Source organism: Streptomyces sp. NBC_00433 (assembly GCA_036015235.1).
GTDB lineage: Bacteria > Actinomycetota > Actinomycetes > Streptomycetales > Streptomycetaceae > Actinacidiphila.
In genome coordinates, this window is sequence record CP107926.1 from 6,308,583 (window position 1) to 6,366,253 (window position 57,671).

Below are 57,671 nucleotides of genomic sequence, written 5' to 3' on the forward strand. Positions count from 1 at the left end.
GTACCCGGGCCGGCGTGCCCGTCATCAACGCCTACAGCACCGACCTGCCCGCGGCCACCGCCGCCAACGCCCGCGCGGGCGTGGAGCGCACCGGCGAGATCATCGACTTCCTCAGCACCTGGTTCGGCCCCTACCCCTTCGACGCGGCGGGCGGCTACGTGCCGAACGTCCCCTCGCACTTCTCCCTCGAAGCGCAGACCCGGGTCTTCTACAGCCCCGCGGTCTTCGCGACCACCGACGGCATCGGCACCGTCGCGCACGAGCTGTCCCACCAGTGGTGGGGCGACGACGTGTCGCTCGCCCGCTGGTCGGACATCTGGCTGAACGAGGGCTTCGCCACCTACGGCAGCTGGCTGTGGGCCGAGCACCAGGGCACCGCCACCGTGCAGCAGATCGCCCGGCAGACCTACGACTCCTACCCGGCGGACGACCCGTTCTGGACCGTGGAGCCGGGCGACCCGGGGCCGAGCAAGCAGTTCGACGACGCCGTCTACGACCGGGGCGCGATCGCCATCCAGGCGCTCCGCACCACCATCGGCGACCACGCCTTCCGCGCCCTGCTCAAGGCCTGGCCGGCCCAGCACCGCTACGGCAACGGCACCATCGCCGAATTCCGCGCGCTGGCGGAGAAGCTGTCGGGCAAGGACCTGGGCGGCTTCTTCGGGACCTGGCTCTACACCCCGGCCAAGCCCGCCGTGCTCCCCGGCGGATGACCACCGGCTGATACGGCACGATGGACCCGGGCGGAGCCGGCGAAGGGACCTCGGGTGGAGCACAGCGAACTGCGGGCGGACTGCGGCAACTGCTTCGGGCTGTGCTGCGTCGCCCTCGCCTTCACCCGGTCCGCCGACTTCGCCCGGGACAAGGCCGCGGGCGAGCCCTGCGGCCACCTCGGCGCCGACCACCGCTGCGGGATCCACGACCGGCTCCGCGACCGCGGCTATGCAGGCTGCACCGTCTACGACTGCCTCGGGGCGGGCCAGAAGGTCTCCCGGCACACCTTCGCCGGGCAGGACTGGCGGGGCTCGGCGGACGGCGGCCGGGCCATGTTCGCGGTGCTGCCGGTGGTGCGGCAGCTGCACGAGCTGCTCCGCCACCTCGCCGAGCTGCGCACCCTGCCGGCCGCCGCCGGGCTGTACGAACCCGCCGCCGCGGCGGCGGCGCGCATCGAGGCGCTGAGCCTCGGCACCGCGGAGTCGCTGCTCGCGCTGGACGTCGCGGCCGAGCGTTCGCAGGTCGCCGACCTGCTGCGCACCGCCTCCGCGCTGGCCCGCGCCGGCTTCCCCGGCCGCAGGGACCACCGCGGCGCCGATCTGATGGGCTCCCGCCTGCGCGGCGCGGACCTGCGCGGAGCCGATCTGCGGGGCGCCTATCTGATCGGGGCGGACCTGCGCGGAGCCGATCTGCGCGGCGCTGACCTGCTGGGCACCGACTTCCGCGGCGCGGACCTCCGGGGCGCGGATCTGCGGGGCGCCCTCTTCCTGACCGCCCCGCAGCTCACCGCCGCGTCCGGCGCCGCCACGACCCGGCTCCCGCCGGACCTGCCACCCCCGGCCCACTGGTCGTGAAACCCGACCGTGGCGCCCGACCGTAAAACCCGGTCGTGGCGCCCGGTGGTGAAGCCCGATCGTGAAGTGAGGCCCGGCGGACATGAAGAAGGCCCCCCACGCGCCGTGGGAGGCCTTCTTCACCCTGCGAAGTGCGCCGCCAGGGACTCGAACCCCGGACCCGCTGATTAAGAGTCAGCTGCTCTAACCAACTGAGCTAGCGGCGCAACGAGGACAACTATACGTCCTCCCGCCGGGTGCTCCGACCACCCCCGCGGGGGGAGCCCGCGCTCAGATGGTCATGGAGAGGAGCATCGGCGCGGCCCGCTGGTTGAGGGTGTCGACCGCCGGCTTGAGGCGGTGCGCCTCGGCCAGCGGCATCGACAGGGCGAGGCAGGCGACCGTCTTGCCGATGGTGACCGGGATCGCCGCGCACACCGTGCCGACCGCGTATTCCTGCAGGTCCAGCGTGGGAACGCTGGCCGGCTGGCGTTCGAGCCTGGTGAGCAGCGCGCGGTCGTCGATCACGGTGCGGGAGGTGAGCCGGGCGGGCCGGTGCCGGGAGAGGTGTTCGAGCCGCGAGTTGTGGTCGAGCTGGGCGAGCAGGCACTTGCCCACCGCGCTGGCGTGGGCGGCCGAGCGGAAGTCGACCCACTCGTTGACCTTGGGCGCGTTCGGGCCGTCGGCGAAGTCGACGATGCGGACCTCGCCGTCGTCGTAGCGGCTGAAATAGACCGCCGCGCCGACCTCGTCGCGCAGCTCCGCCAGGATCGCGCGCAGCTTCTCGGCCAGCGCCTCGTCGTGGTTGGCGGCGCCGAGCAGCACCAGGGTCTCGCCGAGCACGTAGCCGCCGCCGGGCAGGAAGCCCAGATAGCGCTCGCGTTGCAGCATGGCCAGGAGCTGCGAGAGATAGCCGACCGGCACCCCTATCTCCCGGGCGAGCTGCTCGGCGGAGACACCGTGCCGGTGCGTGTCGACGGATTCCAGCACGCGCAGTGCGTGCTGGACCGCGTAGACCGGCGCGGTCTGACGGTGTTCTAGCGCCACGGTAGCCCCCTGCAGGTGTGACCGTTTGCGTCCTGGTTGTCGCTGCTGGTCACGGTTGGGGCTCACTGGAGTCCCAACCGGCAGCTTGACCGGATTCCACGATAGCCCCAATAGCCTTGCCGGTAGAGGCGGTTGGCCACTTCTCCGGAGCCGCGCAGGCGTATACGCAGGAAGGGGCCACTCTGGCATATGCCACGGTCACTGCCCGATCGGTGAAATCGGCGAATTGGCCGCGGGAATATCAGGACGAGCGCTCCGGTTGATTTTTCAGGCAATATTCCGCGTGCCTGGCGCGCGGGTGAACGATCAAGGAGGCGCTTGCTGTGGGTGACGACGTGGTTCGGGACGGCGGCGGCGACGGCGGCGACAGCGGTGCGGCCGGCCACGGGATCCGCGGCACCGTCCGCGGCAGCGCGCCCGTACCGCTGTCGGTGCTCGACCTGGCCGGCGTCGGCGCGGGCCTGACGGCCGGGGACGCGCTGCGCAACAGCGTCGAGATCGCCAGGACCGCAGAGACCCGCGGCTACCACCGGATGTGGGTGGCCGAGCACCACTCCATGCCCGGGGTGGCCAGCTCCTCGCCGGCGGTGATCCTGGCCCACCTGGCCGCCTTCACCCGCACCCTGCGGCTCGGCTCGGGCGGTGTGATGCTGCCCAACCACGCGCCGCTGGTCATCGCCGAGCAGTTCGGCACCCTGGAGGCGCTCGCCCCCGGCCGGATCGACCTGGGCCTGGGCCGCGCGCCGGGTACGGACGGGGCCACCGCGGCGGCGCTGCGCAGGACCGAGTCGCTCCACGAGGGCGCCGACGAATTCCCGCAGCAGCTCGCGGAGCTGGTCCGCTTCCTGGACGACGACTTCCCCGACGGCCACCGCTACTCCCGTATCCACGCGGTGCCGGGACCGGTGCAGGGCACCACCGCCGGCGGGGTGCAGTCCGCCGGCCGGCCCAGCATCTGGCTGCTCGGCTCGTCCGGTTTCAGCGCCCAGCTGGCCGGGGCGCTGGGCCTGCCGTTCTCCTTCGCGCACCACTTCTCCGCCGCCAACACCGTGCCGGCGCTCGCCCTCTACCGCGAGTCCTTCCGCCCGTCGGAGATCCTGGACCGCCCCTACGCCTCGATCGGGGTGGCCGCGCTGGCCACCGAGGACCCCGAGCAGGCCCGCCGCCAGGTGCTGGCGGGCGCGCTGGGCATGCTGCGGCTGCGCACCGGGCGCCCCGGCCTCGTCCCGACGCCCGAGGAGGCGGCGGCCCATCCGTTCAGCCCGATGGAGCGGGACTTCGTGGACTCCTGGATGGCCAATGTCGTGTACGGCGACCCGCAGACGGTCAGGGCGGGCCTCGACGAGCTGGTCGGGCGGACGGGCGCCGACGAGCTGGTGATCACCGCCAACGCGCACACGCCGTCGGTGCGGCTGCGCTCGTACGACCTCATCGCCGACGCGTACGGCTTCCCGAAGGACATCGCAGCCGGTTAAATACCGGTTTCCTGCCGTCCTGTGGTCCAAGCGCGGACAGACCACGGGCCATGCCTTAACCACGGCTTAAAGCCCCTCGTCACCCGGTTGACGAGGGGCTTTGCTCACGTCGTGAACGATCGGCGGGCCCTCGGAGCCCGCGAATTGGTCTAGTCCTGGCTTTGGTTCAGACCATTGACGTGCACTTGATCAGAGGGCTATCCATACCCCACAGCCCCCTGTTGTTCCTCCCTCTCCCCCCGGAGGTTCTCGTGCAGTCCAGGAAGAGAGCGCTCGTGGCCGCGGCCACCAGCGCCGCGCTCGCCCTCGGCGCGCTGACCGCGCTGGTCGGCGGCCTCGGCACCGCCCAGGCGGACACCACCGCCGCCGCCCAGCCCGCCGCGGCCGCCGCCGCGAGCAGCGGCGGCGTCAAGATCGCCTATTACGACCAGTGGAGCGTGTACGGCAACGCCTTCTACCCCAAGAACCTCGACACCGAGGGGATCGCCGGGAAGCTCAACATCCTCAACTACTCCTTCGAGAACATCGACCCGGTCAACCTGACCTGTTTCGAGGCGACCAAGGCGTCGGACTCCACCAACGAGTCCAACCCCAACGCCGGTGACGGCGCGGGCGACGCCTTCGCCGACTACCAGAAGTCCTACGGCGCCGACATCAGCGTCAACGGCACCGCGGACACCTGGAACCAGCCGCTGGTCGGCAACTTCAACCAGCTCAAGCAGCTCAAGGCGAAGTACCCGAACCTGAAGATCGTCATCTCGCTCGGCGGCTGGACGTACTCGAAGTACTTCTCCGACGCCGCCGCCACCGACGCCAGCCGCAAGAAGCTGGTCGGCTCCTGCATCGACATGTTCATCAAGGGCAACCTGCCCGTCCAGGGCGGCTACGGCGGCACCGGTGCCGCGGCCGGCATCTTCGACGGCTTCGACATCGACTGGGAATACCCCGGCTCGCCCGGCGGCCACACCGGCAACCACTACAGCGCGAACGACACGGCCAACTACACCGCGCTGGCCGCCGAGTTCCGCAGCGAGCTGGACGCCTACGGCGCCGCCAACGGCGGCCGGAAGATGCTGCTCACGGCAGCGCTGCCGGCCGGTCAGGACAAGATCGCGAAGCTCCAGACCAACAAGCTCGGGCAGTACCTGGACTACGCGAACATCATGACGTACGACATGCACGGGGCCTTCGAGACCAACGGCCCCACGAACTTCCAGGACCCGCTGTACCAGTCGCCCAGCGACCCCTCGAACCCGATCTCGCCCGGGAACGAGAAGTACAGCACCGACCACGCCATCTCGGCCTGGACCACCGGTGACTCCGCCTACGGCATCCCCGGCGGCTTCCCCGCCAACAAGCTCACCCTGGGCTACCCGACGTACTACCGCGGCTGGTCCGGCGTGTCCGCGGGCAGCAACCACGGGCTCTACCAGCCCGCTTCCGGTCCCGCGGCGGCCCGCGGCATCAGCCAGGTCGCGGGGACGGCGTACTACAAGGAGCTGACCGGCGTCGTCGACAACCCCGCCGACACCTTCTACGACGCCGCCTCGCAGACCAACTGGTTCTACAACGGCAACGAGTTCTGGACCGGCCTCGGCGCGCAGGCGATCCAGGCCAAGGCCGACTACGGGCACTGCCACGGGCTGGCCGGCTCGATGATGTACTCGCTGCTCGACCTGGATCCGGCGGCCACGCTCTTCAACAAGATCGTGACCGCGACCAACGGCTCCGCCTCGGGCTGCGGCACGCCGACCACCCCGCCCACGACGCCTACCACCACCCCGCCCACGACGCCCACGAGCACCCCGCCGACGACGCCCACGACCACTCCGCCCACCACCCCGACGAGCGGCACCTGCACCCTGCCGTCCTGGTCCGCCTCCGCGATCTACGTCGGCGGCAACCAGGTCTCCTGGAAGGGCCACAAGTGGAACGCCAAGTGGTGGACCACGAACGAGGAGCCCGGCACCACCGGTGAATGGGGAGTCTGGCAGGACCTGGGCGCCTGCTGACCTGACCCGACCCGACCCGACCCGAGCCGCCGCTGCCAGGGACCCGCGTCCTCCCTCCCCCCGAGGACGCGGGTCCCTCAGTGCGGCAGGACGGATCAGTGCGCCGGGCCCGATCAGCGCAGCAGGCCCGAGATGACGTCCGGGCCGACCGGGCGGGAGTAGTGCCACCCCTGGCCCGTGTCGCAGCCGATACGCCGCAGGCGCTCCGCCTGCTCCGCGTTCTCGACGCATTCGGCCGTCACCGTCAGGCCCAGCCGGTGGGCGAGGTCGACCAGGGCCTCGACGATCGTCTCGTCGGCCGGGTTGGGGTGTTCCGCCGAGCGGAAGCCCTGCACGAAGGAGCCGTCGAGCTTCAGGGCCGAGACGGGGAGCCGGCTCATGTAGGCCAGGTTCGAGTAGCCGGTGCCGAAGTCGTCGATGGCGATCCGTACGCCCATCTCGTGCAGCGCGTGCAGCGCCTGCAAAGGCCGCCCGGCCGAGCCCATCACCGCGGACTCGGTGAGTTCGAGTTGCAGCAGCCGCGGCGGCAGTCCGGTGTCGGCGAGGATCTCGGCGACGTCCGCGACCAGGTCGGAGTCCCACATCTGGCGGACCGCCACATTGACGCTGACCACAAGCGGCGCCGCCGGGTGGGCCAGTTGCCAGGCGCGGGCCTGCCGGCAGCCCTCGGCGAGCACCCAGCGGCCGAGCTGGACGATGGAGCCGTCCTCCTCCGCCAGGCCGATGAAGCGGTTGGGCGCCAGCCGCCCGAAGTGCGGGTGCTCCCAGCGCACCAGGGCCTCCACCCCGCGCAGCTCGCCGGTGTCGAGGGCGACCAGCGGCTGGTAGTCCAGCACGAACTCGCCGCGCTCCACGGCCTGCCGCAGCGTGCGGGACAGCGCCTGGCGGGTCATCCGGTGCTCGTTGCGCTCGGGGTCGAAGAGCGTCCAGCGGGCCTTGCCGTCGGCCTTGGCCCAATACAGCGTCGTGTCGGCGGCCTGCATCAGGCCGGTGGCCGAGCTGCCCGGCGCCTCCCGCTCGACCACCCCGATGCTCGCCGAGACCGCGAGCCGCTGCCCGGCCACGTCGAACGGCTGCTGGAGCGCGGTCAGTACGGCCTCCGCCAGCGCGGTGGCCTGCCCGGTGCCGGTGGAGTCCCGCACCAGCAGCGCGAACTCGTCGCCGCCGAGCCGGGCGACCAGGTGCCCGCCGGGCTCGGCGCAGGCCAGCAGCCGGCGCGCGACGGCGGCCAGCAGCTCGTCGCCGACCCGGTGGCCGAGGGTGTCGTTGACGGCCTTGAAACCGTCGAGGTCGAGATAGCACAGCCCGATGCGCCCGGTGCCGCGGCCCGGCGCGCTGTCGCACGCGTCGGTGAGCCGCTCGAAGAACAGCGCCCTGTTGGGCAGCCTGGTCACCGGGTCGTGCATCCGCAGGTGCCGCAACTGCTCGCGCAGCGCGTCCCGTTCGCCGACGTCCTCGACGGTCAGCAGCAGCGGGGCCGCCCCGGTCCGCGACAGCGTGACCTCGGCCAGCAGGGCCGCGCCGTCCTGCCGGGTGATCCGCCGGGTGCAGCGCAGCCGGTCGCGGCGGCCGGTGAGCACGTCGTGGAAGGCGGCCCTGGCGTGCGGGTCGCCGGCCAGGCCGAGCAGCGCGCCCGCGCCGACCGCCGCGAGGCGCTCGGGCGCCGCGCCCAGCAGGGTCGCGAGCGCCGGGTTGGCGGCCAGCACGTCGCCCTCGGGCGACAGCAGCGCCATCGCCGACCTGGCCACCGCGAAGGCAGCCCGGTAGTCGCGCAGCTCGGCTTCCTCGCGTGCTGCCGTGCCGCGCGGGCGTGGGGCAGAAGTGTGACTCTGTGTGATGACCTGTGCTGTGCTTTCGGGGTCGACGCCGGGGCCGCCCGCGGGTCCGCCCATGGCCTGCTCCCCGTGTCGCGCTCGTCTCGCACGCGATCATATGGGCTGTTGGAGCAGGCGATCCAGCGTTGCGGTGGTGATTCTCCGCACGGGCTCCCGCGGGCCGACCGTTTCTGCGCGATTGGGCGCCGATCCTGATCGCTTCACCTGCGCTGTTACGGAACGTAGTGCCGTCGGCCGTCCAGGTGTTCGCCGTGCCCGGAGCCCCGCGCACCACCCGGGTGGAGCAGTCGAACCCCGCATACCACCGCAATCCATAGCAAGGTGGTCGAGGTGTCCCGAACGGGCTCGCGAACCCTCCCCGGAGGTCCATGTGCGGCGGTCAGGCATCTCGGCAGGCGACACACGGGGCGCTGGAAGCGTTCGGCCCGCGCGTGGCGCCGCGAAGGCGCCCTGGGGCCCGCGCGGGGCGCGCTCGGCGGCGTCCGGGGCCTTCGTGCTGAGCGCACTGGTCGCCTGGACGCTGGCCACCGGACCGTCCGCGCACGCGGCCCCCGCGTCCGCCGCGTGCCTGCTGCCGCGCACCCAGGCGCACCACTCCGAGGGCGTGGACACCGCCCCCGGCGGCTATGCCGAGGCGAAGGGCGACGTGCGGGCCCTGATGGTCTTCCTGTCCTTCCCCGACGCGGCCCCCTCGCTGACCCCGCAGGAGGTCGCCGCCGACCACTACCCGGCCACCGGTGACTTCTACGACGAGGCGTCCTACGGGCAGTTCCGGCTGCACCTGCACACCGTGGACCACTGGGTGCCGATGCCGCGCTCGGCGACCGCGTACGCCATCAGCCGCGACTGGCGGGCCGCCGACCGGACCGCGTACCTGCGCGACGCCCTCACCGCGGCCGACCCGGTGGTGGACTTCAGCGGCTACGACGTGGTCTACCTCGTCGCCGACCCCGACGCGCCCGGCGTGGACTCCGACGCCACCAAGGTCGTCAACCTCGCCTCGCCCGTCACCCTCGACGGCAACCCGCTGGCCCGCCTGGTGACCGTCTTCGAACGGCACCCCCCGGACCGCAACGTGCTCGCCCACGAGACCGGCCACGTCTTCGACCTGCCCGACCTCTACTACCGCCCGCCGGTCGGCAGCAACGCGGACTGGGACACCCACGTCGGCGACTGGGACCTGATGGGCAGCCAGTTCGGCCTGGCCCCCGAGCCCTTCGCCTGGCACAAGTGGAAGCTCGGCTGGCTGCGGCCCGACCAGGTCGGCTGCGTGACCGGCCTCGGCACGACCTACTACGGCCTCAGCCCCGACGAGGTCCGCGGCGGCACCAAGCTGCTGGTCGTCCGCACCGGCGCCGACACCGCGCTGGCCGTCGAGGCGCGCGGTGCCACGGGCAACGACTGGACCGCCTGCCGGCAGGGCGTCCTGCTCTACGAGGTGCGCTCCGACCGCGAGTCCGGCGACGGGCCGATCGACGTCGTCGACGGCCACCCCGGCACCTCCGCCTGCGCCGGCACCTCGGTCTACCCGCCGCTGGCCGACGCGCCGCTCGGCGTGGGGGAGTCCTACGCCCTGCCCGACGGCACCACCTGCGTCACCGTCACCGGCCACGAGCAGAACGGCGACTGGGCGGTCAAGGTCACCGAGAGCGCACCGGGTGGTGACGGTGCCGGCCGGCCGGGGTAGCGCACCGGCCCCCGGCGGTGTGCGGCGGCTCGCCGCGCGGGGCGCCCGGATGGCGGCGCTCGGGGCGGCCGGGCTGCTCGCCGTCGGCAGCTCGGTGTCCGCGGGGAGCGGCCCGCCCGCGCTGCCCGCCTCCCCGCCCGCCGCCCGGCCCTGCGCGCTGCGCGCCGTCCCCGGCGTGGCCATGTCCGAGGGCTTCTCGGACTCCACCGACCGCGGCCCCGACGCCGAGTTCGCCCCGTCCACCGGCACGGTCCACGCCCTGACCCTGCTGATCGACTTCCCGGACACCCCCGCGCCCTACAGCGCCCGCGAGCGGTACGCCGAGTTCTTCCCCGCGGTCAAGCAGTGGTACACGGCCGCGTCGTACGGCAAGCTCGACTACGAGTCCACGCCGGTGCTGCGCTACATACGCATGCCGCGGCCCTTCAGCGCGTACGGGATAGGCCGCGGCTACGGATGGGACGCGCACACCGCGATGATGCGCGACCTGCTCATGGCCGCCGACGCGGGCATAGACTTCCGCGGCTACGACCTGGTCAACGTCCTGGTCACGCCCAACGCGGGCCCGCCCGCCGACGAGGCGGTGCTCTCCGTCACCTGGACCGGCGCTTCGGCCGCCACCACCGACGAAGGCGCCCAGCTTAACAAGGTCTCGCTCATCTACGGCCACGACCAGTCGGGTTCACGGGTCCTCAGCCACGAGAACGGCCACGACTTCGGGCTGCCCGACCTCTACTCCGCCGACGACTTCCAGCACACCGACCGGCTCGCCGGCCAGTGGGACACCATGTCGCTGGACTGGGGCCTGCAAGGGGACCTCTTCGCCTGGCACAAGTGGCGGCTCGGCTGGCTCACCGACCGCCAGATCGCCTGCGTCACCTCGCGCGGCACCACCACCTACCACCTCAGCCCGGTGGAGGTGCCCGGCGGGCGCAAGGCCGTGATCATCCCCTACGGGCCCACCGGGGTCTTCGTGATCGAGGCCAGGGCCGCCGTCGGCGACGACCACGACGCCTGCCGCCAGGGCGTGCTGGCCTACCGGGTGCGTACCGACATCGACTCGGGCAAGGGCCCGGTCACCGTCGTGGACGGCCACCCGGGCACCTCCGCCTGCGACTTCAGCAGCGGCGCCTTCAACTCCCTGAACGACGCGCCCTTCACCGCCGGCCAGACCTACACCGACAAGGCGGCGCACGTCACCTTCACGGTGGACGGCCGCGACGCGGCGGGCGACTGGAAGATACGCGTCACCCGCCGCTGACCCGAACGACCCTGGCTCAGCTGAGCAGTTCGGCCTCAAGGGTGATGTCCACGCCCGCGAGCGCCTTGCTGACCGGGCAGTTCGCCTTCGCGTCCTGCGCGGCCGCCTCGAAGGCCTCGGCCGACAGGCCGGGGACACGGGCCTTCACCGACAGCGTGATGCCGGTGATGCCCTCGCCGGGCTGGAAGGTGACGTTCGCGACCGTCTGCACGGTCTCCGGCGGGGTGCCGGCGCCGGCCAGGCCGTGCGAGAGGGCCATCGAGTAGCACGAGGAGTGGGCCGCGGCGATCAGCTCCTCCGGGCTGGTCTTGCCGTTGGCGGCCTCGGCGCGCGAGGGCCAGGAGACCTCGTAGGTGCCGACGCCCGAGGTGTCGAGCGACACGGTGCCGGCGCCGCCGATCAGCGCGCCCTTCCACTGGGTGGTCGCGGTGCGGGTGGTTGCCATGGTGAAGCCTCCATCGAGTACGTACCGTCGGTCCGCGGCTCCCGCCGCCTTCCGAACGCTACCCGGTCGGGCCCGCCGACCGGCGCCGGCGTCCTGCCCGGCGGACACGGCCCGCCGCCGCGGCCGCCTCACCCCAGGTGGCCGGTGTCGTTCCAGCGCTCGATCGCGGGCTCGCCGTACGCCCATCCGAGTACCGACAGCGACGCCGGGTCCAGCCGCAGCGCCGCGCCGAAGGACGGCGGCAGCCCCAGCCAGCGGGCGCCGAGCATGCGCAGCACATGGCCGTGCGCGAAGACCAGCACATCGCGCGGCGCCGACCTGGCCCAGGCGACCACGTCGTCCGCGCGCACCGCCACGTCGTCGGGCGACTCGCCGTTCGGCACCCCGTCCCGCCAGATGCTCCAGCCCGGCCGCAGCTCCTGCAGCTGGGCCGGGGTGCGGCCCTCGTAGTCGCCGTAGTCCCACTCCAGCAGCGCGTCCCACTCCTTGGCGCCGGTGAAGCCCGCCAGGTGGCAGGTGTCCGCGGCCCGCAGCAGCGGGCTGGTGCGCACCTCGGCGTCGCGCAGCCCGTCCCAGGGCCGGCCCGCGAGCCGGTCGCCGAGCAGCCGGGCCGTCCTGCGGCCCTCCTCGGTCAGCGGGATGTCGGTACGGCCGGTGTGGCGGCCGGACAGGGACCATTCCGTCTGGCCGTGCCTGACCAGAAGGATGCGCGCAGCCATGCAGGGCGGCCTCTCTTGCGGGGACGGGGAAGCCCCCATCATCGCTCAGACCTGCGGTGTGCCGCCCAGCAGCCCCCGCAGCAACCCGTCGAGGCCGTACTCGAACTGCCCCGTGCCCTCGCTCTTGGGGCACAGCAGCTCGGGCGCGAGCGCGACCAGCGCCGGGTAGGTGTCGCTGGGCAGCGCGGCGATCTTGGCCCGCACCCGGTCCCTGGCGCCCTCCTGGCACAGCACGCGGGCCCGCCGGGTGTTCCACAGCGCGGACCCCACCGTGTACTGCATCAGGGCGACATGCGCGTGCGCGGCGTCCGCGCGGCCGAGGCCGACCCGCTGCAGCAGCCCCAGCATCCGGTCGATCAGCGCGATCGCGTCGTCGCCGCGCAGCGGCCGGCCCGCCAGCAGTTCGAGCGCGGACGGATGTTCGGTGAACAGCCGGTACACCCCGACGCACACCTCGCGCAATTCACTTTTCGGGTCCTCCGAACCACCCGGCGGAAGCTCTATCGTGTCCAGCAGCCGCTGGGCGACGGCGTCACTGATCTCGTCCTTGCCACGGAAGTGCGAGTAGACGGCCATCGTGCCGACACCGAGCTGCTGGGCGAGGCCGCGCATGGTGAAGGCCTCGGCGCCGTCGCGGTCGAGCAGGGTGATCGCGGCATCGAGGATACGGTCGGGGTTGAGCGAATTGCGTGGGGCACGGCGCCGTGGGGGACTGACCGGCTGGGTCACGGACATCGGGATCTCTTGTTCTCGTCCTTCGCTGCGGTGCGCGGTTGCTGCGGTTGCTTACGAACAGGTCTCTCTTATGACACGGGGAGGCAACCCGGGACGGTGCGCCGGGCGTCCTTCGCCTTGCATACCCCGGCGAGGAAAGGTTGAACACCGTACGAGCGTTGAACGCCATGGAAAATCGGGGTTCTGACGCCATGGCCGGGGCGGTGTGCGTACGGTTTAGCGTACGTCGTACGGTAGAGGGTACGCGACAAGTCCATGACCGCCGCCTGCGGCCTTTCGGAGAACCTGGAGAGACGCCCGCATGACGATCACCGCCACCGCGCCGCGAGCTGCCGCCTACCGTGGCAGATTGCGCTGGTGGACCGAGCTGCCGCTTATCGCCGTGGTCTACGGGCTGTACTCGGCCGCGAGACTCATGGTGCGCGGCGATGTGGACGACGCGGTCGAACACGGCGCTGACATCCTGCACTTCGAGCAGCTGACCCACCTCGACCCCGAGCGCTGGTTCAACCAGCTCTTCACCCAGCACGCCTTCCTCGGCGTGCCCGCGGACTTCGCCTACGCGTCGCTGCACTACGTGGTCACCCCGTCGATCCTGGTCTGGCTCTGGCTCCGCCGCCCCACGCACTACCGGCTGGCCCGCACCTGGCTGCTCATCTCCACCCTGATCGGCCTGATCGGCTTCACCCTCGTCCCGACCGCCCCGCCGCGCCTGCTGCCCGGCGCGCACGGCTTCATGGACACGATGGCGCAGTACGGCTCCTACGGCTGGTGGGGCACCGACGCGAGCGCCCCCCGCGGCCTGGGCCACCTCACCAACCAGTACGCGGCCATGCCCAGCCTCCACGTCGGCTGGTCCCTGTGGTGCGGCATCATGCTCTTCCGTTACGGCCGCCACCGCGTCGTCCGCGCACTCGGCGTCCTCTACCCGCTGACCACCGCCCTGGTGGTCATGGGCACCGCCAACCACTACCTGATGGACGCGGCGGCCGGTGTCGCCACGATGGGCGTCGGCTTCCTCCTGGCCCGCCCCGCCCTGCGCCTCGTCGACCGCGCCCACCTCAAGATCCGCGGCCGGTTCGCCCCGCAGCAGTCCGTCACGGTCGCCACGAGCGGCACCCCCGCCACCCAGCCCCTCGACCTGATGAAGCCCGCAGAAGCCGCCGACCCCAGGAAGGTGCCGTCCCCCCGGTCGGTGCCGGTGGGGCCAGACGGCCCGGAGGCGGGCGACGGCAGCGAAGCCGCTGGGCGCGGCGAGCGCAGCCGGATGTCCTAAGGTCTGTCGTTCGGATCTCCGCGGCGTCGCGGTGTCCGGCACGCACATCTGCCCCCTGCCTTCGGCGGGAGGTGCCCCCAGCGTTGTCGTCGGTCGACGACTCCCCCTGTCCTGACGGCCGGGAGGCGCCCCCACCGCGTCGCCTCCTTCCTCCGCCTTGCAGCCGCACGCACCGGACACCGCTCCTTCCTCAAGGAGATCCAAACGACAGGCCCTGACTCCAGCTCCAGGGCGACTGTCCGCCGCCGGGTGCCGTGTCCCGGCAGGTCCCTCGGCCGCTGTCCGGCGGCGGGCGCCGTCCGGCGGGCCCCTGGGGGGCTGTCGCGGTTGCCGTCCGGCGGGTGCCTGCGGCCGCTGACCCAGCGGGGTGAGCGGTGCCAGGTGTCTTCGGCGGGTTCTCCAGCGGTGCCGTACGGGCGCGTACGCGGCGGAGTTCGTGCCTCGGGCTGGGGTGGGTGCGGGGGGATGTCGTATGCGGGTGCCACACTTTCGCGGGTGAGAACTGTGCACCACACGCTGCGGGAGCGGCTGGCCGTTCTGCGCGGGCCCGACGTCGCGCCCCGACCGCTCGACGCGCGCGCACTGGCCGCGCTCGCCGCGAACCCCGGCTGCCGGCGCCGCGCCCTGCTCGACGCCGCCGGCGTCGACAAGGGCGCGGTCGCCGAGGCGCTGGGAGCGCCGGCCCGTTTCGGCCAGTCCCGGTTCGCCTTCTCCCGCGGCCACGCCTTCGAGGCCAGGGTCAAAGCAGGCGGCTGCGCCGAGCTGCTGCGGCTGCTGGGCGCCGACGGGGCGCACGCGGAGGTCCCCGACCTCGGCGCGGCGGGCCCCGAGGGGCGGGCCGCCCGCACCAAGCTGGCCCTGGCCGAAGCCAGGCCCGGGTCCTGGATCCTGCTCGACCACCCGCTGCTGGCCCTTGAGGTCGCCGGCTCCACGGTCTTCCTCGAACCCGACGCGGTCGCCGTCGCCCCCGACGGCGCCTGGACCGTCGCCGAGATCAAGTCCTTCCCCATCCTGGACGGCGGCGCCGACGCCATGAAGGTCGGCGCGGCCGCCCGGCAGGCGGCGGTCTACGTCCTGGCCCTCGACGCGATCGAACCGGGCCGCACCCGCACCGACGTGCTCCTGGTCTGCCCCAAGGACTTCTCCAACCTGCCCACCGCGGAGTGGGTCGACGTCCGCAGGCAGCTCGCCGTCACCCGGCGCCAGCTCGCCCGGCTCACCCGCATCGACGAGATCGCCGCGGCGCTCCCCGAGGGCACCACCTTCGACGTGGCCCGGCCCCGCCCCGACCTCACCGCCGCGGTGGAATCCGTCCCGGCCGCCTACGCCCCCGAGTGCCTCGCCAGCTGCGAGCTGGCCTTCCACTGCCGTGACCGTGCGCGCGCGGCCGACTCCGTCGACGCGCTGGGCCGGGGTCTGCGGTCTGACCTCGGCGCGCTCACCACGGTCACCGCGGTCCTGTCCGCGGCCGCTTCCGCCCCCTGCGGCGTTGACGACGACCCCGCGGTCAGCGCGCTTCGCCGTGCGGCGGCGCTCCGAGCCGAAGCGCTCCGCGCGGACCCCGCGTCGTGACCCGCCGCCCCGCTCCCGGCCCTCGGAGTTCCGCGCGGTTCCCCGCGCCCCTGGGCGGGTGCCCCTTGCGGTGCGCCGCTTGCCCGCGGCGCCGTCGTGGTCGCGCGCGCAGTTCCCCGCGCCCCCAGGTGGGTGCCTCTTGCGGTGCGTCGCTTGCCTGCGGCCCGATGGGGGCTTGTCGCGCGGTTCCTCGCGCCCCTGGGTGGGTGCCTCGTTTTGTCGCGTTCACAGTCGCGGTGCGTCGTGGCGGGGCGCGCAGTTCCCCGCGCCCCTTCGGGCTCGCGTCTCCCGCCGTCAGGCGCTGGTCCCTGCCAGGGGCTCCGCGCGCAGGAGGGCAAGCGTTTTTCAGGGGCGCGGGGAACTGCGCGCCCCGCCGAAGAGGCGGGAGAGAAAGCAACGCCACCGCAAGTGGCAACCACCTGGGGGCGCGGGGAACCGCGCGACAAGCCCCCACGCAGCCGCAGGCAGGCGGCGCCACCGCAGGGGGCACCCACCTGGGGGCGCGGGGAACCGCGCGCGCGACCATGAACCCGCCGGTGGTCCGGCGACCGCAGAGGTACCCGCAAAGGGGCGGCACCGTACCGCAAGGGCACCCGCTTGGCGGTGTCGCGTGACGTTGATGAATGTGCTGGCCCGTGCGGAGGCCGTGGCCCGCGGGCGGGCCGTGCCCGCCGCGACGGTGCGGCACCGGTGGCTCGCCGAGAAACCCCTCGTGTTCGTGCCGCTGACCACCGCGGGTGAGGCCGGCGCCCCGCTCGGGGCGATGCTCGGCACCGAGCGAACCGCCCCGACCGTCCTCGTGGTGCCGCAGCCGCTCGACCGCACCCAGCGCTTCGACTTCTTCGCGGGCCTGGCCGCGGCGATCCTCCCGGTGGTCGAGGGGTACGCCGACGACGTCGAGACGGAGCCGGCCACCCGCAACCGGGAGGAGACGGAGGTCTGCGCCGACGCCCCGCAGGTGATCGTGCCGAACAGCGCGGCGCTGGAGTACGTACGGCTGCTCGGCCGGTCCACCCGCTATCTGCGGACGGTCGAGGACCCGGAGGCCCCGCACCCGGTGCCGGTTCCTGTGCCGCTGCTGGGGCGCTGGCTCACGCACTGGGCCGAGCGGGCGCGTACGCCCGGCAGTGCGCTGCTGGTCGCGATGACGGACCTGCTGACGCGGCACTGGGCCACCGGCCAGAGCGCGATGGAGGACCAGCACCTGGGTGGGCTGCTGGGCTGGATCGACCCGCCGCCGGGGATGGACGGGCCGGCCGCGGCGGCCCGCGCGCAGACCGGGCGCGACCGGTACGGGCTGCTGTTGAGCCCGCCGGCGGGGCCGGCCACCGACCCGGTGTTCGACAACCGCGTGCTGGCCCCGGCGCTGGAGCGCTACGACGCGGCCAGGTCGGCGGGCACGGCGGGCCCGCTGCGGGTCGCGGAGGCGGATGTGCGGCGGCTGGTCGCCTCGCAGTTGCAGCCGACGTGGGACGACGTGTGGCACGGCGTGGACCTGCTGCGGGCGCTGCCCGAGGGCGCGCATGTGGCCGAGCGCTGGAAGCGTGACCGCTGGTCCTTCACCGGCCACCGCGACCGCGTGCGCGCGGGCGAGCCGCCGCAGCCGAAGCGCGACGACGCCGTGACGGCCGCGCAGAAGCTCGCGGGCCGCGAGACCGCCCAGGCCCGGCTCTTCGCGCAGGAGGCGCTGGACGACCCGCTGGTGATGGCGGCCAGGCGGCTGGCCGGCGAGGCCTTCGCGGGCACGGTGCTCGCCGTGGAGATGACGTATTCGGAGGGCCGCCGCCCGATGCCCCGCCCGGTGCTGACCGTGGCCACCCCCGACGTCCCCCAGGCGGACCCGGGCGTGAAGGCCTACCGCGCCCTCCCGGACGCGAAGTCGGCCCAGACGGCCGACGTGCTGGCGGTCGTGGCCGCCCAGGAGCCCGATCGGTGCACCGTCACGGTCAGGCTCACCGGCGGGATGGGTACGGGCAAGGCGCCGCGGGAAGGCTCGGTGCCGGAGGTGGGGGAGAGGGTGACGTTCACGCTGTTCGCGCACGACCCGCGCGGCGGGCCCGCGCTGCCGGAGGCGGAGGCGACGCCGTGGACGCACGGCGGGCCGCCCGGCGCGGGCGGCAGCGGACCTGGTGACGTACCGGACATCGTGACGGCGGAGGACTTCCTGTGACGCGGGGCGCGGACGCGACCGACGGGCCCGGCGAGCGGTTCGACCCGGGGGCCGAGGCCGCCGCGGCGACCGCGGCGATCCTGGACAGCACGCTGCACGGCACCGCCCGCGGTGTGGTCGTGGACTCGCCGCCCGGGGCGGGGAAGTCGACGCTCGTGGTGCGCGCGGCCCGCGAACTGGCCGCCGCCGGGGAGCGGTTGATGATCGTCGCGCAGACGAACGCCCAGGTGGACGACCTCGCGGACCGGCTCGCCACCGCCGAGCCGACGCTGCCGGTGGGCCGGCTGCACGGCGCGGACTCGCCCCCTGACCCGGTGCTCGACCGGCACCCCGAGGTCTTGAAGTCCTCCTCGGTCGCCGACCTCCGCGACCGTACGGTGGTGATCGCGACGGCCGCGAAATGGGCGTACGTCAAGGACGTCGAGCCCTGGCGGCACGCCATCGTGGACGAGGCCTACCAGATGCGGTCCGACGCGCTGCTCCAGGTCGCGGGGCTGTTCGAGCGGGCGCTCTTCGTCGGGGACCCGGGGCAGCTCGACCCCTTCAGCGTGGTCGGCGCCGAGCAGTGGGCCGGGCTGAGCTGGGACCCGTCCGCGAGCGCGGTGGTCACGCTGCTGGCGCACAACCCGGGGCTGCCGCAGCACCGGTTGCCGGTGTCGTGGCGCCTGCCGGCGTCGGCGGCGCCGCTGGTGTCGCGGGCGTTCTACCCGTACACGCCGTTCAGGAGCGGTACGGGGCACGGCGACCGGCGGCTGGGCTTCGGGGTGCCGGGGGACGGCGGCGGGCCCGACCGGGTGCTGGACGAGGCGGCCGCGTCCGGGTGGGGGCTGCTGGAACTGCCCGCGCGGCACACCCCGCGTACCGACCCCGAGGCGGTACGCGCCGTCGCCGCGGTCGTACGGCGACTGCTGGACCGCGGCGGGGTGACGTATTCCGAGCGCGGCAAGGACCCCGCGCCGCTGACCGCCGACCGGATCGCGGTCGGCACCGCGCACCGCGACCAGGCCGCCGCGGTGCGCGCCGCGCTGGCCGCGCTCGGGGTGCCCGCCGGCCCCGGCGGGGTCGCGGTGGACACCGCGAACCGCTTGCAGGGCAGGGAGTTCGACGTCACCGTCGTCCTGCACCCGCTGTCGGGGCGCCCGGACGCCACCGCCTTCCACCTGGAGACGGGCCGGCTGTGCGTCCTGGCCTCCCGCCACCGGCACGCCTGCATCGTGGTCTGCCGGGCCGGCGTGGCGGACCTGCTGGACGAGCACCCGTCCTCGGAGCCGGTGCGCCTCGGCGTCACCGTGAAATTCCCCGACGGCTGGGAGGCCAACCACGCCGTGCTCGCCCACCTCGCGGAACACCGGGTGGGCTGGCGCCCCTGAGCGAGGCCCTGGGGGGACTTGCGCGGACGCGGGACAATGGAAGGCGGAACCGACCCCGGAGGTACCGCATGTCCGAGCCGCGACCGGCTCGCCCGTCCCGCGAGTCACGTGACCCCCGCGCCGACCGGCCCAAACGCCCCGCCCCGCTGCTGTTCGAACCCGGTGCGCCCACCGACACCGGCGGCGACCGCTTCTTCGAGCTGGACTCGATGGACGACCCCCGGCAGCTGCTGGCCAGGGCCACCGAGCTGGAGCAGGCGTTCCGTACCGCTGCCGATCGGGCGAGCGAATTCCAGGCCATCGCCGCCGCCCAGCTCACCGACCCCCGCCGATTCGACCGGCTCACCGCGGCCGACCTGGCGGAACAGGCCGGCTGGACCGAGGACTACGCCAAGAAGATGGCCGAGTACGGCCAGAGCCTGATCGCCGGCGGCGGTGTCACCCCGTAACGGACCGGTCGCCGTGGGTTCGGCAGGGTACGCCTCCTCCCCGTCCCTGTCGCGTATTCGGCGGATTTGCCCGGACGCCGCCCGGCGGGGCGGTACCTGTAGATGCCATGGATGAATGGCAGGGGAGCACCAGCGTCGTCGGGATCGTCTCCGAGGCCCAACGGCGGCAGCACACTGCGTTTGTCACCCCGGAAGGGGCCGCCTGGCTGGCCTCCGCGAGCGCCTTCCCACGCAGCGTCGAGGCCCTGTGGTCGGCCCGTCCGGGCGCCCCGAGCGTCCTGCCCTGCGGCAGGACCTTCGACGTGGTCAACCTCACCGCCCTCTTCGGGCGCCGGGTGCTCGAACAGCTCTGGGCCTCGGGACCCGGCAGCGGACCGGTCGCCGTCCACCGCGGCCGGGTCCTGCTGCTGGTCTCCCCCGGCACCGCCCAGCGGCTGCCCTCGCTGCTCGGCTGGGAGGAGTGGGCCGCCGCCGTCCCGCCGATGCTGTGCCACGGAGCCGGCGACGCGGTGACCGTCCCGCCGCTCTGCGAGGACCCCGCCGCCGACGCCTGCGACGGCACCGGGATGTCCCGCTGGGTCGTCGCCCCCGACACCCGCCACCCCTGGCTGCCGGGCCCCGACATCCTGCTCTGGGCCTGCGTCCGGGCCGCCAGAACCGTCCCCGTGTCCACCCCTCCCGCCCTGGTCGGGGTGCGGGGAAGGGCGTGACCGCTATCGATTTTCCAGGTCGCCGGGGTGGGTGCTAATGTCTACGACGTCAGCAGGCGCCGCTAGCTCAGTTGGTTAGAGCAGCTGACTCTTAATCAGCGGGTCCGGGGTTCGAGTCCCTGGCGGCGCACCTGAAGCGAAGGCCCTCCGTTCTCCACGGGGGGCCTTCGGCGTACCCGGATCATGCCGCCCGGCGCGCCGCCCGGCCCGGTGCGTCCACGACCACCACGCTGGTCCCCATGGGGCACTGGTCGCTGACCGAGGCCGTCAGGGTGGAGATTTCCGGCACCGGCGGCCGGACACCGCTGTTCCTGCTGCTCGCCGGCCTGCTCGGGTCGTTCCTCTTCATCCGCTTCAGCGTCCGGATGATCCGCAGGGGAGTGTCCTGGTGGCCCGGCAACGTCCAGCCCGGCGGACTGCACATCCACCACGTCGTCTTCGGCCAGGTGATGATGATCGTCGGCGGCGTCGGCTCCTTCGCCGTCCACGGCGGCCCGCTCGCCCACGACATCCTCGCCTTCGTCTTCGGCGCCGGCTGCGGCCTGGTCCTGGACGAATTCGCCCTGGTCCTGCACCTGGAGGACGTCTACTGGCGCGAGGAGGGCCGGCAGTCCGTCGACGCGGTCATCCTCGCGGTCTCCGTCATCGGCCTGCTCCTCATCGGCCAGGCCCCCCTCGGCGGCTACGTCGGCGGCACCTCCTGGACCCCCTACGCCGTCGCCGCCCTCCTGCTCGGCTTCGTCGTGCTCTGCCTGCTCAAGGGCAAGGTGTGGACCGGCCTGCTCGGCGTGATGCTGCCCTTCCTCGCCGTCATCGGCGCCCTGCGCCTCGCCCGGCCCGCCAGCCCCTGGGCCCGCTGGCGCTACGGCAGCAGGCCGCGCCGGATGGCCCGCGCGGAACGCCGCGAGGACCGCATCCACCGGCGGATGGTCGTCCTGAAGACCCGCGCCATGGACGCCGTCGCCGGCGCCCCCAACCCGGTGTCCCTGACCAAGGCCCCGCCGACCCGCGCCACCATCGTCGACCTGCCGCCCTCCCGCGTCGAAGTGCTGCTCGCCCGGGTGCTGCGCCCGCTGCGCGACCCCGGCGCCGCCGCCGCCGTCTGGTACCTGCGGGCCGCCACCGCCGTCAACGTCGTCACCGGCGCCGTCGTCCCCTTCCGCGACCGGGTGCGCGCCGCCACCAACGGCGAATACGTCACCGCCTTCCTGGTCAGCCCCGGCTTCACCGGCGCCGCCCTCGCCCTGGTCCTGTCGATCAGCCTGCGCCGCCGCAAACGCGCCGCCTGGATCGTCACCACCGTCCTGACCGTGGCCTACACCCTCACCATCGCCACCACCATCGCCGCCGTCCGCGAATCCCGCGGCCACCCCTTCAACTGGGCCTCCCTCGGCATCACCCTGCTCTTCCTCACCGCCCTGCTGGTCTCCCGCCCGCTCTTCAACGTCCGCGGCGAACCCGGCAACGTCGCACTCGGCCTGACCAGCCTGCTCATCGGCGCGGTCATCGCCGTCGGCGTCGGCACCCTGCTGGTCCACGCCACCGACGAGGTGCCGCCCCGCCAGTGGAGCGCCAGCCTGCGCTACGCGGTCGTACGCGTCCTGACCGTCTCCGGCCTCTTCGACCTGCCCGGCATCACCGTGCCCGGCTGGACCGACCTGGCCATCAACATCCTCAGCGTCGCCCTGATGCTCGTCGTCCTGCTGGCCTTCTTCCGCGCCCCCCGCGGCCGGGCCCGCCTCGACCCCGCCGACGAACGCCGGCTCCGCGCCCTTCTCCGCGCCTACGGCCGCCGCGACTCACTCGGCTACTTCGCCCTGCGCCGCGACAAATCCGTCTGCTGGACCCCGTCCCGCGACGCCGCGATCCTCTACCGCGTCGTCAACGGCGTCGCCCTCGCCACCGGCGACCCCCTCGGCCCCCGCGACGCCTGGCCCGCCGCCGTCGCCAACTGGCTCACCCACACCCACCGCCACGCCTGGGTCGCCGCGGTCACCAACGCCGGACCCGACGCCGTGGAGGCCTACGAAGCGGCCGGCTTCCACGGTTTCGCCTCCGGCGAGGAAGCGGTGGTGGACGTGGCGTCCTTCACGGCGGACGGCACCGCGCTCATCGGGGCGCACCGGCTCGTCGCCGACGCCGGCTACACCACCGCCCACCGGCGGCAGGCCGCCATCGACGCCGACGAATTCCGCCGCCTCGGGCAGCTCGCCGACGCATGGCGCCGGCATCCTGCAGAACGCCGCTTCGCCGCCGCCCTCGGGCGGCTCGGCGACCCCGCAGACGGGGACTACCTCCTCGCGGAGTGCCGCGACCCCAACGGGCGCACCTGCGCCCTCCTCGGCTTCGTCCCCTGGGGCCGGGACGGGCTCACCCTCGACCTCCTCCGCTACGACCGCGACTCCGGCCGCGCGCCCGTCGACCACCTCCTCACCGACCTCCTCCTCACCGCCGCCGGCGCCACCGCCTCCCCCCTCACCGGCGTGACCCGCCTCTCCCTCAACATCACCTCCACCCACCCCCACCCTCCCTGGCACCCCCCAACGCCCCCGTACACCCCCTACGCCCCCCACCGGCACCCCCGCTACCTCCTCTACGAACGCCGCCTCGACCTCCCCCGAGTAGCCGCAGTGGCCCTCCGAGGCTGAGCCCCCTCCGGGGCTGAGCCCCCTCCGGGGGTGGGCCGACGTCGGCGACCGCACGCCCGTGCGTGACGGGGTGCTGCGGCGCAAGGAGTCCGGCTGGGGGTGAGGCGTGGTTGGCGGCGCCCCCGACCGGCCTCACCCCCGCCCTCCACGGATGTGCAGACGCCGGCGGTGGGGAGGGGACGATCCGGGGGTGTCCCCGCAGGACTGCGCACGACTCCCGCTGGAACGTTCGGGAAGGGCTCAGGTGCGCAGTCCGAGGAGATACCCCCGGAGCGGCACCGACACGACCACCACCGGCACCCGCACCCGACCGACCACCCGCACGGGCGAGCGGGCGGGGCGAGATGGGGGTACCCCCATGCGGAGCTACGGGGGAGGGCGGGCGAACGGGCGGGCAGGAAAGAACCGACCTACGTTGATTTCATGGCCCGCATAAGAACCGTCGCCGCCGTCGCCGCGGCCCTGACGGCCACCGCCCTCGCAGCCCCGCCGCAGGCGAAGAGCTCGGCCACCCGCACCCCGTACGACCAGAACATCACCTGGGCCGGCTGCTCCGGAGTCCAGGGCCCCGCCTCCCTGGAGTGCGGCACCCTCACCGTGCCCCGCGACTACGCCGACCCGGAGAAATCCGGCGACCTGGACATCGCGGTGAGCCGCATACCGGCGACGGGCCCAGGCCCGCGCCTCGGCTCGCTCGTGGTGAACTTCGGCGGCCCCGGCATCCCCGGCATCACGGAACTGGCCGAACGCACCGCGGCCGGCCAGCTGGCCCACCTCAACAGCCGCTACGACCTCGTCGGCTTCGACCCCCGCGGCACCGGCCGCAGCTCCCCGGTGGACTGCGGTGACCTCTCGGGTGTGACCGCCACCGACCCGGTGGCCCAGGCCCGCCAGGTGGCGCAAGCCTGCCGCAAGCACTCCGGCGGACTGCTGCCCTGGGTGGGCACCCCGAATGCCGCAAGGGACCTCGACGTCGTACGGTCCGCCCTCGGTGACGACCGCCTGACCTACCTCGGCTTCTCCTACGGCGGCCGCCTCGGCTCCGTCTACGCGCACGAATTCCCGCAGCACACCGGCCGGATGGTGCTGGACGGGGTGCCGGACCCGACGCTGGACGACACGGAGACGGCGCTGGCCCAGGCCGCGGCCTTCCAGCACGCCCTGGGCGACTTCGCGGCGGACTGCGCGGCGCGCGGCTGCCCGGTGCCGGGCCGCACCGGCCCCGAAGTGGTCGCCGGCATCGCGGCGGCCGGCCGCGGCCTCGACGCGGGCGGTCTCGCGACCGTGTCCGGCCGGCTGGACCGGGCGGGCTATCTGCAGGGCGTGCAGAACGCGCTGTACTCCAAGGACGACTGGCCCTACCTGCGCGAAGCGCTCAGCGCGCTGCACGGCGGTGACGGCGAGCCGATGATGCAGCTCGCCTACCCCGGCCAGCTCGGCGTGGCCTCCGCCGCGACGCCGTCGGCCTGGTCGACACCGGACAACTACGAGATGGCCAAGCTCGCGATCGACTGCCGCGATACGCCGGAGCGGCACAGTGCCGCCGGCGTGCACGCCCTCGACGGCCGCTTCGCGGCCGCCTCCCCGGTGTTCGGCTCGGCCATCGAGGCGACCCTGCTCTCCTGCACGGGCTGGGCGCCCGGCGACCCCGCGTCCCGCCGGGTGGCGGCCCCCACGGCGCCGCAGGCGCTGCTCGTCAGCACGACGGCGGATCCGGCGACGCCGTATGCCGGGGCGGCGCGGATGGCGGCGGCGCTCGGGAACGGCAGCCGGGTGCTCACGTACCGGGGTGAGGGGCACGGTGCGTACTTCGCGCACAACCGGTGCGTGGTCTCGACGGTTGAGGCGTATCTGGTCGAAGGGGCGATGCCAAGCCGCGGCGCGGCGTGCTGAATTTGGTTTTGTTTGCCCGCCCCTCCCCCATGGCTCCGCATGGGGGTACCCCCATCTCGCCCCGCCCGCTCGCCCGTGCGGGTGGTCGGTCGGGTGCGGGTGCCGGTGGTGGTCGTGTCGGTGCCGCTCCGGGGGTATCTCCTCGGACTGCGCACCTGAGCCCTTCCCGAACGTTCCAGCGGGAGTCGTGCGCAGTCCTGCGGGGACACCCCCGGATCGTCCCCTCCCCACCGCCGGCGTCTGCACATCCGTGGAGGGCGGGGGGTGAGGCCGGTCGGGGGCGCCGCCAACCACGCCTCACCCCCAGCCGGACTCCTTGTGCCGCCGCACCCTGCCCTGCTCACCCACCCGCACCCCGTCGCGCACGGGCGTGCGGTCGCCGATGGCGAGCAAGCCCCCACTGGTGGACCGTTCGCTGAACTACTACCCGCACGGGCGAGCGAAGCGAGATGGGGGTACCCCCATGCGGGGCCATGGGGGAGGGTGGGAAACGGCCCGCGCCGCAGGCGCGGGGACCACGCACGGACGGGGCCAGCCGTCGATGCCGGCGTACCCCCGCGTGGGCGCGGGGCGCGGGCCCCGTCAGGTGGTGGTGAGCATCGTGCGGACCCGGGTCGAGCGGACGCTCGGGAGGAGGCGGCGGGCGGCGGAGGCGACGGAAGAGGCTTCCGCGGGGGATCCGGCGCGGCGGAGGCTGAGGGCCAGCTCGGCTTGGTAGAGGGCGAGGTTGCGGACGAAGTGCGGGTCCTGGAGGCGCACCGCGCGCCTGGCGGCCCCGGCGGCCCGCGCAGGCCGCCCCAGCGCCGCCCAGGCCTGCGCTTCGAGCGAAGCCAGCTCGGCCTCGCCGAAGAAGCTCATCCACGCGGGGTCGCCGTCGCGCGGCCCGCGGTCGTAGAGCGAATGGGCTCGGGCGAGCGCCAGCTCGCAGCGGCGGAGTTCGCCGAGTCCGCCGAGCCCGCCGGCTTCGCGGAGGGCGAGGAGGGAGAGGAGCCGGGGCGAGCCGAGGTCGCGGGCGAGGAGTTGCGCGGCCTGGGCGGCGCGTACGGCCTCCCGGTGGCGCCCGGCGTCCCGGGCGAGGAAGGACGTGTTGCAGAAGGCGTGCACTTCGAGTGCGGGATCGGCGGCCATCCGGGCGGTGGCGAGGGCCTCGGCGTAGTGGGAGCGGGCTTCGGGCAGCTGCCCGGAGTCGTGGGCGAGCCATCCCACGGAGATGGCGAGCTCTCCGGCCCCGGAGGCGAGCTTCGTGGCGGTGGCGGGGCTGTGGGTGGTTTCGTCGAGGAGGTGGTAGGCGCCGCGCAGGGCGCCGGCGGCGGCGGTGTAGAGCCCGTCGCCGCCGTGGCGGTCGTCGTGCAGCCTGATCTGCCGTACGGCTTCGTGGACGGCGGCCACCTCGGCCGCGCCGGCGCGGGTGGGCGGGTCGGCGCGGGGCAGGAGCGCGGCGGCGAAGGCGGCCGGGCCGCCGGTCATGAAGGCGCGGCGCTGCACGTCGCTCTCCTCGTGCGGGGGATCGGGCGGTGCGGCGGTGCGGCGGCCGCGTACCGCCTCCCGGGGTGCGAAGCCGAGGTCCGCGGGGGTGAGCCCGGGGAACATGTGGCGGAAGACCCGCTCGTAGGCGTAGTTGGGGCAGCGGATCTCGCCGCTTTCGAGCCGTCCGATGTAGCGGGCGTCGCAGCTGACCTGCTCGCCGATCTCGCGGGCGGCCCGCCGGACGGCCGCGGCGAATTCGGCGGGGGACCGGTCGCCGCGGAGCCGCCGGATCGCGGTGTTCACGGGTGGGGCGGGTGGGGCAGGGGACGGCGGCACGGCGGACTCCCACGGCGTTCGGTGCCGCTCGGCGGCGGGACGAACGTACCGGCCGCCAGGAGGGATCAAATGCCTGATTTAGCGACAAAACGGATATCTCGTGCACGATCTGCCATGAAACGCCACCCTTTACGGCATGAAACGCACGTAGCCGTTGACGCCGTCCCGCGTTGTACGGGGTGTTGCACAGGAACAGCGTGCGCCGATCCCATCGTGAGGAGCGTTTGCCTTGTTGGACACCAGCGGTACGCATACGTCGGGTCCGAGCGCGGAGGGCAGCGAACTGCCGCCTCCGTGCGACCTGGTGACCGTGCCGACCCGGCAGGGTCTCGAAGCGGTGGACCTGCTGCGGCACGGCAGCGGTGTGGGCCCGGTGCTGCACGACGACGCCGGCGCCAGCCTCGGCTTCCTGGTGCCGCCGGGCACCGCGGACTGCTGGGACATGCCGGGCAGCTCGTGTACGCGCACCGACGGCCGCGGCCTGGTCATCGGCGGGGCGCCGCCGGTCGCCGGCAGCGGGTGGCTGCTGCCGCCGCACACCGACACGGCGGTGACCGATCCCGCGGTGCTGCGGGCGGCGCTCGGCGAGGCCGCGAGGACCATCGAGCTGGTGGACGGCTGCCAGGGCCTGCGCGCGCTCTAGCCGTCCTGCACCGATAATCGGCGCATGGCAGGCAAGAGAGAGCGCGGCGGCCGGGCCCGCACACCCGGCGCGGTCACCGCGCAGGTCGGGGGCGGCTCGGCGGCCCTCGTACCGGACCGGGAACGCCCGCAGGCCTGGGCGCTGGTCGTCGAGGGCGCCCCGCAGTCCCATGTCGACCTGGCGGTGCCCGACCACCTCGGCTTCTCCTACCAGCGCAGGCTGGGCCATGTCATCGACCTGGTCGCGCCCCCCGGAATGCCGCTGCGGGTGCTCCACCTCGGCGGCGGCGCGCTGACCCTGGCGCGCTACACCGCCCATACGCGGCCGCGCTCCACCCAGCAGGTCATCGAGCTGGACTCGGCGCTGGTGGACCTGGTCAGGACGCATCTGCCGTGGGACCGCGGGTGGCGGATCAAGGTACGCGGCGGTGACGCGCGGGCCGGCCTGGCGAAGCTGCCGGACAGCTGGGCCGACCTGGTGATCGCCGACGTCTTCACGGGCGCCCGCACCCCCGCCCATCTGACGAGCGCGGAATTCCTCTCGGACGTCCGCAGGGTCCTGCGGCCCGGCGGGGACTACGCCGCCAACCTCACGGACGGCGGCGCCCTCGCCTTCCTGCGCGGCCAGGTCGCCACGGTCCGCGCCGCCTTCACCGAGGTCTGCCTCGCCGCCGACCCCGCCGTCCTGCGCGGCAGGCGCTTCGGCAACGCCGTCCTGTGGGCCGCCGACCACGACCTCCCCGTCGCCGACCTCACCCGCCGTGTCGCGACCGACCCCCACCCCGGCCGCGTCGAGCACGGCGCCGCGCTGACCGATTTCACCGCCGGAGCGGCAGTGGTGACCGACGCCACCGCCCTCCCCTCGCCTCCGCCGCCCCCCGGCGCCTTCGGCTGAGCCGGGAGCCGCCCGGGGCTACTCCTCGTACGACTGCACCGCCGGCGGGTGCCCGTTCCACGTGCAGAAGAGCGTCGACGCCGAGGCGCCGGAGGTGAAGGTGACCCGCAGCCACCCGTCCTGCGGCCAGACCTGCATCTGCCAACCCGGGTTCGGCGTCGCCGAGACGAGCGTGGCCGTGCTCGGGCCGAGCGCGAGGACCACCCGCCCGCCCCGCATGGTGTAGCCGTGCACACGGCCGGAGGCGGACGGGGTGGGGGGCGGCGGGGCGGAGCGGGGTGGCGGACGGGTCGGCGGCGTGCGCCGGGCGGGAGTGGTGGTCGTCGGGGCCGCCGTCCGGGGGCGCCGGGTCGAGGAGGCCACCGGGGGCGCCGTCACCGGGAGGGCGCGCGGCGGGTCGTAGGCGGTGCCGCGCAGCACGCTGTGGACGCCGAACCAGGACAGCGTCGCCGCCGCGGTGGTGGTCAGCGCCCAGACGCAGGTGTGGAGCAGCCCCCGGTGCACATCGGCCATAGTGCCGCACCACGCGGCGGCGTAACACGCTAGGTTGCCGCGCATGGCAAGTGTGCTCGTGGTCGAGGACGACCAGTTCGTGCGCTCGGCCCTGATCCGGCACCTGACGGACGCGTCCCACACCGTACGGAGCGCGGGTACGGCGCTGGAGGCGCTGCGGGAGGTCGCGCAGGTCGGGTTCGACGTGGTGATACTGGACCTCGGGCTGCCCGACCTGGACGGGTCGGAGGCGTTGAAGATGCTGCGCGGGCTCAGCGACGTGCCGGTGATCGTGGCGACCGCGCGGGACGACGAGGCGGAGATCGTCCGGCTGCTCAATGCGGGCGCCGACGACTACCTGGTGAAACCATTTTCCGTGGAGCACCTGTCGGCCCGGCTGGCGGCCGTGCTGCGGCGGGCGCGCAGCCGGTCGGCGGCGCCCGCGGCCGACCCGGTGATCATGGTCGGCGGACTGACCGTCGACGTGCGGCGCAGGCTGGCCGTACTGGACGGGGTGACGCTGGACCTGACGCGGCGGGAGTTCGACCTGCTGAGCTTCCTGGCCGCCAGACCGGGTGTGGTCGTGGCCCGGCGGGAGCTGCTCGCCGAGGTGTGGCAGCAGTCGTACGGCGACGACCAGACGATCGACGTGCATCTGTCGTGGCTGCGGCGGAAGTTGGGGGAGACCGCCGCGCGGCCGCGGTATCTGCACACGCTGCGCGGGGTGGGGGTCAAGCTGGAACCCCCGCTATGAGGTGGTCCCTGGTCCGGGTCTCGCTGGCGGTCACGGCCATGGTGGTGATCGCCTTCGCGGTGCCGCTGGGCCTGGTGGTCAGGGAGCTGGCCAGGGACCGGGCGCTGACGAATGCCGAGCGGCAGGCCGCGGCGATAGCCCCCGCGCTGGCGATCACCACCGACCGGGGGCAGTTGGAGCGGGCGGTGGCGACGACGCAGGCGGGCGCGCTGCAGCGGATCGCGCTGCGCATCCCTCCGACGCGGGACACCGCGGAGGTGCGGATCGGGCGGCCGCACGCGTCCCTGGCCGCGCTGGACGACGCGTCGGCGCACGGCGAGGCGGCGACCCTGCGGGTCGCGGGCGGCTACGCGCTGCTGCGGCCGACCGCGGTGGGGTCGGGGACGATCGCGGTCGTCGAGGTCTTCGTGCCCGACGGCGATGTCACCCGGGGGGTGGCCACCGCGTGGCTGGTGCTCGCCGGGGTGGGCCTCGCGTTGATCGTCGGCTCGGTCGCGGTCGCCGACCGGCTGGGCAGCCGGATGGTGCGGCCCGCGGTGCGACTGGCGGGGGCCGCACAGCGGTTGGGGGAGGGGGACCTGGCGGTGCGGGTGCCCGAGGCCGGTCCCGACGAACTGCGGTCGGCCGCGGCCGCCTTCAACGCGATGGCCGACCAGGTGGTGCATCTGCTGGCCGCGGAGCGGGAGTTGGCCGCCGACCTGTCGCACCGGCTGCGTACGCCGCTGACCGTGCTGCGGCTCAACACCGCCTCGCTGGGCGAGGGTCCGGCCGCCGACCAGACCAGGGCCGCGGTCACCCAGCTGGAGCGGGAGGTCGACCAGATCATCACGGCCGCGCGGGAGCAGCGCGTCCCCGCGTCGACGGCCGGGTGCGACGCGGCCGAGGTGATCACGGAGCGGATGGCCTTCTGGTCGGCGCTGGCGGAGGACGAGGCCCGCGAGGTGCGCACCGCGGGCGCCGACCGGCCGGTGCGGGTCCCGGTGGCGCGGGGCGAACTGGCCGCCGCGCTCGACGCGATGCTCGGCAATGTCTTCCGGCACACCCCCGAGGGCACCGCCTTCGCCGTGGACGTGCACCGCGCGGACGACGCGGTGATCGTGCTGGTCTCGGACGCCGGGCCGGGGGTCGCGGACCCGGCGGCCGCGGTGCGGCGCGGGCACGGTGACGGCGGGCAGGGGTCGACGGGGCTGGGCCTGGACATCGTGCGCAGGGTCGCCGAGTCCACCGGCGGAGACATGCGGATCGGCCGCAGCGTGCTGGGCGGCGCGGAGATACGGGTCCGGCTCGCGCTCGGCGGCACACCCGCCGCTGCCGCGCCCGGCCACAGGCGGCGCGGCGGGGCCGCCGCGCGCGGCCACCTTTAACGGGCACCTTGCCGTTGCTCAAGCCCGCCACAAGAAGCTGCCGGGGCGTCCTGAACAGGGCTTCGCCCGAATGCCGGCCGCTGGCGTGCAGCGCGTCACCACCGGCCCCCGAACCGGGTCGGCACGAAGAGCCCGTTCCTCTCCCACTCCCACGGGAGAGGAACGACAAGGAGCGGTACGGCGGCACCCTCGAACCGCCGTACCGCTCCTTTTTCTCCGTACCCTCAGGACTTCCCGTCCTCCTCCGGCAGGTCCTGAAGGACGTTCTCGCGCGCCACCGAGGCGTACCAGTGGGCGCTCCGCTTGGGGATCCGGCGCTGCGTGCCGAAGTCCACGTAGACCGCGCCGAAGCGCTTGCTGTAGCCGTAGGACCACTCGAAGTTGTCCATCAGCGACCACAGGAAGTAGCCGCGGACGTCGGCGCCCGCGCTCATCGCCTCGTGCACCGCGGCCAGGTGGCCGTGCAGGTAGGCGATCCGCTCGGGGTCGTTGACCTGGCCCTCGGGCGAGATGTAGTCGTCGTAGGCGGCGCCGTTCTCGGTCACCATCATCGGCAGGGCCGGGTGCTCGCGGCTGATCCGCTGGATCAGGTCGCGCAGGCCGGTCGCGTCGACCGCCCAGCGCATCGCCGTGGTCTCGCCCGGGGGCAGGTGGAAGGTGACGTGCTCGGAGCCGGGCCACGGCGAGTAGTCGCTCGCGCCGTGCCCGTCGTTGCGCTGCCCCGCGGCGCCGTCGGTGTGCACCCGGCCGTCGGAGACCAGCGTCGGGGTGTAGTAGTTCAGGCCCAGCAGGTCGATGGGGCGGCCGATCTCGGCGACGTCGCCGTCCTTGACCAGCGACTCCCAGTCGACCAGGTGGGCGGTGTCGTCCAGCAGGTCGGCGGGGTAGCCGTTGCCGAGGATCGGGCCGAGGAAGACCCGGTTGCCGACCGCGTCGATGCGGCGGGCCGCGTCGAGGTCGGCGGCGGAGTCGGTGAGCGGGCGGATCTGGTGCAGATTGAGGGTGATCGAGGTCTGCGCTGTAGCGGGGAGAACGGAACGCAGAGCCCCGATCGCCCGGCCATGGGCGAGGTTGAGGTGGTGCACGGCCTTGAGCGCCGCCTCGGGCTCGGTGCGCCCGGGGGCGTGCACGCCCGAGCCGTAGCCGAGGTAGGCCGAGCACCACGGCTCGTTCAGCGTGGTCCAGAAGGGCACCCGGTCGCCGAGCGCGTTCGCCATGATCTCGGCGTAGTCGGCGAACCGCTCGGTGGTGTCGCGTACGGTCCAGCCGCCGACGTCCTCCAGGTCCTGCGGGAGGTCCCAGTGGTAGAGCGTGACGACCGGGGTGATGCCCTTGTCGAGCAGCTCGTCGGTGAGCTGCCGGTAGAAGTCGAGGCCGCGCTGCACCGCGGGGCCCCGGCCGGTCGGCTGGACCCGGGACCAGGACACCGAGAAGCGGTACGCGCCAAGGCCCAGGTCCGCCATCAGCGCGACGTCGTCGCGGAACCGGTGGTAATGGTCGGCGGCGATGTCGCCGGTGTCCCCGTTGCGGACTCGGCCCGGGGTGTGGCTGAAGGTGTCCCAGATCGAGGGCGTACGGCCGTCCTCGGCTGCGGCGCCCTCGATCTGATAGGCGGCGGTGGCCGCCCCCCAGACGAAGCCGGGGGGAAAGCGGAGCGCGGCCGAGCTGGCAGAAAGCTCCGGGCTCTCTGATCGGACAGCTGTCATAACGGGGGACTCCAGGGGAATCAGGGGGTAGTCGGGGGAGAAGGGGGCTCCCGCCGGCCCGCGCGGCAGGGGTGCGGCCCCGCGGACTGGGAGTTCAGCTCTTGACGGCACCCGCGGTGATACCGCCGACGATGTGCTTGCCGAGGAAGGCGAAGACCAGGAGCAGCGGCAGGGTCGCGACCAGCGCGGCCGTGACGACCGCGGCGTGGTCGATCGTGTGGTTGCCGGAACCGACGCCCGCCAGTGCGACCTGCACCGTCGGGTTCTGCTGGTTCAGCGCGATCAGCGGCCAGAAGAAGTCGTTCCAGGCCTGCACGAACACCAGCATTCCCAGCACGGCCATCGCGGGCCGGGCGATCGGGAAGACCACGTGCCACAGGATGCGCAGGCTGTGCGCGCCGTCCACCCGGGCGGCCTCGATCAGTTCGATGGGCAGCGCCTCGGAGAGGAACTGCCGCATGAAGAACACGCCGAAGGCGGCGACCAGCGACGGCAGGATGACCGACTGCAGATGGCCGACCCAGCCCACGTTGGTGATGATCTGGTAAAGCGGGATCACGCTGAGCTGCGGCGGGATCGTCATGGTGGCGACCACGATCATCAGCAGGATGTTGCGCCCGCGGAACTGCAGCTTGGCGAAGGCGAAGCCGGCCAGCGTCGCGAACAGCACCGTGCTCAGCGCGACACAGCCCGCCACGACCGTGGAGTTGATCAGGGCCGTGGTCATGTCGACCTCGTCCCACACCACCTTGATGTTCTCCACCAGGTGGCTGCCGGGCAGCAGCGGGGTCGGCGGCTGGGTGATGTCGGTGTCGGTGTGCGACGCGGCGACGACCGTCCAGTAGAGCGGGAAGAGCGAGATCGCCGCGGCGATGATCAGCAGGACGTACGCGACAGGTCCGGCGTGCTGCTGCTTGCCCGCCCCGCCGGCCTTCAGGCGCCGGCGGCGGGCCGGGGCGGCGGTGGAGTGGCGCGGTCCGGCGGTCCGTGCGGCCTCGGTCAGTTGAGCCATGGTCAGGCCCCCAGCTTCCGGCGGTTGGAGCGCGCGATCAGCAGGTTGACGGCGCCGATGAGCAGCAGGATCAGCAGCATCACCCAGGCCACGGCGGACGCCTGGCCGAGTTCGCCGGTGTTCCAGCCCTTGTCGTACATGTAGAGGCTGAGCGTCTGGTACTGGTGGTCGGTGCCGCCGGTGATCCCGACGCCGCCGCCGAACATCAGCGGCTCGCCGAACAGCTGGGTCGCGCCGATCGTCGAGACGATGATGGTGAAGAGGATCGTCGGCCGGATCGACGGGATGGTGATGTTGAGGAACTGGCGCCAGCGGGAGGCGCCGTCCAGCGCGGCCGCCTCGTAGAGGTCGGCGGACACGGCCTGCATCGCGGCCAGGTAGATCAGCGCGTTGTAGCCGGTCCAGCGCCAGGTCACGATGGTCGAGATGGCTATCTGGGCGGGCCACTTGGACGATTCCCAGTCGACGTGGCCGAGTCCGATGTGGCCGAACAGCTGGTTGATCATCCCGTAGTCGGGGTTGAACATCTGGATGAAGACCAGCGTGGCGGCGGCGACCGAGGTGGCGTAGGGCGCCAGCACCGCGACCCGGAAGAAGCCCCGGCCGCGCAGCTTGTAGTTGAGCAGGTGCGCGAGGCCGAGCGCGATGAGCAGCTGCGGCACGGTGGAGAGCACGCCGAGCGTGAAGGTGTTGCGCAGCGCCTTCCAGAAGAACTCGTTGTCCCACAGGCCGGTGTAGTTGTCGAAGCCGACCCACTTCGCGTGGGTCCCCAGCTCCACCTGGTGCAGCGAGAGCCAGCCGGTGTAGATCAGCGGGAAGAGGCCGAAGGCGGCGAAGAGGATGAAGAAGGGTGCGACATAGGCGTACGGGGCTGCCTTGGTGTCGAACTGGAAGAGCTTGGCGCGCCAGCCGGGAGGACGGCTGCCGCTCTTGTCTGACGTGCTCGGGGCGGGCCGGGACGACGGCGGGCTGCCGTCGGACGTCGCCCTGACGGAGGTGGCCACGAGTGGCGTCCTTCCCGTAGGGGTGCGGGCGGTGTACCGGGGGGTGCGGGGGAGGGTTGTTCAGAACTTGTAGCGGCCTGGGCCGGATGCGTTCACTTCTCGCAGCAGACCCTGAATACGGACCGCCCGGCAGGTGGGAGACACTGCCGGGCGGCCCCGCCTGGGTGTTACTCGACGACGGTGTCCTTGATCTGCTTCACCGCGTTCGACCACGCCTTGTCCTTGGCCGTACCGCGCTTCTCCATGTCGAGGATGCCGTTCTTGGTGATGATGTCCTTGACGTTGCCGTCCCACGGACCGATCGGGGCCGGGGTGATGTTCTTGGCGGCACTCGCGAAGATCTTGCCCATCGGGGTGTCGGGGAAGTACGGGTTGACCAGGTTCTGCACGGCCGGGTCGTCAAGGGCCTTGGTCGAGGACGGGATGTTCCCGAACTTCTGGAAGACCTTGATCTCCTGCGCCGAGGCGGTCAGCCACTGCGCGAGCGCGGTCGCCTCCTTGACGTGCTTGCCGGACTTCGGCACGGCCAGGAACGAGCCGCCCCAGTTGCCGACCTGCGGCGGAGCCGCGACGTCCCACTTGCCCTTGCCGGCGTCACCGGAGTTGGTCGCCACCAGGCCGACCATCCAGCTCGGGCAGGTGACGGTGGCGAACTTGCCGGTCTTGAAGGCCGCCGCCCACGCGTTGGCCGGGTCCAGCTGCTGGTAGCCGGCCGTCAGGCCGTCCTGCACGGCTTCGGTGGCGATGTTCCACGCCGTCTGGACGCCCGCGCTGGTGTCGTAGATCAGCTTGCCGCTCGCGTCCGAGTACTGCGTCGGCTGGCTGGCGAGCACCGCGTTGAACAGGCCGCTGCCGGAGTCGGAGAACTTCATGCCCTTGGGCGCGGTCTTGCTGGCCGCGAACTGCTTGCCCAGGTCGATGAACTTCTGCCAGTCGCCGTTCCAGTTGGTCGCGAGGGTGTCGCGGTCGGTCGGCAGGCCGGCCTTCTGGAAGGCGTCCTTGTTGTAGCAGATCGCGGTCGGGCCCGCGTCCGTACCCACACCGATGACCTTGCCGTCGGAGGTGGTGGCCTGCTTCTCCTTGTACGGCAGCCAGTCGCCGGCGTTGAAGCCGTCGACCGTCTTGAAGTCCACGAACTTCGACGCGAGGTTCGGCTGGATGGCCAGGCCGATGTAACCCACCTCGATGGCCTGGATGTCGTCCAGGCCACTGTTCTGCGTCAGGTGGAGCTTCAGCGAGTTCCAGTACTGCTGGCCGTCGGCGACGGCGTCCTCAACGATCGTGATGTTGGGGTGCAGCTTGTGGTACTCGGCGTAGAGCGCCGCGCCCGTCTTGTCGTCGTAGCCGAACGAGCCGAAGTCGCCGACGTGCAGGGTGATGTTCTCGGCGGACGACGAGGAGGAAGAGCTGTCGGAGCTGCCCTTGTCGTCCTTCTTGTCACTGTCGCTGCTGCAGCCGGTGATCAGGGTCGCGCAGGCTGCGAGACCCGCGACCGCGATGACTGCGGCCTTGCGGGTTCTGCCGGAAGTGCGCATTCCACTCTCCTTGTCAGGGTGGGTCAGCGTGCGGGTGGTGCGGTGGGTTCCCCGGGGGCGTACGAACGGATGGCGCTGTGGGAGCGCTCCCACGTAGGCTTTCCGGAACATTCACGCCTCGGAGGGGTCAGTGTCAAGATGTGAAGTCCATTTCGTTGCCGGAACGTGTCCGGAGCTGACTCTTGATTACTTCTTGAACGGAAGCTCCTGCCTGGGGCTTGTAGTGTGGGAGCGCTCTCAAGAACCGCTCCTGCGGGGAAGGACCGGACGCTAAGGTGGCGCGAAATGAGTACTGGAGGCGGCAGTGGCCATGAACGGGCGGCACAGCGGACGTCCCACCCTTGAGGAGGTGGCGCTGCGCGCCGGAGTCGGGCGGGGCACGGTCTCCCGGGTGATCAACGGATCACCGCGGGTCAGCGACCGCGCGAAGGCCGCCGTCGAGGCCGCCATCGCCGAACTGGGGTACGTCCCCAACCGGGCGGCCCGGGCACTGGCGGGCAACCGCACGGACGCCATCGCGCTGGTCATCCCGGAACCGGAGACCCGGCTGTTCGCCGAGCCGTACTTCTCCGACATCATCCGCGGCATCGGCGCGGAGCTGGCCGACACCGACATGCAGCTGCTGCTGACGCTGATCCGCACCCCCAAGGAGCGGGCCAGGTTCGCGCAGTACCTGGCCGCGCACCGGGTCGACGGGGTGCTGCTGGTCTCGGTGCACGAGGACGACCCGCTGCCCGACCTGCTGGAGCAGCTGGAGATGCCGGCGGTGCTCAACGGCCGGCGCAGCGACCTGGAGTCGGTCTCCTACGTCGACGCCGACAACGTCGGCGGCGCGCGGGCCGCGGTCGCCCACCTGATCGCCCGCGGCCGGCGGCAGGTCGCCACCATCACCGGGCCCCCGGACATGTACGTGGCGCGCAGCCGGCTCGACGGCTACCGGCAGGCCGTCGAGGCCGCGGCCGGCGGCCTGGACTCCGGCTTCGACGCCGCGCTGGTCGCCCGCGGCGACTTCACCGAGGAGGGCGGCCGGCGGGCGATGCGCGAGCTGCTGGTCCGCCGCCCCGGCATCGACGCGGTCTTCGCCGCCTCCGACGTGATGGCCGCCGGCGCCAGGGCGGTGCTCCGTGACACGGGCCGCCGGGTCCCCGACGACGTCGCGCTGATCGGCTTCGAGGACTCGGCCATCGCCCGCCACATGGACCCGGCCCTCACCAGCGTCCGCCAGCCCACCGAGGAGATGGGCCGCACCATGGCCCGGGTGCTCCTGGAGGAGATCGCCGAGCGCGAGTCCGTACGCCGGCATGTGGTGCTGGCCACGGAACTGGTGCAGCGCGACTCGGTCTGACGGCGGCCCAGGTCGCCCAGGCCCCCCGTACGGCCGGGTGGCGGCCCCGGCCCGCCCGGACGGTACAAGGGGCGCTCCCGGCGCCGCAGGGGCCCGTCACGGCCCTTCCTCGGCGGCTGGAATGGGAGCGCTCCCGTGCCCGAGGGGCCGAATTTCCGAACGCCCGCACCCGGGGAACCGCGGTGCGGGCGGCGGACGTTGGGCGGGCATGCCGTATACACGACGCAACCCGCTCACATACGCGGCCGTCATCGCGGCCTCCCCGGTGCTGCTGCTCGCCGGCGACCCGCTGGCGAGCGCCGCCCTGCGGCGGGCCCGCGCGCGGGCGACCCGCCTGCCCGGCGGCGGCTTCGTGACCCACCGCAGCGGGCCGCGCGGCGCGCTGGACGCGCACGCGTTCTTCTTCAACCCGCTGGCGATCGCGCTGGCCGCGCCGAGCCGCTGGGTCGGCGACCGCCTGCGCCGCTGAGCGCGCCGGGGCGCGGCCCGGACACACGCCGCCGGGGGCGGGAGCCGGTACACGTGGGGCGTGTACCGGGCCCGCCCCCGGCGGTTGTGGGGGGTTGTGGGGGGATCCGGGGAAGGCCAGGGTGATCGCGGGGGCTAGAAGCCGACCGCGACCTCCATCCACTGGGGGTTCTGCTGGGAGGCGTAGGCGGCCTGGCCTGCCACGTCGTCGTACGGGAAGCCGTAGGCGAGGTGGTTGATGCCGTGGTCGTGCCAGTACTTGGCGTACCAGTTGGCCGGGTCGCCGCCGGTGTAGAACTTGGTCGGGTCCTGCTGCTGGGCCGCCGGCAGGGTCGCGGTGTGCCGGTTGAGCGCCGCGCACTTCGCCGCGTCCGCGCCCATGGTGCCGGCGCAGCCGAAGATGTTCGACGTGGGCTCGTTGACGCCGACCGACTGGGCGTACGCCGTGTAGTAGTTGGCGTTGACGCCGCCGGTGCGGAAGCTCGGGTCGCTGCCCGGGGCGATGATCCGGTAGGGCGCCTGGGTCTGCGCGAGCACCTTGAACTGCTGCGGCACCGCGTTCTGGAAGGACTGGAAGACCTGGTCGCGGGACATGGTGAACAGGTCCTGGCTGTCACCGAGCTGGATGTCCTCGCCGCTGTGCGAGTGCAGCCTGATGGCCAGCGGCAGCGCCCACGCGTCCACGCGGGTGGTGTTGCCGTTGAAGACCGTCGCGCCGATGGTGAACTCGATGAAGTCGTTGTACTGGCTGTTCGGCGAGCCGACGTAGAAGTACATCCGGCCCGAGGAGTTCGCCGGCATGTCGAAGTACGGCTGGTCGGCGATGGAGTGCACCTGGCCGTTGAAGCTCCAGTAGACCTGGCTGTCCGGGTAGGCGCCGTTGGTCCGGTTGAGGATCTTCAGCTCCATCACGTTGTGCGCGGCCGGGATGTCGTCCGTGGTGCCCCAGAAGGAGTCGGGGGGCGTCGTGGTGCCGCCGGTGGTGCCGCCGGTGGCCGAGCCGCCGCCGTTGGTGTGCACCTGGAACTCCCACAGGGAGTCGCCGTAGGCGGTGGCGCGGGCGGTGGCGTAGACGCGGATGTAGCGGCCGGTGCCGGACACGTTCAGGTTCTGGACGCCGCCGGTGCCGGTGGTGGTGGAGTAGACCGTGGTCCAGGTGCCGGACGGGTTGTCGGTGACCTGGATCTGGTAGGCGGTCGCGTAGGCCGCCTCCCAGTTCAGGCCGACGCCGCAGACCTGCTGCGAGGAGCCGAGGTCGACCTGGAGCCACTGCGGGTCGGAGAAGGCGCTGGACCAGCGGGTGCCGGTGTTGCCGTCGACGGCCGCGGAGGCGGGGGTGCCGGCGTTCTCGGCGGACGAGGCGGTGGCCGTCTTGCCCTGCGCGGTGTTCGCGGTGCCGCACGCGGACGGGTCGGTCGAGCCGCCGGTGCCGTAGACCTGGAATTCCCACAGCGAGTAGCCGTAGACGGTGCCGCGGACGGTCCCGTTGACCCGCACGTAGCGGCCGGAACCGTTTACGGCCAGGTTCTGGACGCCGCCGGTCCCGGTGGTGGTGGAGTAGACGGTGGTCCAGGCCGAGCCGTTGTCGGACGTCTGGACGGTGAAGGCCTTGGCGTACGCGGTCTCCCAGTTGAGCGTCACCTGGCTGACGGCCTGGCTGCTGCCGAGGTCGACCTGGATCCACTGGGGGTCGGCGGCCGCGCTGGACCAGCGGGTGCCGGTGTTGCCGTCGACGGCCGCGGAGGCGGGCGTGCCGGCGTTCTCGGTCGACGACGCGGTGGCCGGCTTGCCCTGCGAGAGCAGGGTGCCCGCGGCGCGCGCCGGTGACTGCGAGGTCACCACGATGACGAGCCCCGCCAGCAGGGCGAGCAGGGCGGTGAGCACCAGATACGGCCGGCGTCCGCTGTGGCGCCCTGGCCGTCGGCGCACCAGCAGGGAAGTGCTGCCTGACATGTGTTCTCCTCAACCGGGTGGGGGTCCGTGACGGAGTCCGCCAGAGCGCGGTGAGAGCGCTCTCTTGGCGAGGTGATGTTTACAAGCCGCGCACATCCGCGTCAATAAGTTGTTCAATAATGGCCAGTTGAGACTTCGCGAGACTACGAGACTCGAACGGACGCTCCCGCGGCCGGCGTCGGCTCAGCCCCTGCTCAGGCGGCGGATCCGGCGCGCTGCACGGCCCGGGGCGTCCCGGAGCCTCCCGGGCGGCGCGGCGCGCCACATGGGGGAGGGGCGGGCCCGTGCACGCCATCCATGCACGGGACCGCCCCCGTATCGGGGGTGCCGCCGGGCTCAGCCCAGCGAGGCCAGGTGGTTCTTCAGGCCGAGGCCGTAGGCGGTCGGGGTGCCGTCGTAGGCGGAGATCAGCGACGGGCCCGACGAGCAGTCCCAGGTGTTCCAGGTCCACCCGAGGTAGGACAGCCGGTGCGCGTCCAGCCAGTTCATGAAGCCGTCCACGAACGAGTGGGCGCAGGTGTTCTCGCCCATCTCCCCGGCCACCAGCGGCACCTTGGCCGCGACCGGCGCCAGCTGGGAGTCCCAGCAGGCGCTGTTGGCGCACGAGTTGAAGTTGTATACGTGCACGGCCGCGGCCAGGTTGCCGGTCGGATCGGTCGGCTCGTGGGCGAGCCAGCCGGTCAGGTCGTTGGAGTAGGCCAGGCCGCCGAGCAGCACGACGTTCTGCGCGCCGGTGCCGCGTACCGCGTCCAGCATGTCCTGCATACCCGCCACCGGGTAGCTGATGCCGGGGCAGGTGCCGCCGTCCTTCCAGCACGCCCAGGCCTGGTCGGTGCTGGAGGCGGCGCGGTCCGGGTAGGGCTCGTTGAAGAGGTCGAAGACGATCGAGGTGTTCGACTTGAAGGTGTTCGCCACGCTGGTCCAGAACGGGACCGCGTACTGCGCGTCCGGCATCGGCTTCTGGCAGGTCGCGTTGACGTCCGAGCAGCCGGCCGAATTGCCGGTGTAGGTGCCGTGCGTCCAGTGCAGCTCGACGATCGGCGTGATGCCGTGCGCGACCAGCCGGTCGACCCAGCCGGTGATCGCCGCGACGTAGTTCGCGCCGCCGTCGGCCGCCGGGACGTACGACAGGCCCTCCCAGCAGTCCTCGTTGAGCGGCACCCGGACCGCCGTGACGCCCTTCCAGCTCTTGATCGCCTCGATGGCCGTGTCGTCCACGGGGCCGTCGAAGATCCCGTTGCCCTGCGCGCAGGCGAATTCGGTGCCCGAACGGTTCACGCCGTGGAGGACGACCTGCCTGCCGGTGGAGTCGACCAGCTTGTTTCCGGCCACGTGCAGCTTGGGCGGCGCGGTGTCACCGGTGGGGGGCGTCGTGGGGGGCGTCGTCGGCGTGGTGGTCGGGGGCGTGGTGGTCGGGCTCGCCGGGGTGCTCGGCGTCGTCTGCGTCGGCTGGCCGACCTGCGTGCAGGCGGCGCCGTTGAGCGTGAAGCCGGTCGGCATCGGGTTCTTGCCCGACCAGCTGCCGAGGAAGCCCGCGCTGACCGTGCCGCCGGTGGGCACCGCCCCGTTGTACGACAGCGAGGCGGCGTGCACGGTCGGGCCCGACTGGGTCCAGGCGGCGTTCCAGCCCTGGGTCACCTTCTGGCCGCCGGCGAAGCCGAAGCTCAGGTCCCAACCGGTGAGCGGGGAACCGGTGTTGGCTATGACAACGTTGCCCTGGAAACCGGTGTCCCACTGGTTGGTGACCGTGTACGTGACCGAACAGGTCGGCGCGGCGCCTGCTGCGGGGCTGGTGAGCACGGGGAGCAGCGCGGCGGCTGTGGCCGCCGTGGTGACCGCGGCGACGGCGAACGCCGCGGTGCGCGTGGGACGTCGCATGTGCGACTCCTCATGATGTGGGGGGATCGAGAGAAATCGAGTAACGAGAAAAGTGGACGCGCTCCCACTGGTCCGCCGCAGACCTTAGCGCCAAGTCCCTTCCCACGGTAGAGGGGATGTCTCGCTTCCCGAGGTTGGCTGTCGACTCATGCAGACAGGGCCCGCTCAACAGGCGGTTCTGGTTCACCTCTTGACAGTCCTTCGTCAACGCCTTGATGGTGGGAGCGCTCCCACTGGTTCACAGCCAAATCGCAGGACCCATCCCCCCACAAGAACCGCGAGGAGGACCTCCCGCATGCCCCGAGGAAGACCGATCAGAACGCGGACCAGGCGACTGCTGACCGCGCTGACCGCCGCGCTCGCCCTGCCGCTCGGCCTGACCATGGCCACCGGCAGCGGAGTCGCGCACGCGGCCGGCCTGCAGTGCAGCGTCGACTACTCGACCAATGACTGGGGTTCCGGTTTCACCGCGAACACCAAGATCACCAACCTCGGCACCGCCGCGATCAGCGGCTGGACACTGACGTACTCCTACGCCGGCAACCAGACTCTGCAGAGCGGCTGGAACGGCACCTGGTCGCAGTCCGGCAAGGCAGTCACTGTCAAGTCACTGGACTGGAACAAGACAATCGCGCCCAGCGGGAACGTCACCGCGAGTGCCAACTTCAACTACAGCGGCACCAATGCCGCGCCGACCAGTTTCACCGTGAACGGCACGGTCTGCGGGGGCGCGCACCAGCCGCCGCTGCCGGTGCTCACCAGCCCCACCTCCGGCGCGACCTTCAGCGCGGGCGCCACCATCCCGCTGGCCGCTACCGCGGTCGCCGCGGACTCGGCGACCATCACCAAGGTCGAGTTCTACAGCGACACCACGCTGCTGGGCACCGACACCACCTCGCCCTACTCGGTCAACTGGGCCTCGGTGCCCGCAGGTGACTACTCGGTCTACGCCAAGGCCTACGACAGCCTCGGCGCCTCCGCGGAGTCCACCCCGGTGGGCATCCACGTCGCGAGCGGCCCGGCGATCGTCGCCTCGCCGACGACCGTGTCCGTGCAGCAGGGCAAGACCGGCACCTTCGGCGTGAAGCTGTCCGGCGCCCCTTCGGCCAACGTGACGGTCGCCGTGGCGCGCACCGCGGGCAACAGCTCGCTGAGCGTCCAGTCCGGGGCCAGCCTCACCTTCACCCCGTCGAACTGGTCGACCGCGCAGACCGTCACCGTCGCGGCCGCTTCCACCGGTACGGGCTCGGCGACCTTCTCGGCGACCGCGACCGGCTACAGCACCGCGGCCGTCACGGTCAATGAGATCAGCGCGACCGGCGGCGACTACGCCGCGCGGTTCCTGTCGCTCTACGGGAAGATCACCGACCCGTCCAGCGGCTACTTCTCACCCGAGGGCATTCCCTACCACTCGGTCGAGACGCTGATCGTCGAGGCGCCGGACTACGGTCACGAGACCACGTCCGAGGCGTACTCGTACATGATCTGGCTGCAGGCGATGTACGGCCAGGTCAGCGGCGACTGGAGCAAGTTCAACGCGTCCTGGGCGATCATGGAGAAGTACATGATCCCCACGCACGCCGACCAGCCGACGAACAGCTTCTACAACGCCAGCTCGCCGGCCACCTACGCCCCCGAGCACGCGTTGCCGTCCGACTACCCGTCGCAGCTCGACAGCAGCGTCAAGTCCGGCGTCGACCCGATCGCGGGCGAGCTGAAGTCGGCCTACGGCACGGACGACATCTACGGCATGCACTGGCTCCAGGACGTGGACAACATCTACGGCTACGGTGACACGCCCGGTGGCGGCTGCGAGCTGGGCCCGACGGCCGACGGCCCGTCGTACATCAACACCTTCCAGCGCGGTGAGCAGGAGTCGGTGTGGGAGACCGTGCCGCAGCCGACCTGCGACGCGTTCAAGTACGGCGGCAAGAACGGCTACCTGGACCTGTTCACCGGGGACTCCGCCTACTCGCAGCAGTGGAAGTACACCGACGCACCCGACGCCGACGCGCGCGCGATCCAGGCCGCCTACTGGGCGGACACCTGGGCCAAGGCGCAGGGCAAGGGCGCTGACGTGGCGGCCACCGTCGCCAAGGCCGGCAAGATGGGCGACTACCTGCGGTACTCGTTCTTCGACAAGTACTTCAAGAAGATCGGCAACTGCACCAGCCCGACCTCGTGCCCGGCCGGCACCGGCAAGGACAGCGAGCACTACCTGCTGTCCTGGTACTACGCCTGGGGCGGCTCGTCCGGCTCCGGCGGCGGCTGGGCCTGGCGGATCGGTGACGGCGCCTCGCACTTCGGCTACCAGAACCCGCTGGCTGCCTACGCGCTGACCACCGACTCGGCCATGGCGCCGAAGTCGGCCACCGGCAAGCAGGACTGGACCACCAGCCTGAGCCGGCAGCTGGAGTTCTACACCTGGCTGCAGTCCTCCGAGGGCGCCATCGCCGGTGGCGCCACCAACAGCTGGAACGGCTCCTACGGCACGCCCCCGGCCGGCACGCCCACCTTCTACGGGATGGCGTACGACTGGGAGCCCGTCTACCACGACCCGCCGTCGAACCAGTGGTTCGGCATGCAGGCCTGGTCGATGGAAAGGGTCGCGGAGTACTACCAGCAGACCGGTGACGCCAAGGCCAAGGCCGTCCTCGACAAGTGGGTGACCTGGGCGATCTCCCAGACCACCATCAACTCGGACGGCACCTTCAAGATCCCGTCCGACCTCCAGTGGTCCGGTGCGCCGGACACCTGGAACGCGAGCAGCCCGGGCAGCAACTCCGGCCTGCACGTGACGGTCTCGGCCTACGGCAACGACCTGGGCGTCGCGGCGGCCTACGCCAAGACGCTGTCCTACTACGCCGCCAAGTCCGGCAACACCGCGGCCAAGACCACGGCCAAGGCGCTGCTCGACAGCATGTGGGGCAAGTACCAGGACCCGCTGGGCATCGCCACCCCCGAGACGCGGACCGACTTCAACCGGTTCGACGACCCGGTCTACGTGCCGTCCAGCTTCTCCGGCACGATGCCCAACGGCGACAAGATCAACTCGTCCTCCACCTTCATCGAGCTGCGGTCCTTCTACAAGAACGACCCCAACTGGTCCAAGGTGCAGGCCTACCTCAACGGCGGTAACGCGCCGAGCTTCACCTATCACCGCTTCTGGGCCCAGGCGGACATCGCGATGGCGATGGGTGCCTACGGCTTGCTCTTCGGCGAGTGACACCAGACCCCGGCGGGAGGCGGGACGGGAGATGACCCGGGTCACCTGACAGTTGCCCGGCCCGTCCCGACCCCCCGCCGGACCCGGGCCGCGGCCCCGCCCCCTCCTGGCACTTCCGGAGGGCGCGGGGCCGCGGTATGCCCCGGGCCGGGCGCTCTTGCGCGGTCGGGGCGCTCTTACGCGAGCCGGCTCGCTCTTACGCTGCCGGTCCGCTCTTCACGCGGCCGCGCCCCCCGTCCGCTCCGCGGCCGCCGCGGCCCGCTCCCGGGGCCGCCCCCCGTCCCGCACCTCATGCCCCGCGCGCCCCCACGCCGCCCCCCGCGCGACGGCGGGCGTGCCCGTGCCCAGAATCCCGATCCGCGTGCCCTGCTCCCTCGTCGGTGGCACAACGCGGCCCACGGGAGGACGTCCGATACGCGCCGACCGGTAGGAGACAGGTGGGCGACCGTGGCTCCATGGACGACGAGCGCTCACCGGGCCCTGAGGGGGCGGCGTGCCCGCCGGGGGAGGGGGCGCACTGCGACGAGCTGCTGGCCGCGCAGGAGGCGGCGGGAGGCACGCAGCTTCGCGGAGGCGGCGGGCGGGGAGGTGGCCTCGCGGGCGCGCCGGCCCTTCACACCGTCTTCGGGACGTGGAGCGCGTCCCAGGACTCCTTGCCGGGAGGCCACTTCAGGGCGGCGCCGGTCCAGGCCTTGTGGTGGGCCTTGGAGTATTTCGCCTGCCAGGCCTCGTAGGAGGCGATGTCGCCGCTGCCGACGACGTCGGGGTGGGCGCCCGACTGGTAGCGGTCGCAGCCGACGGCGACCAGGCGCTTGTGCATGGCGGCCACGACGGGCGACTTGCGGCCCGTGGTGAACCACTCGGCGCCCGGGAAGGGCTGGTGGGCCGGCTGGGCGGCTTTGTGCGCCTTGGGGGCGCCGGCCTTCGCGGCGGGGGTCTGGCCGGGGTGGAGGGCGAGTTGCGCCTTCACCTCGGCGCGGAAGTGGACGATGTCGAAGGAGGGGTCCTTCTTCTGGTCGCTCCACTCGGCGTGCGCGATGACGGACTTCTCGCTCCACCCGTGGTGGCGGCAGAGGGCCGCCGCCCACCTCACCGCGGCCTGGTGCTGCGCCGCCGGGTAAGGGTCCTTCCCGTCCCCCCAGTTGCTGATCTCCAGGCCGTAGAAGTGCGCGTTCCCGTCGGTCGCACCGGGGGAGCCCTCGTGGAATCCCGTGGCGGGCGGCCTGCTGCCGTAGGAGTCGCCGACCACGGCGGCCAGCACCGCCGGGTCGCCGCCGCCGGCGTGGTTGGTCCGCCCGTTGCCGGTCATCGTGACGACTCCGGACTTGGCGAGGTAGCTGTGCGCCAGCGGTCCCGGCAGGTCGGCGCGGCCGCCCCAGACGACACCGGCGTCGCTGGGCGCCTGGCCCCCGGTGTGGTGGATCACCACGCCGTTCACCGGCCCCCAGGGGCCGTGCCCGGCACGGTTGTGGGTGCGCCAGCCGGGGTGCTCGGCGACGGTGACGCCCTCGGCCTTGAGCGCGGCGAGGAATTGGTCCGCGGACATCGGAGTGGCCATCCGGCCACCTCCTTCGAGGCAGTTCCGGCAGGAGCGCCGACAGAACGCCGATCAGGTTGTCCCACGACGCCGGGGAGTACGGCGATGAAGCCCGATATATCAATGCGATTCGCTATATCCGCGTGATTACCCCCCACTCTGCCCGATCCCGTGCCCGCCCCGCAGCAGAACCGGGAGGCCGCCGGCGGCGCAGGGGCTCACCGGGGGCCGGGGGACGACGAAAGAGGCCGCCGCACCGCGTTTCCGCGGTACGACGGCCTCTTCCAGCAGGGTGAGTGACGGGACTCGAACCCGCGGCATCCTGGACCACAACCAGGTGCTCTACCAGCTGAGCTACACCCACCATGAGCGGCGCTGTCCCGGCCGGTGTTTCTGCTGGGGTGGCGCCGCCTCGAAAAGTGTACAGGGTGGCGAGGGGTGGTCGCGCCCCTGTTTCGCGCGCCTCGCTCTACGCGTCGCCGGTCATCGCACGACGTGGCGGGCGGCGATCGAGCGGGCCGTGTCGGTGTCCGGGCCCGGCTGGGGGACGAAGACGGCCTCGCGGTAATAGCGCAGCTCGGCGATGGACTCGCGGATGTCGGCCAGCGCCCGGTGGTTGCCGTTCTTGTCCGGGCTGTTGAAGTACGCCCGGGGATACCAGCGGCGGGCCAGCTCCTTGATCGAGGAGACGTCCACGATGCGGTAGTGCAGGTGCTGCTCGAGGGTGGGCATGTCGCGGGCCAGGAAACCGCGGTCGGTGGACACCGAATTCCCGCACAGCGGCGCCTTGCGCGGCTCGGCGACCTGCGCCCGTACGTAGTCGAGCACGATCTCCTCGGCCTCGGCCAGCGCCACTCCGCCGGCCAGCTCCTCCAGCAGGCCCGAGGCGGTGTGCATCTGGCGGACCACGTCCGGCATCGTGTCGAGCGCCTCGGCGGGCGGGCGGATGACGATGTCCACCCCCTCGCCGAGCACGTTCAGCTCCGAGTCGGTGACCAGCGCCGCCACCTCGACCAGCGCGTCGTGCGCCAGCGACAGCCCGGTCATCTCACAGTCGATCCACACCATCCGGTCGTTCATGTGCCTCACCCTACGGGGCGATCACGCGGTCCCGGCAGAGCGGCGCCCACACCGCGTCCGGCACGCAGCCGGCCGCGCCCGGGACCGTCCGCGGGATCGCCCCTGCCGGGCTGCTCGGGCACCCGGGTGGCGAAGGCGTCACCGTCCGGCTTCCCGGGCGCCGTCAGCACCTGGGAGACCGGCCCGTGCCCGGCGGCGATGGGCACGCCCGTGGTGCGGCGCAGCGCGGCCAGCTCGGCGGGCACCGTCGGCCGCTCCTGGTCGTCCTGCGGCCTGCGGGCCCGGTAGGCGGCCCGGTAGGACGCGGGGGAGGACCCGAGCTGCCGGCGGAAGTGGCCGCGCAGCGCGACCGGGGAGCGGAAGCCGCAGCGGCCCGCGACCTCGTCCACCGAGTAGTCCGACGTCTCCAGCAGCCGCTGCGCCTGCAGCACCCGCTGGGTGATCAGCCACTGCAGCGGCGCGCTGCCGGTCAGCGACCTGAACCTGCGGTCGAAGGTCCGCCGGCTCATGTAGGCGCGCGCGGCCAGCGCCTCGACGTCGAACTGCTCGTGCAGGTGCTCCAGCGCCCAGGCGACGACCTCGGCCAGCGGGTCGGCGCCGATCTCCTCGGGTAAAGACCTGTCGAGGTGCCGCTGCCCGGTCTGCCAGTCGGCCCGCCGCGGCGGTACGACCAGCCGCCGGGCCAGCGCGGCGGCCGCCTCGCCGCCGTGGTCGGTGCGCACCACGTGCAGGCACAGGTCGATTCCGGCCGCGGTGCCGGCCGACGTCAGGACGTCGCCGTCGTCCACGAACAGCTCCCTGGGGTCCACATGGACCGAGGGGTAGCGCTTGGCGAGCGTGGGCGCGTACATCCAGTGCGTGGTGGCGGGCCTGCCGTCGAGCAGGCCGGCCGCGGCCAGCACGAAGGCGCCGGTGCACAGGCCGATGATCCTGGCGCCCTCCTCGTGGGCCTTGCGGATCGCCTCCAGGGCCTCGGGCGGCGGCGCCTGGGAGATCGACCGCCAGGTCGGCACCACGACCGTGCCGGCCCGGGAGAGCGCTTCCAGGCCGTAGGGCGCGGTCAGTTCGAGACCGCCGGTGGTCCGCAGCGGCCCGTCCTCGCCGGCGCAGACCAGCAGCCGGTAGCGGGGCACCCCCGCGTCCTGGCGGTCTATGCCGAAGACGGACAGCGGTATGGAACTCTCGAAGATCGGGCCACCGCTGAAGAGCAGCACGGCGACCACTTCGGGCCGCCGGCGCGCGGAGAGCTTACGGATGGCGCGAGGTGATGCCGAAGCTGCTTGCGACGGACTCTCCGTCGCCGTACCGGAACCGGACTCCTGGCTCATGGAGCTCAAGCCCCCCTCGAATCGACGCGTCGTCACCTCGGTCCTGCACGTTCCCCCCGCGAGGCCACCCATGATCAAATCTACTGTGCCTGGTGGGGCGCCAGTGACACCTTCGGCACCTGACGGCAAGTCGACAAGACAACGTGGCGTAAAGCATTCGATCACGAAGCGTTTCACTCGTGGCGCCAGGAGGGAAGTACGCCTCCCGTCACTTCGGCCACGCAGCGCGTCATCCGCGACACGCCGCATCGTAGAACCGCAGGTGGCAGAGGTGTTAGCGGGCGCGAATCCGAACGCGGGCGCAGGGCCGAGAAGTTGGCTGAAAAAAGCCGTTCAGGAGTCGGATGCGCGTAAAAGGCGCCGGGTGGTGTGCCGGGGGGCCGTGTCCAGGCCGTACCGCGGCCGGGACCAACGGTTCATTCCGGCGGATTTGCCGTGGCTGGAGCGGGTAGAAGGCAGATACGGAGCACGGCCGCCCGCGGGTGATCCGATGCGCCCCCGGGATGCGCCGGTGCGCCGCGCCGTGCAGCCGGTTGGCGGGATGGCGTTGCGCTCTCGCCGCCGCTCCGGCATTCTCCTGGGAACTCGGGGTACGCGACCTGTGAAGCCGGCGGCGCATCTGTGCAGGCGGACTTCGCAGCCGTACTCTGGAGAGAGCGGGACGGGAAGTGGCGAACTGGCCCATAATGGCCAATCCGGCGGACCGCCCCGCACGCACCGTCCTGTCCGCTGCTCGGCGCGTCAGCGCCGCCCTCGCCGAGAATCCGCATCATGGCCGGTCATGACTTCCCCGAGCCCGCCGATCGCAGGCCGCTCGCCGAATCGGCGGCACTGCCCGAGCAGGCCCCAGCACTGAGCCACGCCTGTGATCCCGCCTTCCGGCACGGCGTCGTGGTGGGCTTCGACGGTTCCGTTTCCAGCGAGCGCGCGCTGTCCTACGCCATCGGCATGGCACGCAGGACGCATTCCGCGCTGATCATCGTGCACGTCGCCAACAGGCTGCCGGCCACCGTGTGGGCGGGCTGCGAGCCGCCCGTCTTCGTCGACGTCCCCGACCACCGCACCGAGGTCCTCGGCTTGGAGCTGGCCTGCGCGGACCACCTCACCGAAATCTCCTGGGTGCTTGTCGAGCGCGGCGGCGACATCTGCCACGAGCTGGAGGAGGTCGGCCGGGAGTACGAGGCCGACGCGATCGTGGTCGGCGGCACCCACGGGCTGGCCGGGCGGATCTTCGGCTCGGTCGCCGGGCGGCTGGCCCGGCGGGCGCAGCGGCCGGTAGTGGTCATTCCGTAGCACCACCGGGGTGCGTTCAGCACCGCACGGCATGCGGGTGGGGCCGGTCCGAGCCACCGGCACCACCCGTCTGCATTTGCACTTGCGCACGGCGTACGGGCCGTGTGCAAGCGCGCGTGGCGTGCGTGCGGGCTACTCCACCGTGACGGACTTCGCCAGGTTGCGCGGCTTGTCGATGTCCCGGCCCAGCGCCAGAGCCGTGTGGTAGGCGAAGAGCTGGAGCGGGATGCCCATCAGGATCGGGTCCAGCTCGTCCTCGTTCTTCGGCACCACGATGGTGTGGTCGGCCTTCTCCTGCTCCTGGTGCGCGACCGCCAGGATCCGGCCGCTGCGGGCCTTGATCTCCTCCAGCGCCGCGCGGTTCTTCTCCAGCAGGTCGTCGTCGGGCACGATCGCGACGGTCGGCATCGACGGGTCGATCAGCGCCAGCGGGCCGTGCTTCAGCTCGGAGGCAGGGTAGGCCTCGGCGTGGATGTAGCTGACCTCCTTGAGCTTCAGCGACGCCTCGCGGGCCACCGGGTAGCCGCGGACCCGGCCGATGAAGAGCATCGAGCGGGCGTCCGCGTAGGACTTCGCCAGCTGCTTGATCTCCGGCTCGGTCTTCAGGATCTCCTCGATCTGGGCCGGCAGCCTGCGCAGCCCCTCGATGATCCGCTTGCCGTCGGTGACCGACAGGTCCCGCACCCGGCCCAGGTGCAGCGCCAGCAGCGCGAAGGCGACCACGGTGTTGGTGAAGCACTTGGTGGACACCACGCACACCTCGGGCCCGGCGTGCACATAGGTGCCGCCGTCCGCCTCCCGGGCGATCGCGGACCCCACGACATTGACCACGCCCAGCACCCGCGCGCCCTTGCGCTTCAGCTCCTGGACGGCCGCCAGCACGTCGTAGGTCTCACCGGACTGCGACACGGCCACGTAGAGGGTGTCGGGGTCCACCACGGGGTTGCGGTAGCGGAATTCCGAGGCGGGCTCGGCGTCGGCGGGGATACGCGCCAGCTCCTCGATCAGCCCGGCGCCGATCTGGCCGGCGTGGTAGCTGGTGCCGCAGCCCAGGATCTTGATCCGGCGCACACCGCGCGCCTCGCGGGCGTCCAGGTTCAGACCCCCCAGGTGCACGGTCGCGAAGCGGTCGTCGATCCGCCCCCGCAGCACCCGGTCGACCGCCTCGGCCTGCTCGAAGATCTCCTTGTGCATGTACGTGTCGTGGCCGCCCATGTCGTACGACTCGGCCTCCCACTCCACGGTGGTCGGCGTGGCCGTGGTCTGCGAGCCCTCGGTGGTGTACGTACGGAAGTCGTCGGCCTTGAGGGTGGCCATCTCGCCGTCCCCGAGGGTGACGACCTGCCGGGTGTGGGCGACCAGCGCGGCGACGTCGGAGGCGACGAACATCTCCTTCTCGCCGATGCCCAGCACCACCGGGGAGCCGTTGCGGGCGACCACGATCCGGCCGGGGAAGTCCTGGTGCAGCACCGCGATGCCGTACGTGCCCTCGACCGACCGCAGCGCCTCGCTGACCTTCTTCTCCAGCGTCTCGGCGGCGGACCGGGCGATCAGGTGGGCCAGCACCTCGGTGTCGGTCTCCGAGGCGAAGACGATGCCCTCGGCGGACAGCCGGGCGCGCAGCTCGGAGGCGTTGTCGATGATCCCGTTGTGGACCACCGCGACCTTCTCCTCCATGTCCAGGTGCGGGTGCGCGTTGACGTCGCTGGGTGCCCCGTGGGTGGCCCAGCGGGTGTGGGCGATGCCGGTGGTGCCGGAGAAGCGCTTCGGGATGCGCGACTCCAGCTCGCGTACCCGGCCCTTGGCCTTGACCGTACGCAGCTCGCCCGACTTGCCGGTGATGACGACGCCGGCCGAGTCGTAGCCGCGGTACTCCAGCCGCTGCAGCCCCTCAAGCAGCAGCGGCGCCACGTCGCGCTTGCCGATGTATCCGACGATTCCGCACATGTGCCGTCCGTACCTCTCCGTCGTCCTCTGTGCCTGGTGTGCCCTGCTTGCCCTGCGTGCTCCGGGCGCCCTGTGCGCCCTGTGCCGCCCTCAGCCGTAGACGATGCGGCGCAGCTGGCGCTGGGAGAGCGCGGCGGGGGCGACCGCGCGGTGCGGCAGCTCCTCGCCGATCCGCTCGAAGATCTCCGCGTTGACCAGGCCCTTCGCCTGGAGCTCGCGGTGTCTGCGGCGGACGTACTCCTCGGTCGTCTCGTCGAAGTAGGCAAGGACGTCCAGCACCACCCGGGACGCCTCGCCGCGGTGCAGCGGCGTGGTGCGCACCAGGTGGTCGATCAGGTCTTCGTAGGACGTCCGGCGTTCGAGCACCCGTTGATACTGATGTGATGATCTTTGCTTTGCAAGAATCCTGCCCGATTCCGGGCAGGATCGCAGGTCAAGAAGAGCCAAAGGAGTGACGTGGGGCTTGTTCGGGGCTTATTTCGGGCGGTGGACGGGTGGGCGGCGGGTCGAGTCGATCGCATCCGGGCGGCGGGACCCGGCGGGCGGGCCGCCGGCCGCCGTGTGGGGCGCCGGCGCCCCCGGCGGGGGGATTCAGCCCGCCAGGCCCAGCTCTCTGGCGATCAGCATCCGCTGCACCTCACTGGTGCCCTCCCCGATCTCCAGGATCTTGGAGTCGCGCCACATCCGCGCCACCGGATACTCGTTCATGAAGCCGTAGCCGCCGTGGATCTGGGTGGCCTCCCTGGCGTTGGTCACCGCGATCTCCGACGAATACAGCTTCGCCAGCGCCGCCTCCTTCTTGAACGCCTCCCCGTGCATCAGCCGCGACGCCGCGTCCCGCCACGCCAGCCGCGCGGTGTGCGCCCGCATCTCCATGTCGGCGATCTTGAACTGGATCGCCTGGTTCGCGCCGATCGGCCGCCCGAAGGCCTCCCTGGTCCGCGCGTACTCCAGCGACTCGTCCACGCAGCCCTGTGCCAGGCCGGTCGCCAGCGCCGAGATCGCGATCCGCCCCTCGTCCAGGATGCGCAGGAACTGCGCGTAGCCGCGGCCCTTCTCGCCGAGCAGATTCGCCGCGGGCACCCGGCAGTCGGTGAAGGACAGCTCCCGGGTGTCCGAGGCATTCCACCCGACCTTGCTGTACTTCTTCGACACAGTGAAGCCGGGAGTGCCCGAGGGCACGATGATCGACGAGATCAGCGGGCGCCCTTCGTCGGTCCTGCCGGTGACCGCCGTCACCGTGACCAGGCCGGTGATGTCGGTACCCGAGTTGGTGATGAAGCACTTGGTCCCGTTGACCACCCACTCCCCGGCCGCCTCGTCCAGCCGGGCCGTGGTGCGGGTGCCGCCCGCGTCCGAGCCGCAGTCCGGCTCCGTCAGCCCGAACGCCCCCAGCATCTCGCCCGAGCACAGCCGTGGCAGCCACTCCCGCTTCTGCTCCTCGGTGCCGAACCTGAACACCGGCATCGCGCCCAGCGACACCCCGGCCTCCAGGGTGATCGCCACCGAGGAGTCCACCCGGGCCAGCTCCTCGAGCACCAGGCACAGCGCGAAGTAGTCGCCGCCCATCCCGCCGTACTCCTCGGGGAAGGGCAGCCCGAACAGCCCCATCCGCCCCATCTCCCGCACGATCTCGTACGGGAACTCGTCCTGCTCGTAGAACCCGCCGATCTTCGGCGCGATCACATCCCTGGCGAACTCCGCGACGGTGGCGCGCAGCTCCTCGTACTCCTCGGACAGGCGGTGGTCGATCGGCATGGCTACTGCTCCCGGTGGGTGAGGGCGCGGACGGTACGGGACGGGCTGGGCCGCCCCAACTGCTCCGCCATCCAGACGCTTGTGGCGCTGAGGCGGTCGAGATCGACCCCGGTGCGGATGCCGAGTCCGTTCAGCATCCACACGAGGTCTTCGGTCGCGAGATTCCCGGTGGCGCTCTTGGCGTACGGGCAGCCGCCGAGCCCGCCGGCGGAGGCGTCCACGACGGTGACGCCCCGCTGCAGCGCGGCCAGCGTGTTGGACAGCGCCTGCCCGTAGGTGTCGTGGAAGTGCACGGCGAGGTGCTCCACCGGGATCCCGCCGCCTATGCCCGGCGTGCCGCCCGGGCCGCCGGTCAACTCGTCCAGCAGCGCCGCGACCTGGCCGGGTGTCGCCACCCCGATGGTGTCGCCGAGGCTCAGCTCGGTGCAGCCCATCCCGTACAGCCGGCGGGCCACCGCCGCCACCTGCCCGATCGGCACCGGCCCCTCCCACGGGTCGCCGAAGCACATCGACAGATAGCCGCGGACCGCCGCCCCCGCCGCCCTGGCCCGTGCCACCACCGGCTCGAACATCGCCAGCGACTCGTCCACCGTCCGGTTGAGATTCGCGCGGGCGAAGGACTCCGTCGCACTGCCGAAGACCGCGATCTCCCGCACACCCAGCTCCAGCGCCCGGTCCAGGCCCCGCTCGTTGGGCACCAGCACCGGCAGCCGCACCGCCCGGTCGCCGTGCCCGTTCGGGCCGGCGGCATCCGTGCCACCGGTCCCGGTGAGGTCGGCGAGCAGCGGCATCAGCTCGGCCGCGTCGGCCAGTTGGGGCACCCACTTGGGGTGCACGAAGCTGGTCGCCTCGATCGTCGTCAGCCCGGCCTCGGCCAGCCGGTGGACGAACTCCGCCTTCACCGCGGTCGGCACGGTCCGCTGCTCGTTCTGCAACCCGTCCCGCGCGCCGACCTCGTGGATCCGCACCTGCCGCGGCAGCCCGTCCGCGGGGACCGCCATCGGCAGCCCGAGGCCCAGCACTTCCGGCACCTCCGGTGCGCCGCCGGCCCCGCTCTCCCGCCCGCCGCCCGTCCCGGTCACGACGCCTCCCCGGGCCGCCCGGCCGCCGGGTCCTGCGTGCCGTCGCCAGGCTGCGCGGCGGGGGTGACCACGGCCAGCACCTGGTCCATCGCCACCGTCGAACCCGCGCTGACGTCGATCTCGGTCACCGTCCCGTCGTGCGGGGCGGTGATCACGTGCTCCATCTTCATCGCCTCCACCACCAGCAGGCTCTGCCCTGCCACCACGTCCTCGCCCTTGGCGACCTTCACCACGGTGACCGTGCCCGGCATCGGCGCGGTCAGCGCGCCGCCGCCCGCACCCAGCGCGGCCCCCCGCAGGGCCGCGGCGACCGGGTCGTACGGCTGCACCCACCAGCTCTCGCCGTCCCGGCCCAGCCACTGGCCGGCCCGGAAGAAGGTGTGCACCAGGCCGCCGGTGTGCAGCCGCGCCCGCGGCCCGTCGAGGGTGACCGTGGCCGCCGTCGCGGGGCCGTCCCCGATCCGCACCTCGCCCTGCCTGACCCGCACCGCCACCGGCTCGTGGCCCGGCACCCGCAGGTGGTGCACGGTCCAGGCCGCCTCGCCGCCGAGCCGCCAGCCGCTGGGCACCGAGAACGGATCGGTCCAGCCCTCCGGTCCCGGCGGCGGGGCCAGCGCCGCCTGCCGCAGCAGCGCCCCGGCCGCGTAGACCTCGTCGGGCACGCCGTCCGGCACCAGCGCGGCGGCCTCCCGCTCGATCAGCCCGGTGTCCAACTCGCCCGCCACTACCGCCGGATGCCCGAGCAGCCGCCGCAGGAAGGCCGTGTTGGTGTCCAGCCCCAGCACCACCGTCTCCGCCAGCGCCGCCCGCAGCCGCCGCAATGCCGTGGCCCGGTCGGGGCCGTGGGCGATCACCTTGGCCAGCATGGGGTCGTAGGCGGTGCCGACCTCGGTGCCCGCCAGCAGGCCGGAGTCCACCCGCACCCCCGGCCGCCCGGCCGGTTCGTGCAGCGCCAGCACCGGTCCCGCCGAGGGCAGGAAGTCGATCCGGCCGTCGCCTGCCCTGGCGGTCTCCGCACAGATCCGCGCCTCGACCGCATGACCGGTGAGCGTCACGTCCTGCTGGCCGAAGTCCAGCGGTTCGCCGGCCGCCACCCGCAACTGCCAGGCCACCAGGTCCAGTCCGGTGACCAGCTCGGTCACCGGATGCTCGACCTGCAGCCGGGTGTTCATCTCCATGAAGAAATACGCCGACGGGTCGGCTCCCGGCACGATGAACTCCACCGTCCCCGCCCCGGTGTAGCCGCAGGACCTGGCCGCCTGCACCGCGGCCTCGCCCATCGCCGCCCGGGTCGCCGGGTCGAGCAGCACCGAGGGCGCCTCCTCGATCACCTTCTGGTGCCGCCGCTGCAACGAGCACTCCCGCTCGCCCAGGTGCACCACATGGCCGTGGGCGTCGGCCAGCACCTGGATCTCGATGTGCCGCGGCCGGTCGATCCAGCGCTCGACCAGCAGGGTGTCGTCGCCGAACGACCCCACGGCCTCGCGCCGGGCCGCGGCGATCTCCTCGGCCAGCGCCGCCTCGTCCCGCACCAGGCGCATGCCCTTGCCGCCGCCGCCCGCGGACGGCTTGAGCAGCACCGGCAGCCCGATCTCCCGGGCGGCCGCGGCCAACTCCGCGTCGGTGAGCCCGCTTCCAGTGCTGCCGGGCACCACCGGCACACCCGCGGCCCGCACCGTCTCCTTGGCCCGGATCTTGTCGCCCATCAGCTCGATCGCGTCGGCCGGCGGCCCGATGAAGACCAGCCCCGCCTCGGCGCAGGCCCTGGCGAAGCCGGCATTCTCGGCGAGGAAGCCGTAGCCGGGGTGGACGGCCCCGGCGCCGACGGCCACGGCGGCCCGCACCTGCTCGGCAGCCGACAGGTAACTCCCCACCCGCACCGCGGTGTCGGCCTCCCGCACATGCCGGGCGTCGGCGTCGGCCTCGGTGAAGGCGGCGGCCGACCGCACGCCCAGCTCGCGCAGGGTGCGGATGATCCGGACGGCGATCTCGCCGCGGTTGGCGACCAGGACGGTGCCGAAGGGGGCGCCCGCGGCGGCGGTGGCGCCGTCCTGGCCGGTGGCGGTGGACTTGCTGCTGGTCATCACGGCCCTCACATCCGGAAGACGCCGTAGCCGGGCGCGGCGGGATCGGCGGTGGGCAGCGGTGCGTTGGTGCAGGCGGTGAGCGCGAGGCCCAGCACGGTGCGGGTCTCCAGCGGGTCGATCACCCCGTCGTCCCAGAGCCTGGCGGTGGCGTAGTAGGCGCTGCCCTGGGTCTCGTACTGCTCGCGGACCGGCTGCTTGAAGGCCTCCTCGGCCTCCTCGCTCCACTTCTCGCCGGCCGCCGCGAGCTGGTCGCGCTTGACGGTGGCCAGCACAGAGGCGGCCTGCTCGCCGCCCATCACCGAAATCTTGGCGTTGGGCCACATCCACAGGAAGCGCGGGCTGTAGGCCCGGCCGCACATCGAGTAGTTGCCGGCGCCGTAGGACCCGCCGATCACCACTGTGAGCTTGGGCACCCGGGCGCAGGCCACCGCGGTGACCATCTTGGCGCCGTGCTTGGCGATGCCGCCCGCCTCGTACTGCCGGCCGACCATGAATCCTGAGATGTTCTGCAGGAAGAGCAGCGGGATGCCGCGCTGGTCGCACAGCTCGATGAAATGGGCGCCCTTGAGGGCCGATTCGGCGAACAGGATGCCGTTGTTCGCCACGATCCCCACCGGGTGGCCCTGGAGGT

Annotated in this window: 44 protein-coding genes, 3 tRNA genes and 1 pseudogene (2 of these 48 cut by a window edge); 23 read left to right on the forward strand and 25 right to left on the reverse strand. The window is 72.6% G+C overall.

Going from position 1 to position 57,671, the window contains the following annotated elements:
• Both OG900_26910 and OG900_26915 read left to right on the forward strand, forming a co-directional pair.
• Window positions 1-713 carry the 3' portion of a M1 family metallopeptidase gene (locus tag OG900_26910; protein WUH93388.1) on the forward strand. 694 nt of this gene lie to the left of the window's left edge, so only the last 713 of its 1,407 coding nucleotides appear in the window; its start codon lies beyond the left edge, outside the window; its stop codon occupies window positions 711-713.
• A gap of 54 nt (window positions 714-767) precedes the next feature.
• Window positions 768-1,568 (forward strand): pentapeptide repeat-containing protein, encoded by an 801-nt coding sequence (locus tag OG900_26915; GenBank protein WUH93389.1) that lies wholly within the window; start codon window positions 768-770, stop codon window positions 1,566-1,568.
• A 132-nt stretch (window positions 1,569-1,700) separates the two neighbouring features.
• Here OG900_26915 and OG900_26920 read toward each other — a convergent pair.
• Both OG900_26920 and OG900_26925 read right to left on the reverse strand, forming a co-directional pair.
• Window positions 1,701-1,774: transfer RNA gene (locus OG900_26920), tRNA-Lys, on the reverse strand.
• Between the two features lie 64 nt (window positions 1,775-1,838).
• The gene (locus OG900_26925) at window positions 1,839-2,594 is read right to left on the reverse strand and encodes a helix-turn-helix domain-containing protein (protein ID WUH93390.1); all 756 of its coding nucleotides are present in this window, start codon (window positions 2,592-2,594) and stop codon (window positions 1,839-1,841) included.
• A gap of 335 nt (window positions 2,595-2,929) precedes the next feature.
• Between OG900_26925 and OG900_26930 the strand changes: the two genes are divergently transcribed.
• Both OG900_26930 and OG900_26935 read left to right on the forward strand, forming a co-directional pair.
• Window positions 2,930-4,069 carry an LLM class flavin-dependent oxidoreductase gene (locus OG900_26930; GenBank protein ID WUH95938.1) on the forward strand — a complete coding sequence of 380 codons (1,140 nt, stop codon included), beginning with the start codon at window positions 2,930-2,932 and terminating at the stop codon, window positions 4,067-4,069.
• A 251-nt stretch (window positions 4,070-4,320) separates the two neighbouring features.
• Entirely contained in the window at window positions 4,321-6,081 is a 1,761-nt protein-coding gene (locus OG900_26935; GenBank protein ID WUH93391.1) for a glycosyl hydrolase family 18 protein, read from the forward strand.
• A 113-nt stretch (window positions 6,082-6,194) separates the two neighbouring features.
• On the opposite strand, the gene OG900_26940 is transcribed toward OG900_26935, so the two are convergent.
• Window positions 6,195-7,814 (reverse strand): EAL domain-containing protein, encoded by a 1,620-nt coding sequence (locus tag OG900_26940; protein ID WUH95939.1) that lies wholly within the window; start codon window positions 7,812-7,814, stop codon window positions 6,195-6,197.
• Between the two features lie 595 nt (window positions 7,815-8,409).
• Between OG900_26940 and OG900_26945 the strand changes: the two genes are divergently transcribed.
• Both OG900_26945 and OG900_26950 read left to right on the forward strand, forming a co-directional pair.
• Entirely contained in the window at window positions 8,410-9,603 is a 1,194-nt protein-coding gene (locus OG900_26945) for a M6 family metalloprotease domain-containing protein (GenBank protein ID WUH93392.1), read from the forward strand.
• Window positions 9,584-10,864 carry a M6 family metalloprotease domain-containing protein gene (locus OG900_26950; GenBank protein WUH93393.1) on the forward strand — a complete coding sequence of 427 codons (1,281 nt, stop codon included), beginning with the start codon at window positions 9,584-9,586 and terminating at the stop codon, window positions 10,862-10,864. The genes OG900_26945 and OG900_26950 overlap by 20 nt, the downstream gene beginning before the upstream one ends.
• 16 nt (window positions 10,865-10,880) lie before the next feature.
• Here OG900_26950 and OG900_26955 read toward each other — a convergent pair whose 3' ends face one another.
• From OG900_26955 to OG900_26965, 3 genes are all read right to left on the reverse strand, one after another.
• A complete protein-coding gene (locus OG900_26955) occupies window positions 10,881-11,309 on the reverse strand; it encodes an OsmC family peroxiredoxin (GenBank protein ID WUH93394.1) in 429 nt (142 codons plus the stop codon).
• Between the two features lie 128 nt (window positions 11,310-11,437).
• On the reverse strand, window positions 11,438-12,028 hold the full coding sequence (locus tag OG900_26960; GenBank protein WUH93395.1) for a histidine phosphatase family protein: 591 nt from the start codon (window positions 12,026-12,028) through the stop codon (window positions 11,438-11,440).
• Between the two features lie 45 nt (window positions 12,029-12,073).
• The gene (locus OG900_26965) at window positions 12,074-12,763 is read right to left on the reverse strand and encodes a TetR/AcrR family transcriptional regulator (GenBank protein ID WUH93396.1); all 690 of its coding nucleotides are present in this window, start codon (window positions 12,761-12,763) and stop codon (window positions 12,074-12,076) included.
• A 301-nt stretch (window positions 12,764-13,064) separates the two neighbouring features.
• Here OG900_26965 and OG900_26970 point away from each other — a divergent pair, with 301 nt between their 5' ends.
• The 9 genes from OG900_26970 (at window position 13,065) to OG900_27010 (ending at window position 24,851) form a co-directional block, all read left to right on the forward strand.
• On the forward strand, window positions 13,065-14,039 hold the full coding sequence (locus OG900_26970) for a phosphatase PAP2 family protein (GenBank protein WUH93397.1): 975 nt from the start codon (window positions 13,065-13,067) through the stop codon (window positions 14,037-14,039).
• A gap of 495 nt (window positions 14,040-14,534) precedes the next feature.
• Window positions 14,535-15,611: a hypothetical protein gene (locus OG900_26975; GenBank protein ID WUH93398.1), complete on the forward strand. Its 1,077-nt coding sequence runs from the start codon at window positions 14,535-14,537 to the stop codon at window positions 15,609-15,611.
• Between the two features lie 610 nt (window positions 15,612-16,221).
• Window positions 16,222-17,781: a hypothetical protein gene (locus OG900_26980; GenBank protein ID WUH93399.1), complete on the forward strand. Its 1,560-nt coding sequence runs from the start codon at window positions 16,222-16,224 to the stop codon at window positions 17,779-17,781.
• Window positions 17,778-19,151 (forward strand): AAA family ATPase, encoded by a 1,374-nt coding sequence (locus OG900_26985; protein WUH93400.1) that lies wholly within the window; start codon window positions 17,778-17,780, stop codon window positions 19,149-19,151. The genes OG900_26980 and OG900_26985 overlap by 4 nt, the downstream gene beginning before the upstream one ends.
• Window positions 19,152-19,219: 68 nt before the next feature.
• Window positions 19,220-19,600 carry a hypothetical protein gene (locus tag OG900_26990; protein WUH93401.1) on the forward strand — a complete coding sequence of 127 codons (381 nt, stop codon included), beginning with the start codon at window positions 19,220-19,222 and terminating at the stop codon, window positions 19,598-19,600.
• A 107-nt stretch (window positions 19,601-19,707) separates the two neighbouring features.
• The gene (locus tag OG900_26995; protein WUH93402.1) at window positions 19,708-20,310 is read left to right on the forward strand and encodes a hypothetical protein; all 603 of its coding nucleotides are present in this window, start codon (window positions 19,708-19,710) and stop codon (window positions 20,308-20,310) included.
• Window positions 20,311-20,366: 56 nt separating this feature from the next.
• Window positions 20,367-20,440, forward strand: a tRNA-Lys gene (locus OG900_27000).
• Between the two features lie 109 nt (window positions 20,441-20,549).
• Window positions 20,550-22,958, forward strand: coding sequence for a phosphatidylglycerol lysyltransferase domain-containing protein (locus OG900_27005; protein ID WUH93403.1), 2,409 nt, complete (start codon window positions 20,550-20,552; stop codon window positions 22,956-22,958).
• A 423-nt stretch (window positions 22,959-23,381) separates the two neighbouring features.
• A complete protein-coding gene (locus OG900_27010; protein ID WUH93404.1) occupies window positions 23,382-24,851 on the forward strand; it encodes an alpha/beta hydrolase in 1,470 nt (489 codons plus the stop codon).
• Window positions 24,852-25,433: 582 nt separating this feature from the next.
• On the opposite strand, the gene OG900_27015 is transcribed toward OG900_27010, so the two are convergent.
• Window positions 25,434-26,621 carry a tetratricopeptide repeat protein gene (locus tag OG900_27015; GenBank protein ID WUH93405.1) on the reverse strand — a complete coding sequence of 396 codons (1,188 nt, stop codon included), beginning with the start codon at window positions 26,619-26,621 and terminating at the stop codon, window positions 25,434-25,436.
• Between the two features lie 265 nt (window positions 26,622-26,886).
• Here OG900_27015 and OG900_27020 point away from each other — a divergent pair, with 265 nt between their 5' ends.
• Together OG900_27020 and OG900_27025 are read left to right on the forward strand one after the other, a co-directional pair.
• On the forward strand, window positions 26,887-27,297 hold the full coding sequence (locus OG900_27020) for a hypothetical protein (GenBank protein ID WUH95940.1): 411 nt from the start codon (window positions 26,887-26,889) through the stop codon (window positions 27,295-27,297).
• 24 nt (window positions 27,298-27,321) lie between these two features.
• Window positions 27,322-28,191 carry a fused MFS/spermidine synthase gene (locus tag OG900_27025; protein WUH93406.1) on the forward strand — a complete coding sequence of 290 codons (870 nt, stop codon included), beginning with the start codon at window positions 27,322-27,324 and terminating at the stop codon, window positions 28,189-28,191.
• Window positions 28,192-28,209: 18 nt separating this feature from the next.
• On the opposite strand, the gene OG900_27030 is transcribed toward OG900_27025, so the two are convergent.
• A complete protein-coding gene (locus OG900_27030) occupies window positions 28,210-28,695 on the reverse strand; it encodes a hypothetical protein (GenBank protein ID WUH95941.1) in 486 nt (161 codons plus the stop codon).
• Between the two features lie 52 nt (window positions 28,696-28,747).
• Here OG900_27030 and OG900_27035 point away from each other — a divergent pair, with 52 nt between their 5' ends.
• A complete protein-coding gene (locus OG900_27035) occupies window positions 28,748-29,437 on the forward strand; it encodes a response regulator transcription factor (GenBank protein ID WUH93407.1) in 690 nt (229 codons plus the stop codon).
• Window positions 29,434-30,801 carry a HAMP domain-containing histidine kinase gene (locus OG900_27040; GenBank protein ID WUH93408.1) on the forward strand — a complete coding sequence of 456 codons (1,368 nt, stop codon included), beginning with the start codon at window positions 29,434-29,436 and terminating at the stop codon, window positions 30,799-30,801. Before OG900_27035 ends, OG900_27040 begins: the two co-directional genes overlap by 4 nt.
• Window positions 30,802-31,025: 224 nt before the next feature.
• Here the strand turns inward: OG900_27040 and OG900_27045 are convergent, their stop codons facing one another.
• From OG900_27045 to OG900_27060, 4 genes are all read right to left on the reverse strand, one after another.
• Window positions 31,026-32,507 (reverse strand): GH1 family beta-glucosidase, encoded by a 1,482-nt coding sequence (locus OG900_27045; protein ID WUH93409.1) that lies wholly within the window; start codon window positions 32,505-32,507, stop codon window positions 31,026-31,028.
• 94 nt (window positions 32,508-32,601) lie between these two features.
• Window positions 32,602-33,519: a carbohydrate ABC transporter permease gene (locus tag OG900_27050; protein ID WUH93410.1), complete on the reverse strand. Its 918-nt coding sequence runs from the start codon at window positions 33,517-33,519 to the stop codon at window positions 32,602-32,604.
• Between the two features lie 2 nt (window positions 33,520-33,521).
• Complete coding sequence (locus tag OG900_27055) at window positions 33,522-34,523, reverse strand: sugar ABC transporter permease (protein ID WUH93411.1); 1,002 nt, start codon at window positions 34,521-34,523, stop codon at window positions 33,522-33,524.
• Between the two features lie 167 nt (window positions 34,524-34,690).
• Window positions 34,691-36,058, reverse strand: a complete 1,368-nt coding sequence (locus tag OG900_27060) for an ABC transporter substrate-binding protein (GenBank protein WUH93412.1) — start codon at window positions 36,056-36,058, stop codon at window positions 34,691-34,693.
• A 310-nt stretch (window positions 36,059-36,368) separates the two neighbouring features.
• Between OG900_27060 and OG900_27065 the strand changes: the two genes are divergently transcribed.
• A complete protein-coding gene (locus OG900_27065; protein ID WUH95942.1) occupies window positions 36,369-37,403 on the forward strand; it encodes a LacI family transcriptional regulator in 1,035 nt (344 codons plus the stop codon).
• Window positions 37,404-37,611: 208 nt separating this feature from the next.
• On the forward strand, window positions 37,612-37,872 hold the full coding sequence (locus OG900_27070) for a hypothetical protein (protein ID WUH93413.1): 261 nt from the start codon (window positions 37,612-37,614) through the stop codon (window positions 37,870-37,872).
• Window positions 37,873-38,006: 134 nt separating this feature from the next.
• Here the strand turns inward: OG900_27070 and OG900_27075 are convergent, their stop codons facing one another.
• The 3 genes and pseudogenes from OG900_27075 to OG900_27085 all read right to left on the reverse strand — a co-directional run bounded on the left by OG900_27075 (window position 38,007) and on the right by OG900_27085 (window position 41,702).
• Complete coding sequence (locus OG900_27075; protein WUH95943.1) at window positions 38,007-38,648, reverse strand: beta-1,3-glucanase family protein; 642 nt, start codon at window positions 38,646-38,648, stop codon at window positions 38,007-38,009.
• 219 nt (window positions 38,649-38,867) lie between these two features.
• A pseudogene (locus OG900_27080) lies at window positions 38,868-39,743 on the reverse strand (discoidin domain-containing protein).
• Between the two features lie 417 nt (window positions 39,744-40,160).
• Window positions 40,161-41,702 carry a cellulose binding domain-containing protein gene (locus tag OG900_27085; protein ID WUH93414.1) on the reverse strand — a complete coding sequence of 514 codons (1,542 nt, stop codon included), beginning with the start codon at window positions 41,700-41,702 and terminating at the stop codon, window positions 40,161-40,163.
• A gap of 295 nt (window positions 41,703-41,997) precedes the next feature.
• Between OG900_27085 and OG900_27090 the strand changes: the two genes are divergently transcribed.
• The gene (locus OG900_27090) at window positions 41,998-44,928 is read left to right on the forward strand and encodes a cellulose binding domain-containing protein (GenBank protein WUH93415.1); all 2,931 of its coding nucleotides are present in this window, start codon (window positions 41,998-42,000) and stop codon (window positions 44,926-44,928) included.
• A 613-nt stretch (window positions 44,929-45,541) separates the two neighbouring features.
• Here OG900_27090 and OG900_27095 read toward each other — a convergent pair.
• The 4 genes from OG900_27095 to OG900_27110 form a co-directional block, all read right to left on the reverse strand.
• Window positions 45,542-46,486 (reverse strand): N-acetylmuramoyl-L-alanine amidase, encoded by a 945-nt coding sequence (locus OG900_27095; protein ID WUH93416.1) that lies wholly within the window; start codon window positions 46,484-46,486, stop codon window positions 45,542-45,544.
• A gap of 270 nt (window positions 46,487-46,756) precedes the next feature.
• A tRNA-His gene (locus OG900_27100) sits at window positions 46,757-46,829 on the reverse strand.
• Between the two features lie 119 nt (window positions 46,830-46,948).
• Window positions 46,949-47,545 carry an oligoribonuclease gene (gene orn, locus OG900_27105; GenBank protein WUH93417.1) on the reverse strand — a complete coding sequence of 199 codons (597 nt, stop codon included), beginning with the start codon at window positions 47,543-47,545 and terminating at the stop codon, window positions 46,949-46,951.
• A 5-nt stretch (window positions 47,546-47,550) separates the two neighbouring features.
• The gene (locus OG900_27110) at window positions 47,551-48,873 is read right to left on the reverse strand and encodes a helix-turn-helix domain-containing protein (GenBank protein WUH93418.1); all 1,323 of its coding nucleotides are present in this window, start codon (window positions 48,871-48,873) and stop codon (window positions 47,551-47,553) included.
• A gap of 771 nt (window positions 48,874-49,644) precedes the next feature.
• Between OG900_27110 and OG900_27115 the strand changes: the two genes are divergently transcribed.
• A complete protein-coding gene (locus tag OG900_27115) occupies window positions 49,645-50,166 on the forward strand; it encodes a universal stress protein (GenBank protein WUH93419.1) in 522 nt (173 codons plus the stop codon).
• 132 nt (window positions 50,167-50,298) lie between these two features.
• Here OG900_27115 and glmS read toward each other — a convergent pair whose 3' ends face one another.
• The 6 genes from glmS to OG900_27145 form a co-directional block, all read right to left on the reverse strand.
• Window positions 50,299-52,113 (reverse strand): glutamine--fructose-6-phosphate transaminase (isomerizing), encoded by a 1,815-nt coding sequence (glmS, locus tag OG900_27120; GenBank protein WUH93420.1) that lies wholly within the window; start codon window positions 52,111-52,113, stop codon window positions 50,299-50,301.
• Window positions 52,114-52,203: 90 nt separating this feature from the next.
• Window positions 52,204-52,479 carry a hypothetical protein gene (locus OG900_27125; protein WUH93421.1) on the reverse strand — a complete coding sequence of 92 codons (276 nt, stop codon included), beginning with the start codon at window positions 52,477-52,479 and terminating at the stop codon, window positions 52,204-52,206.
• A gap of 225 nt (window positions 52,480-52,704) precedes the next feature.
• Window positions 52,705-53,871, reverse strand: a complete 1,167-nt coding sequence (locus OG900_27130; protein ID WUH93422.1) for an acyl-CoA dehydrogenase family protein — start codon at window positions 53,869-53,871, stop codon at window positions 52,705-52,707.
• A gap of 2 nt (window positions 53,872-53,873) precedes the next feature.
• Window positions 53,874-54,872, reverse strand: a complete 999-nt coding sequence (locus OG900_27135; GenBank protein ID WUH95944.1) for a hydroxymethylglutaryl-CoA lyase — start codon at window positions 54,870-54,872, stop codon at window positions 53,874-53,876.
• A gap of 77 nt (window positions 54,873-54,949) precedes the next feature.
• Entirely contained in the window at window positions 54,950-57,037 is a 2,088-nt protein-coding gene (locus OG900_27140; protein WUH93423.1) for an ATP-grasp domain-containing protein, read from the reverse strand.
• An 8-nt stretch (window positions 57,038-57,045) separates the two neighbouring features.
• A protein-coding gene (locus tag OG900_27145) for a methylcrotonoyl-CoA carboxylase (GenBank protein ID WUH93424.1) crosses the window boundary here: on the reverse strand, window positions 57,046-57,671 show its 3' portion. Its footprint extends 1,003 nt past the window's final position; the window shows 626 of its 1,629 coding nt (coding positions 1,004-1,629); its start codon lies beyond the right edge, outside the window — the gene reads right to left on this strand; it ends in the stop codon at window positions 57,046-57,048.

What these genes read in the sequence shown, in the direction of transcription:
- OG900_26940 (WUH95939.1), bottom strand. Translation starts at nt 7,814, where the DNA reads ATGGCGCTGCTGTCGCCCGAGGGCGACGTGCTGGCCGCCAACCCGGCG.
- OG900_26955 (WUH93394.1), bottom strand. Translation starts at nt 11,309, where the DNA reads ATGGCAACCACCCGCACCGCGACCACCCAGTGGAAGGGCGCGCTGATC.
- OG900_26960 (WUH93395.1), bottom strand. Translation starts at nt 12,028, where the DNA reads ATGGCTGCGCGCATCCTTCTGGTCAGGCACGGCCAGACGGAATGGTCC.
- OG900_26965 (WUH93396.1), bottom strand. Translation starts at nt 12,763, where the DNA reads ATGTCCGTGACCCAGCCGGTCAGTCCCCCACGGCGCCGTGCCCCACGC.
- OG900_26970 (WUH93397.1), top strand. Translation starts at nt 13,065, where the DNA reads ATGACGATCACCGCCACCGCGCCGCGAGCTGCCGCCTACCGTGGCAGA.
- OG900_26990 (WUH93401.1), top strand. Translation starts at nt 19,220, where the DNA reads ATGTCCGAGCCGCGACCGGCTCGCCCGTCCCGCGAGTCACGTGACCCC.
- OG900_26995 (WUH93402.1), top strand. Translation starts at nt 19,708, where the DNA reads ATGGATGAATGGCAGGGGAGCACCAGCGTCGTCGGGATCGTCTCCGAG.
- OG900_27005 (WUH93403.1), top strand. Translation starts at nt 20,550, where the DNA reads ATGGGGCACTGGTCGCTGACCGAGGCCGTCAGGGTGGAGATTTCCGGC.
- OG900_27010 (WUH93404.1), top strand. Translation starts at nt 23,382, where the DNA reads ATGGCCCGCATAAGAACCGTCGCCGCCGTCGCCGCGGCCCTGACGGCC.
- OG900_27025 (WUH93406.1), top strand. Translation starts at nt 27,322, where the DNA reads ATGGCAGGCAAGAGAGAGCGCGGCGGCCGGGCCCGCACACCCGGCGCG.
- OG900_27035 (WUH93407.1), top strand. Translation starts at nt 28,748, where the DNA reads ATGGCAAGTGTGCTCGTGGTCGAGGACGACCAGTTCGTGCGCTCGGCC.
- OG900_27040 (WUH93408.1), top strand. Translation starts at nt 29,434, where the DNA reads ATGAGGTGGTCCCTGGTCCGGGTCTCGCTGGCGGTCACGGCCATGGTG.
- OG900_27045 (WUH93409.1), bottom strand. Translation starts at nt 32,507, where the DNA reads ATGACAGCTGTCCGATCAGAGAGCCCGGAGCTTTCTGCCAGCTCGGCC.
- OG900_27050 (WUH93410.1), bottom strand. Translation starts at nt 33,519, where the DNA reads ATGGCTCAACTGACCGAGGCCGCACGGACCGCCGGACCGCGCCACTCC.
- OG900_27060 (WUH93412.1), bottom strand. Translation starts at nt 36,058, where the DNA reads ATGCGCACTTCCGGCAGAACCCGCAAGGCCGCAGTCATCGCGGTCGCG.
- OG900_27065 (WUH95942.1), top strand. Translation starts at nt 36,369, where the DNA reads ATGAACGGGCGGCACAGCGGACGTCCCACCCTTGAGGAGGTGGCGCTG.
- OG900_27070 (WUH93413.1), top strand. Translation starts at nt 37,612, where the DNA reads ATGCCGTATACACGACGCAACCCGCTCACATACGCGGCCGTCATCGCG.
- OG900_27075 (WUH95943.1), bottom strand. Translation starts at nt 38,648, where the DNA reads ATGTACTTCTACGTCGGCTCGCCGAACAGCCAGTACAACGACTTCATC.
- OG900_27085 (WUH93414.1), bottom strand. Translation starts at nt 41,702, where the DNA reads ATGCGACGTCCCACGCGCACCGCGGCGTTCGCCGTCGCCGCGGTCACC.
- OG900_27090 (WUH93415.1), top strand. Translation starts at nt 41,998, where the DNA reads ATGCCCCGAGGAAGACCGATCAGAACGCGGACCAGGCGACTGCTGACC.
- OG900_27095 (WUH93416.1), bottom strand. Translation starts at nt 46,486, where the DNA reads ATGGCCACTCCGATGTCCGCGGACCAATTCCTCGCCGCGCTCAAGGCC.
- orn (WUH93417.1), bottom strand. Translation starts at nt 47,545, where the DNA reads ATGAACGACCGGATGGTGTGGATCGACTGTGAGATGACCGGGCTGTCG.
- OG900_27110 (WUH93418.1), bottom strand. Translation starts at nt 48,873, where the DNA reads ATGAGCCAGGAGTCCGGTTCCGGTACGGCGACGGAGAGTCCGTCGCAA.
- OG900_27115 (WUH93419.1), top strand. Translation starts at nt 49,645, where the DNA reads ATGGCCGGTCATGACTTCCCCGAGCCCGCCGATCGCAGGCCGCTCGCC.
- glmS (WUH93420.1), bottom strand. Translation starts at nt 52,113, where the DNA reads ATGTGCGGAATCGTCGGATACATCGGCAAGCGCGACGTGGCGCCGCTG.
- OG900_27130 (WUH93422.1), bottom strand. Translation starts at nt 53,871, where the DNA reads ATGCCGATCGACCACCGCCTGTCCGAGGAGTACGAGGAGCTGCGCGCC.
- OG900_27135 (WUH95944.1), bottom strand. Translation starts at nt 54,872, where the DNA reads ATGGCGGTCCCCGCGGACGGGCTGCCGCGGCAGGTGCGGATCCACGAG.
- OG900_27140 (WUH93423.1), bottom strand. Translation starts at nt 57,037, where the DNA reads ATGACCAGCAGCAAGTCCACCGCCACCGGCCAGGACGGCGCCACCGCC.